The organism is Pantoea eucalypti (assembly GCF_009646115.1).
GTDB classification, from domain to species: domain Bacteria; phylum Pseudomonadota; class Gammaproteobacteria; order Enterobacterales; family Enterobacteriaceae; genus Pantoea; species Pantoea eucalypti.
This window is the reverse complement of the sequence record NZ_CP045721.1, coordinates 399,117-456,787: the sequence shown is the minus strand read 5'-3', so window position 1 is coordinate 456,787 and position 57,671 is coordinate 399,117. Positions and strand designations below refer to the sequence as shown.

51 protein-coding genes and 1 riboswitch (2 of these 52 cut by a window edge) are annotated in these 57,671 nt (G+C 54.5%); of the genes, 24 read left to right on the top strand and 27 right to left on the bottom strand.

The genetic code is table 11. The features are described 5' to 3' along the window. Positions 1-637 carry the 5' portion of a MetQ/NlpA family ABC transporter substrate-binding protein gene (locus EE896_RS20965; RefSeq protein WP_003855132.1) on the bottom strand. It extends 161 nt beyond the left edge of the window, so the window shows 637 of its 798 coding nt (coding positions 1-637); its start codon is at positions 635-637; the stop codon falls past the left edge of the window. Between the two features lie 271 nt (positions 638-908). Between EE896_RS20965 and EE896_RS20960 the strand changes: the two genes are divergently transcribed. Then, positions 909-1,292 carry a cupin domain-containing protein gene (locus EE896_RS20960; protein WP_003855134.1) on the top strand — a complete coding sequence of 128 codons (384 nt, stop codon included), beginning with the start codon at positions 909-911 and terminating at the stop codon, positions 1,290-1,292. Between the two features lie 134 nt (positions 1,293-1,426). On the opposite strand, the gene EE896_RS20955 is transcribed toward EE896_RS20960, so the two are convergent. Further along, on the bottom strand, positions 1,427-2,113 hold the full coding sequence (locus EE896_RS20955; protein ID WP_003855136.1) for a molybdate ABC transporter substrate-binding protein: 687 nt from the start codon (positions 2,111-2,113) through the stop codon (positions 1,427-1,429). Next, on the bottom strand, positions 2,113-3,162 hold the full coding sequence (locus tag EE896_RS20950) for an ABC transporter substrate-binding protein (RefSeq protein WP_140915704.1): 1,050 nt from the start codon (positions 3,160-3,162) through the stop codon (positions 2,113-2,115). The genes EE896_RS20955 and EE896_RS20950 overlap by 1 nt, the downstream gene beginning before the upstream one ends. A gap of 286 nt (positions 3,163-3,448) precedes the next feature. Beyond that, positions 3,449-3,547, top strand: a riboswitch (guanidine-I (ykkC/yxkD leader). A 60-nt stretch (positions 3,548-3,607) separates the two neighbouring features. Between EE896_RS20950 and EE896_RS20945 the strand changes: the two genes are divergently transcribed. The 6 genes from EE896_RS20945 to uca all read left to right on the top strand — a co-directional run bounded on the left by EE896_RS20945 (position 3,608) and on the right by uca (position 11,380). Then, the gene (locus EE896_RS20945; RefSeq protein ID WP_008924671.1) at positions 3,608-4,663 is read left to right on the top strand and encodes a putative urea ABC transporter substrate-binding protein; all 1,056 of its coding nucleotides are present in this window, start codon (positions 3,608-3,610) and stop codon (positions 4,661-4,663) included. Positions 4,664-4,687: 24 nt separating this feature from the next. Beyond that, positions 4,688-5,503: an ABC transporter permease gene (locus EE896_RS20940; protein ID WP_140915705.1), complete on the top strand. Its 816-nt coding sequence runs from the start codon at positions 4,688-4,690 to the stop codon at positions 5,501-5,503. Beyond that, on the top strand, positions 5,500-6,285 hold the full coding sequence (locus tag EE896_RS20935; protein ID WP_008924673.1) for an ABC transporter ATP-binding protein: 786 nt from the start codon (positions 5,500-5,502) through the stop codon (positions 6,283-6,285). Before EE896_RS20940 ends, EE896_RS20935 begins: the two co-directional genes overlap by 4 nt. Continuing rightward, the gene (locus EE896_RS20930) at positions 6,282-7,010 is read left to right on the top strand and encodes an urea amidolyase associated protein UAAP1 (protein ID WP_140915706.1); all 729 of its coding nucleotides are present in this window, start codon (positions 6,282-6,284) and stop codon (positions 7,008-7,010) included. The genes EE896_RS20935 and EE896_RS20930 overlap by 4 nt, the downstream gene beginning before the upstream one ends. Before the next feature lie 10 nt (positions 7,011-7,020). After that, positions 7,021-7,656, top strand: coding sequence for an urea amidolyase associated protein UAAP2 (locus EE896_RS20925; RefSeq protein WP_039661427.1), 636 nt, complete (start codon positions 7,021-7,023; stop codon positions 7,654-7,656). A gap of 118 nt (positions 7,657-7,774) precedes the next feature. Next, positions 7,775-11,380 (top strand): urea carboxylase, encoded by a 3,606-nt coding sequence (gene uca, locus EE896_RS20920; RefSeq protein ID WP_140915707.1) that lies wholly within the window; start codon positions 7,775-7,777, stop codon positions 11,378-11,380. Positions 11,381-11,478: 98 nt separating this feature from the next. Here uca and EE896_RS20915 read toward each other — a convergent pair whose 3' ends face one another. Then, positions 11,479-12,384 carry a LysR substrate-binding domain-containing protein gene (locus EE896_RS20915; protein ID WP_140915708.1) on the bottom strand — a complete coding sequence of 302 codons (906 nt, stop codon included), beginning with the start codon at positions 12,382-12,384 and terminating at the stop codon, positions 11,479-11,481. A gap of 99 nt (positions 12,385-12,483) precedes the next feature. On the opposite strand from EE896_RS20915, the gene EE896_RS20910 reads away from it, so the two are divergent. After that, positions 12,484-13,257: a HalD/BesD family halogenase gene (locus EE896_RS20910; RefSeq protein WP_008924677.1), complete on the top strand. Its 774-nt coding sequence runs from the start codon at positions 12,484-12,486 to the stop codon at positions 13,255-13,257. Here EE896_RS20910 and EE896_RS20905 read toward each other — a convergent pair. Both EE896_RS20905 and EE896_RS20900 read right to left on the bottom strand, forming a co-directional pair. Next, a complete protein-coding gene (locus tag EE896_RS20905) occupies positions 13,242-14,327 on the bottom strand; it encodes a DUF2817 domain-containing protein (protein WP_140915709.1) in 1,086 nt (361 codons plus the stop codon). The two genes, EE896_RS20910 and EE896_RS20905, sit on opposite strands and share 16 nt — an antisense overlap. 36 nt (positions 14,328-14,363) lie before the next feature. Next, complete coding sequence (locus EE896_RS20900; protein ID WP_008924679.1) at positions 14,364-15,134, bottom strand: ABC transporter substrate-binding protein; 771 nt, start codon at positions 15,132-15,134, stop codon at positions 14,364-14,366. A 595-nt stretch (positions 15,135-15,729) separates the two neighbouring features. On the opposite strand from EE896_RS20900, the gene EE896_RS20895 reads away from it, so the two are divergent. Continuing rightward, positions 15,730-16,803, top strand: a complete 1,074-nt coding sequence (locus tag EE896_RS20895) for a helix-turn-helix domain-containing protein (RefSeq protein WP_080601082.1) — start codon at positions 15,730-15,732, stop codon at positions 16,801-16,803. Here EE896_RS20895 and EE896_RS20890 read toward each other — a convergent pair. Then, positions 16,709-17,803, bottom strand: a complete 1,095-nt coding sequence (locus EE896_RS20890) for an alpha/beta hydrolase family protein (protein ID WP_140915710.1) — start codon at positions 17,801-17,803, stop codon at positions 16,709-16,711. The genes EE896_RS20895 and EE896_RS20890 overlap by 95 nt on opposite strands. Positions 17,804-18,054: 251 nt before the next feature. Beyond that, entirely contained in the window at positions 18,055-19,263 is a 1,209-nt protein-coding gene (locus tag EE896_RS20885) for an aldose 1-epimerase family protein (protein WP_003855157.1), read from the bottom strand. Between the two features lie 360 nt (positions 19,264-19,623). On the opposite strand from EE896_RS20885, the gene EE896_RS20880 reads away from it, so the two are divergent. From EE896_RS20880 to EE896_RS20860, 5 genes are all read left to right on the top strand, one after another. Then, positions 19,624-20,187 carry a peroxiredoxin gene (locus EE896_RS20880; protein WP_003855159.1) on the top strand — a complete coding sequence of 188 codons (564 nt, stop codon included), beginning with the start codon at positions 19,624-19,626 and terminating at the stop codon, positions 20,185-20,187. A 24-nt stretch (positions 20,188-20,211) separates the two neighbouring features. Further along, complete coding sequence (locus EE896_RS20875) at positions 20,212-21,453, top strand: protein-disulfide reductase DsbD family protein (protein WP_003855160.1); 1,242 nt, start codon at positions 20,212-20,214, stop codon at positions 21,451-21,453. A gap of 71 nt (positions 21,454-21,524) precedes the next feature. Then, positions 21,525-22,079 carry a sigma-70 family RNA polymerase sigma factor gene (locus EE896_RS20870; protein ID WP_003855162.1) on the top strand — a complete coding sequence of 185 codons (555 nt, stop codon included), beginning with the start codon at positions 21,525-21,527 and terminating at the stop codon, positions 22,077-22,079. Then, entirely contained in the window at positions 22,066-22,707 is a 642-nt protein-coding gene (locus EE896_RS20865) for a DUF1109 domain-containing protein (protein ID WP_003855164.1), read from the top strand. Before EE896_RS20870 ends, EE896_RS20865 begins: the two co-directional genes overlap by 14 nt. Positions 22,708-22,758: 51 nt before the next feature. After that, positions 22,759-22,920 (top strand): hypothetical protein, encoded by a 162-nt coding sequence (locus tag EE896_RS20860; RefSeq protein WP_003855167.1) that lies wholly within the window; start codon positions 22,759-22,761, stop codon positions 22,918-22,920. 177 nt (positions 22,921-23,097) lie between these two features. Here the strand turns inward: EE896_RS20860 and uilS are convergent, their stop codons facing one another. Further along, a complete protein-coding gene (uilS, locus tag EE896_RS20855; RefSeq protein WP_003855169.1) occupies positions 23,098-23,958 on the bottom strand; it encodes a UilS family quorum-quenching N-acyl-homoserine lactonase in 861 nt (286 codons plus the stop codon). A gap of 201 nt (positions 23,959-24,159) precedes the next feature. On the opposite strand from uilS, the gene EE896_RS20850 reads away from it, so the two are divergent. After that, a complete protein-coding gene (locus EE896_RS20850; RefSeq protein WP_140915719.1) occupies positions 24,160-24,570 on the top strand; it encodes a GFA family protein in 411 nt (136 codons plus the stop codon). A 16-nt stretch (positions 24,571-24,586) separates the two neighbouring features. On the opposite strand, the gene EE896_RS20845 is transcribed toward EE896_RS20850, so the two are convergent. Next, positions 24,587-25,072, bottom strand: a complete 486-nt coding sequence (locus EE896_RS20845) for a helical membrane plugin domain-containing protein (RefSeq protein ID WP_140915711.1) — start codon at positions 25,070-25,072, stop codon at positions 24,587-24,589. Continuing rightward, positions 25,072-28,044, bottom strand: coding sequence for a formate dehydrogenase subunit alpha (fdhF, locus tag EE896_RS20840; RefSeq protein ID WP_140915712.1), 2,973 nt, complete (start codon positions 28,042-28,044; stop codon positions 25,072-25,074). Before fdhF ends, EE896_RS20845 begins: the two co-directional genes overlap by 1 nt. An 833-nt stretch (positions 28,045-28,877) precedes the next feature. On the opposite strand from fdhF, the gene EE896_RS20835 reads away from it, so the two are divergent. Then, on the top strand, positions 28,878-29,498 hold the full coding sequence (locus EE896_RS20835; protein ID WP_140915713.1) for a response regulator transcription factor: 621 nt from the start codon (positions 28,878-28,880) through the stop codon (positions 29,496-29,498). 28 nt (positions 29,499-29,526) lie between these two features. Here EE896_RS20835 and EE896_RS20830 read toward each other — a convergent pair whose 3' ends face one another. The 5 genes from EE896_RS20830 to EE896_RS20810 are packed head-to-tail and all read right to left on the bottom strand — an operon-like array spanning position 29,527 to position 36,728. Further along, complete coding sequence (locus EE896_RS20830; protein WP_140915714.1) at positions 29,527-35,067, bottom strand: trifunctional serine/threonine-protein kinase/ATP-binding protein/sensor histidine kinase; 5,541 nt, start codon at positions 35,065-35,067, stop codon at positions 29,527-29,529. Next, positions 35,067-35,450, bottom strand: a complete 384-nt coding sequence (locus EE896_RS20825; RefSeq protein WP_003855179.1) for a response regulator transcription factor — start codon at positions 35,448-35,450, stop codon at positions 35,067-35,069. The genes EE896_RS20830 and EE896_RS20825 overlap by 1 nt, the downstream gene beginning before the upstream one ends. A gap of 43 nt (positions 35,451-35,493) precedes the next feature. Continuing rightward, positions 35,494-35,748: a XapX domain-containing protein gene (locus EE896_RS20820; protein ID WP_008924690.1), complete on the bottom strand. Its 255-nt coding sequence runs from the start codon at positions 35,746-35,748 to the stop codon at positions 35,494-35,496. Between the two features lie 2 nt (positions 35,749-35,750). Then, a complete protein-coding gene (locus EE896_RS20815) occupies positions 35,751-35,975 on the bottom strand; it encodes a DUF1427 family protein (RefSeq protein WP_008924691.1) in 225 nt (74 codons plus the stop codon). Between the two features lie 60 nt (positions 35,976-36,035). Beyond that, on the bottom strand, positions 36,036-36,728 hold the full coding sequence (locus tag EE896_RS20810; protein ID WP_033742913.1) for a hydrolase: 693 nt from the start codon (positions 36,726-36,728) through the stop codon (positions 36,036-36,038). 286 nt (positions 36,729-37,014) lie between these two features. Here EE896_RS20810 and EE896_RS20805 point away from each other — a divergent pair, with 286 nt between their 5' ends. The 4 genes from EE896_RS20805 to EE896_RS20790 are packed head-to-tail and all read left to right on the top strand — an operon-like array spanning position 37,015 to position 41,802. Further along, positions 37,015-38,892: an amidohydrolase gene (locus EE896_RS20805; RefSeq protein WP_140915715.1), complete on the top strand. Its 1,878-nt coding sequence runs from the start codon at positions 37,015-37,017 to the stop codon at positions 38,890-38,892. Between the two features lie 2 nt (positions 38,893-38,894). Beyond that, complete coding sequence (locus tag EE896_RS20800; RefSeq protein WP_003855187.1) at positions 38,895-39,317, top strand: DoxX family protein; 423 nt, start codon at positions 38,895-38,897, stop codon at positions 39,315-39,317. Beyond that, positions 39,304-40,932, top strand: a complete 1,629-nt coding sequence (locus EE896_RS20795) for an MFS transporter (protein ID WP_140915716.1) — start codon at positions 39,304-39,306, stop codon at positions 40,930-40,932. The genes EE896_RS20800 and EE896_RS20795 overlap by 14 nt, the downstream gene beginning before the upstream one ends. A 48-nt stretch (positions 40,933-40,980) precedes the next feature. After that, on the top strand, positions 40,981-41,802 hold the full coding sequence (locus tag EE896_RS20790; protein ID WP_003855192.1) for an alpha/beta fold hydrolase: 822 nt from the start codon (positions 40,981-40,983) through the stop codon (positions 41,800-41,802). Positions 41,803-41,841: 39 nt separating this feature from the next. Here EE896_RS20790 and EE896_RS20785 read toward each other — a convergent pair whose 3' ends face one another. The 5 genes from EE896_RS20785 to EE896_RS20765 form a co-directional block, all read right to left on the bottom strand. After that, on the bottom strand, positions 41,842-42,567 hold the full coding sequence (locus tag EE896_RS20785) for a pirin family protein (RefSeq protein ID WP_003855194.1): 726 nt from the start codon (positions 42,565-42,567) through the stop codon (positions 41,842-41,844). Between the two features lie 163 nt (positions 42,568-42,730). Next, positions 42,731-43,711: a LacI family DNA-binding transcriptional regulator gene (locus tag EE896_RS20780; protein ID WP_110411978.1), complete on the bottom strand. Its 981-nt coding sequence runs from the start codon at positions 43,709-43,711 to the stop codon at positions 42,731-42,733. 68 nt (positions 43,712-43,779) lie between these two features. Further along, on the bottom strand, positions 43,780-44,841 hold the full coding sequence (locus EE896_RS20775; RefSeq protein WP_003855197.1) for a sugar phosphate isomerase/epimerase family protein: 1,062 nt from the start codon (positions 44,839-44,841) through the stop codon (positions 43,780-43,782). Positions 44,842-44,867: 26 nt separating this feature from the next. Next, entirely contained in the window at positions 44,868-46,097 is a 1,230-nt protein-coding gene (locus tag EE896_RS20770; protein ID WP_140915717.1) for an MFS transporter, read from the bottom strand. 146 nt (positions 46,098-46,243) lie between these two features. Next, positions 46,244-47,155 carry a DMT family transporter gene (locus EE896_RS20765; RefSeq protein WP_008924697.1) on the bottom strand — a complete coding sequence of 304 codons (912 nt, stop codon included), beginning with the start codon at positions 47,153-47,155 and terminating at the stop codon, positions 46,244-46,246. A gap of 231 nt (positions 47,156-47,386) precedes the next feature. On the opposite strand from EE896_RS20765, the gene EE896_RS20760 reads away from it, so the two are divergent. After that, complete coding sequence (locus tag EE896_RS20760) at positions 47,387-48,403, top strand: lipoate--protein ligase (RefSeq protein WP_003855204.1); 1,017 nt, start codon at positions 47,387-47,389, stop codon at positions 48,401-48,403. Positions 48,404-48,585: 182 nt separating this feature from the next. Here the strand turns inward: EE896_RS20760 and cspE (EE896_RS20755) are convergent, their stop codons facing one another. From cspE (EE896_RS20755) to EE896_RS20740, 4 genes are all read right to left on the bottom strand, one after another. After that, positions 48,586-48,798: a transcription antiterminator/RNA stability regulator CspE gene (gene cspE, locus EE896_RS20755; protein WP_003855207.1), complete on the bottom strand. Its 213-nt coding sequence runs from the start codon at positions 48,796-48,798 to the stop codon at positions 48,586-48,588. 477 nt (positions 48,799-49,275) lie between these two features. Beyond that, complete coding sequence (cspE, locus tag EE896_RS20750; RefSeq protein WP_003855207.1) at positions 49,276-49,488, bottom strand: transcription antiterminator/RNA stability regulator CspE; 213 nt, start codon at positions 49,486-49,488, stop codon at positions 49,276-49,278. 422 nt (positions 49,489-49,910) lie between these two features. Next, entirely contained in the window at positions 49,911-51,107 is a 1,197-nt protein-coding gene (locus EE896_RS20745; RefSeq protein ID WP_003851447.1) for an MFS transporter, read from the bottom strand. Positions 51,108-51,366: 259 nt separating this feature from the next. Continuing rightward, on the bottom strand, positions 51,367-52,260 hold the full coding sequence (locus tag EE896_RS20740) for an ABC transporter six-transmembrane domain-containing protein (protein WP_110411791.1): 894 nt from the start codon (positions 52,258-52,260) through the stop codon (positions 51,367-51,369). Between the two features lie 104 nt (positions 52,261-52,364). Between EE896_RS20740 and EE896_RS20735 the strand changes: the two genes are divergently transcribed. The 3 genes from EE896_RS20735 (at position 52,365) to EE896_RS20725 (ending at position 56,279) form a co-directional block, all read left to right on the top strand. Further along, positions 52,365-52,940 carry a TetR/AcrR family transcriptional regulator gene (locus EE896_RS20735; RefSeq protein WP_140915918.1) on the top strand — a complete coding sequence of 192 codons (576 nt, stop codon included), beginning with the start codon at positions 52,365-52,367 and terminating at the stop codon, positions 52,938-52,940. A 472-nt stretch (positions 52,941-53,412) separates the two neighbouring features. Next, a complete protein-coding gene (locus EE896_RS20730) occupies positions 53,413-54,798 on the top strand; it encodes a diaminobutyrate--2-oxoglutarate transaminase (protein ID WP_003851454.1) in 1,386 nt (461 codons plus the stop codon). A gap of 14 nt (positions 54,799-54,812) precedes the next feature. Continuing rightward, positions 54,813-56,279: a pyridoxal phosphate-dependent decarboxylase family protein gene (locus EE896_RS20725; protein WP_008924702.1), complete on the top strand. Its 1,467-nt coding sequence runs from the start codon at positions 54,813-54,815 to the stop codon at positions 56,277-56,279. Between the two features lie 62 nt (positions 56,280-56,341). Here EE896_RS20725 and EE896_RS20720 read toward each other — a convergent pair whose 3' ends face one another. After that, complete coding sequence (locus EE896_RS20720) at positions 56,342-56,491, bottom strand: hypothetical protein (RefSeq protein ID WP_008924703.1); 150 nt, start codon at positions 56,489-56,491, stop codon at positions 56,342-56,344. A 164-nt stretch (positions 56,492-56,655) separates the two neighbouring features. After that, positions 56,656-57,671, bottom strand: partial view of an MFS transporter gene (locus EE896_RS20715; protein WP_140915919.1) — the 3' portion only. Its footprint extends 298 nt past the window's final position; the window shows 1,016 of its 1,314 coding nt (coding positions 299-1,314); the start codon falls outside the window, past its right edge; its stop codon occupies positions 56,656-56,658.

The window sequence follows — 57,671 nt, the reverse complement described above, 5'->3', positions numbered from 1 at the left end:
ATAAGCCATCGCGGTGTGCTGATAATCCAGCCTGAGCCGAGAAGTTAGTATTGATAATCGACAGGCTTACATTGGGATCATCTAACGTGCGGGTCAGCTGGGGCGTGTCCACCTCAACCAGCTTCAGATTTTTTGGGTTTTCGACGATATCCAGCGAAGTCGGTAAATATCCCACTCCGTCTTTCAGTTTAATCAGGCCCTGCGCCTGCAGAAGCAGCAGGCTGCGTCCCAGCGTAGTGGCTTCATTAGAAATGGTGATCGTGGCGCCATTCTGTAGTTCACTGATGTTTTTGATTTTGTGCGAATAAGCCGCAATCGGGAAAACGAATGTCTTGCCGACTACAGCAAATTTATAGCCGCGCTCTTTAGACTGAGACTCAAGATACGGCAGGCTCTGGAACGCATTGGCATCGACTTCTTTGTTATTCAGCGCTTCATTTGGCAGCACATAATCATTGAAGTTAAGCACTTCAACATCAAGTTTGTATTTATCTTTAGCAACCTGCTGTACCACCTGCCAGATCGCTTCGTCCGGGCCGGTATTGATCGCGACTTTAACTTTGTTATCGTCATCTTTTGAGCAGGCGGACAATAATAAAACAGAACTGGCAAGTAATGCCGTAAACAGACCTTTCATTATCAGAAATCCCTCAGGTAGTAGATGGAATCAAAGATAATACAGAAATCACAGGTTGCGTACTGACGCCGGAATATATCTTATAACCACAACGCGTAATTCGAACATAAATTGACCAGCTTCTTACCTTTCAATAATGGGTTGCCTGGATTACTGATTTTGCTGGATGAAATCTTCTGTGTGCCCGCGTATTACGCAGCCATGTGATTTTCTTCTACGCTTAGTCATGGGTCGTTACTGGCATTTTATTGATTATTAACAGGGATTAACCATGTCAAAGCAAGATAGCGGGATCAACGCAGTTGAAGTGATGCGCAGCAGTCAGGCGTGGAACGGTGAAGTTATCGAAGCCTATCCTGCTGGCGAACCAGAACTGACCGTCATGCGGCTGTCACTGCCTGCCCACACGTCATTGCCCTGGCACACCCATCCCATGCCAAATGCGGCGTTTATTCTTTCCGGCACACTGATCGTGGAAGATAAAGAGAGCGGTGAGCAACGAACTTTCCATGCAGGTGAAGCCCTCAATGAGACGGTTAATAGTGCGCATCGGGGCTATACCCTGAATGAGCCAGCTGAACTGGTGATTACCTATGCGGGTGTAAAAGGGCAGGAGTTAACCGAGCCATTGCCGGGTGAGCCAGCGGAATTTTAAATCCTGAAGCAGCACGGCAACGTAAAATACTGCCATGCTGCCACTCTGCAGACCGAATCCATTTCGCCTTCGCGATTGCTTACACGCCTGAAGTGAAAGTGACAAGGCTCCAGGTTGCGAACAATAGGGGTCTTTCAATCACAACCAAACCCCGCTTCCCGAAGTACTGCTTTTGCCGGTTCCGATCTTAAAAATGCAGCCAGTTGTCCTGCCTCAGACGTGATTACGGCACAGGCATAACGCGCAACAGGATTAAAAGCCTCGGGGATATCAATTACCCGCAGGCCGGCAATCTGGCTCAGGGCTTTTCGATAGCTGGCGTAGCCGATAAACAGATCCGCCTGATCACTCTGGATAATCCACTCCGCCGCCAGCTTGCCTGCGGGAATGACTGCTGAGTCACGTCCGCCCACCACCGTTTGTGCGCGCTGGCGCACGGCCTCTCCGGCCGGGCCCATCCGGGCAAAAAGAACCTGAGCATAATCGCCTGAAGGATCGGCTAATGGCGTAGAGGTTGCGATTCGCAGCGAGTCTCGTGTGAGCAGCTGATACCAGTCATCACCCGCCTGAATGCAATCACTGCGCACCGTGAGGCAGAGCTTATTGGTCGCAAACGACATCAGCGCCAGAGCTCGCCCGGCAGCCAGCAGCCTCTGTGGATGCTCCTCACTGGCTGAAGCAAAGAGGTCACAGCGCTCACCCGCCTCGATCCGTTCGCGGAGCAAGCCGGCAGGACCAAAGTGGGTTTCGACAGGATGAGGGAAGTGCGCCATCATTGCAGGCCAGACCGTTTTCAGGCTACCCGCCGCCAGTACGCGCATCACTCTGGTCCCTGATAAGTGGTGCGATAGAAGCGTTGATACCACCTGTTAGCCAGCTTATTCATGTTTATATCTGTAAACTTCTGCGGATAGAGTTTTTTTGCCATCCACAATTCGCCGAGCCCCATCGCTTCAGGCATTGGGTAGCCCCAGGCTTTGGCGTAATCCGGCATTAAATAAACGCGATGATGTTTGACTGCGTCAATCGTCTGCCATTGCGGTGAACTGTTGATTTCATTGACGACTGAGGGATAACGATCCTGCACAAAAATCACCTGTGGATTCCAGGCGATCACCTGCTCCATAGACACGGTTTTAAAACCTTTTACGGTCGCCGCAGCGACGTTGACCGCCCCAGCATGCAGCATCATCAGCCCGGTATACTTGCCGGAGCCGTAGGTGGTGAGATCCGGATTAGCCATATAAGCGCGAATACGTTTATCCGCCGGAATATCCCGGAGGCGACCGCTGACGATTTTGCGGCCCTGATCGGTAGCCTCAATCAGTGCTTTCGCTTCTTCAGGTTTATTGATGATCTCGCCGATAAGCGTAATACCTTCCCGCAGCCCTTTGTCATAGGCTATCTCCTCATCGCTGAGGGTCGGATTCATTTTGGCCTTTTCTCCCGGCTGGTCATGACGCAGCGAGATAGCAACCACCGGAATGCCCAGTGCAGTAATGCTGTCGATCATCTCATGCGGCGCATAGTTGGTGACAAAAACCACCTGCGGATGCAGCGCCACCAGTTTTTCGGGATCGACATGCGTCAGATCGCCCAGCGTGGTTTTCTGGTTTAGCTCGGGTGCCAGACGGGCATAGCTATCGCCAAGCTGCTGCTTCCAGTTCGCCATTACACCCACAATTTTATCCGTGGCGTTCATCTGCACCAGCAGATTCAGCGTCTGATGCTGAAGCACCACGACGCGATCAACATGGTCTGGAATCGTGACCTGACGGCCAGTCTGATCGGTTATCTGGCGTGACGCATGAGAAGAGAGTGGAAGGAGTATAAGTAAACTCAGTGTGCATGCCTGCCAGAAGCGCTTCATTAACTCTCCTCGAAAATCGTTATACAGATAATTATATAGCGATACGTAGCAGACGTCACCGTCTGGGTTACTCCTCATATTTTGAAGGAATAATCAAAAGGGCGTACGTCAAAATTTTATTGTGCCTTTCATCTCAGCACTGATTATGTGCAACGCCCGTTACTGGCTCACCATCGCGGTGCCTCATAGATTTTGTCTCGTCTATTTTGCTGATATTTCAGTATTTAATTTCTGGCACGCCATTTGCCTGACTCTTAGCAGTAAGCAGCGTCAGACACAATTGATTGAAATAGCTGGCTAGGGTTCCGGTTCACGCAGGTGAATGGCTGGTCCGAGAGCTGGCGACCTCTGCGAGGTTACACGGCGGGACAAAAGCCCGGGAGACAGCGGCACCATCTGGTGTCTTGCGCTGCTCCCGTTTTTTTGTGCCAACCAGAGGTCAACCATGAAGAAATCACCACTCCTGACGCTTGTTATGTCTCTGGCGCTGCTGGTCAGCGCGCCGTCTTCCGCCGCAGTCAAAAAAGAGTTCAACATCTGCTGGACCATTTACGCAGGCTGGATGCCGTGGGGCACCATCAGCAATGAGAAGATCATTGATAAATGGGCCAGCAAATATGGCATTAAAATTCATATCACCCAGCTCAACGATTATATCGAGTCAATTAACCAGTACACCGCAGGACAGTTTGATGGTTGCACCATGACGAACATGGATGCGCTGACCATTCCTGCGGCAGGTGGCGTTGACTCGACGGCGCTGATCACCGGCAGCTATTCCGATGGCAACGACGGTGTGGTGCTGAAAGGGGAAAATAAGAAACTCAGCGATCTGAAAGGAATGTCAGTCTATCTTCCTGCGCTGTCGGTGTCGCATTACCTGCTGGTTCGCGGGCTGGAAAAAGCCGGACTGCAGGAGAAAGATGTCAAAGTTGTGAACACCTCCGATGCAGATATCGTTTCAGCTTTCGGCACCAGCAACGTCAAAGCCGCCGTGGCCTGGAACCCGCAGCTCTCGGTGATCAAGAAAACGCCGCAAACCACTGAAGTGTTCAGCTCCTCGGCCGTGCCGGGCGAATTGATTGATATGATGGTAGTCAATACCGACACCCTGAAAGACAACCCCGCGCTAGGCAAGGCGCTGACCGGCGCCTGGTTTGAGATGATGGCGAAAATGCAGTCTGGAGATACGCAGGCGCTGAGTGCAATGGCCGCCGATTCCGGTACTGACCTCGCCGGATACAAGGCGCAGCTGAAAACCACCCATCTGTTCTGGACGCCTGCCGAAACCGAGACATTTGTCTCTTCTCCCGATCTGGCGAAAACCATGCAGCGCGTCGCCGCATTCTCCTTTGATAAGGGATTACTGGGCGAGGGCGCACAAAGTGCCGACTTCATCGGCATGAGCTTCCCCGGCAACATCACCGTCGGTGATACAGCAAACATCAAACTGCGCTTCGACGACAGCTATCTGAAGATGGCCGCCGCGGGCAAGCTGTAATCACCGATATCAGGAGTTTTTGCCATGCGCCACATCAACCGCTATCCCCGGCAGGGAATACGCCTGACGCTGATGCTGTTACCTTTTGTATTGCTAATCGCCGTCTGGTTTATCAGTTCGGCGGTGCGTCTGGAAGCGAATCCTCAGGACAAACTGCTGCCCGGCCTGTCGCAGATGATTGCGGCCATAGACCGGATGGCGTTTACCCCGGACAAGCGCAGCGGGGAGTATCTGCTGTGGGTGGATACATGGATTAGTTTAAGTCGTTTACTGACAGGCCTGGCGATCTCGTCGCTCATTGGTCTCTGCATCGGGATTGCGGCGGGCGTTTTCCCGATGACCCGCGCGGCGCTGTCACCGTTCATGACCGTCGTGTCGATGATCCCGCCGCTGGCGCTGCTGCCGATGTTGTTTATCGTCTTCGGGCTGGATGAGCTGTCAAAAGTAATGCTGATCGTTATCGGCATTACACCCATGCTGGCGCGCGATCTGGAACACCGGGCCAGGGAAATCCCCGCGGAGCTGTTTATTAAAGCACAAACCCTGGGGGCGAACAGCTGGACGGTGGTGCTGCGGGTCGTGCTGCCGCAACTCTTATCACGGCTGATCACCTCACTGCGTCTGCTGCTGGGATCCGCGTGGCTCTTTTTGATCTCCGCTGAGGCCATTTCCGCGACCGCCGGGCTGGGATACCGCATTTTCCTGGTCCGCCGCTATATGGCGATGGATGTCATTATTCCGTATGTCATCTGGATCACGCTGCTGGCGTGGTTGATGGATCTCGCGCTGCGTCAGCTGCACAAAGCCTGTTTCCCCTGGGCGGAAGGAGGCCGGGAATGAGTTTTATCGATATCAAAAATATCTGGCAGGAGTATGGCGACCACGTGGTGCTGGAACGCATCAATCTGCAGGTGAAAGAGGGTGAGTTCTGCTCGCTGGTGGGCGCTTCCGGCTGCGGTAAGTCGACATTTTTACGCCTGCTGCTTGGTCAGGAAAAACCAACGCGAGGGTCGATCACGCTGGATGGCGAGCAGCTTTCCGCGGAGCCCGATCGCAGCCGTGGCGTGGTGTTTCAACGCTATTCGGTTTTCCCCCATCTCAACGTGCTGGATAACGTCGCCATTGGCCTCGAACTTCCGGCTTCACCTTTTACCGGGCGGCTTTTTGGCGCAGGGAAACGTCAGGCCCGTGAACAGGCAAAACAGATGCTGGAGAAAGTCGGTCTGGGCCATTCACTGGATAAATATCCGGCTCAGCTTTCCGGCGGAATGCAGCAGCGACTGGCGATTGCTCAGGCATTTGTGATGCAGCCGCGCGTGCTGCTGCTGGATGAGCCGTTTGGCGCACTGGATCCCGGCATTCGCAAAGATATGCATGCACTGCTGCTGCAGCTCTGGAGCGAAACCCGAATGACGGTGTTTATGGTCACGCACGATCTGGCCGAAGGCTTCAATCTGGGTACCAGGCTGCTGGTGTTCGACAAAGTGCGAATCGATCCACAGGCCCCCAATGCATGGGGCGCGCGTATCACTTATGACATCCCGCTCAATGAAACGCGCCTCTCTCAGTTGGCCACCGGCAGCAAAAACAACATTTATCCCCTTAAGGAGATCGCTCAATGACAGAACTTTTTCATTCAGCCCCGAGCCTGCGCGAAGAGCTGCTGCCAGGCGGAGCGCATACCTCGCTGATTCTGCGTAAAGGGCAGATTCTGCGCCTGACCGACATCGAGGGCGGCGCGAACGTCAGCATGATGATGCTCAATCCGCACGAGAAAAGTGAACGGCTGAATCTGCCTGATACCCTGAAAGGTCAGCACACCGCGCACCTGACCACCGGTCACTGTTTCTATTCAGACATGGGACGTGTGATGGCTGCAATCGTCGCGGATAGCTGTGGCTGGCACGACCCGTTTGGCGGCGTACTCAACGCGGCTGAAACACAGGATAAGTATGGAACAGGCCGCTACCAGGAATTGCGCAACGGCTTCTATCGCAACGGTACAGATAATCTGCTGGTGGAAATGGGCAAATGGGATCTGGGCCTGGAAGACCTGCTGATGGTCGTCAACTTTTTCAGCAAGGTCACAGTGGATGAAGAGGGCCGCGTTCGGTTCAGCGCGCGCAACAGCCAGGCAGGCGACTTCGTCGAACTCTATGCGCCGATGGACGTGCTGATGGTGCTGACGGCGGTGCCACATCCGCAGGATCCCGCCACGGACTATCTTCCGCGCCCGGTCCAGCTGAGCTGGTATCAGGCTGACGATATGCAGACTGTGAGCAAAGCAATGGTCACTCGCGGTGAAAACCAGCGCGCATTTCAAAATACCCAATTTTTTGCCCTGTAAGGAGGCTGCGATGACACTAATCCACTCTGATCGTCGTCCTGAAGATGCTGTCTATCGCCACGAGATCCCGGCAGGCGAGCCGTGGTTGTTTGAAGTGAAAAAAGGGCAAACGCTGCGCCTGCTCGATCTCGAAGGCAATCAGGCGATTGATACTCTTTTCTATAACACTGATAACCCGCGGGAACGCTACGATCCTCAGCGCACTCTGCGTCGTCAGGGAAAAGTCTATCTGACTACCGGCAGCGTACTCTATTCAAATCTGGGTAATCCGCTGCTGACGATCGTTGCTGATACCTGTGGTCGCCACGATACCCTCGGCGGTGCCTGCTCGCAGGAGAGCAACACTGTGCGCTATGCCCAGGATAAGCGCTATATGCACAGCTGTCGGGATAATTTCCTTTGCGCCTGCCTGCACGATGGTCGTCTGCATAAGCGCGATATCGGCGCCAACATCAACTTTTTTATGAACGTTCCGGTGACACCCGAAGGCGGCCTGACGTTTGAGGATGGGTTATCTGCGCCCGGCAAATACGTTGAACTGGTGGCGGCGTGTAACGTGATGGTGCTGATCTCCAACTGTCCGCAGCTGAACAACCCCTGCAACGGCTGGAACCCGACACCCGCCGAAGTGCTGGTCTGGAACTAAGCCAGCCTGCTGAGGCTGAGCATATTGCCGGCCGCACGTTTTGAGCCAGTCAGCCCCGGGGACGGCCCCAGGGAATATCGAATGTTGCGGGACGACCCGCATCCCTGAGAGTTCGCTTATGTTTGATACCTTACTGATTGCCAATCGCGGTGCTATCGCCTGTCGTATTCTGCGCACGCTGCGTGCCATGCAGGTGAAAGGCGTTGCTGTTTACTCCGAAGCTGACCTGAGCAGTTTACATATCCGCGAAGCCGATGTGGCGCTGAGCCTGGGCGAGGGGCCTGCCGCACAAACTTATCTGTTGACGGATAAAATTATCGCCGCCGCGAAGCAAAGCGGGGCCAAAGCGATTCATCCTGGCTACGGTTTCCTGTCAGAAAACGCCGCCTTCGCCGAAGCGTGTGAAGCTGCGGGACTGATTTTTGTCGGTCCTGCGCCTCAGCAGCTGCGGACGTTTGGCCTGAAGCACACCGCCCGCGAACTGGCGAGAGCAGAAGGCGTGCCGTTGCTGGAAGGCAGTGAATTACTGGCAGATGTCAGCGAAGCGCATCATGCCGCAGAGAGTGTTGGCTATCCGGTGATGCTCAAAAGCACAGCGGGCGGCGGCGGCATTGGTATGCGCGTCTGTCGTGATGCGCAGGCGCTGTCAGATGCGTTTGAAACCGTACAGCGGCTGGGCCAGAACAACTTCAGCGATGCCGGGGTGTTTCTCGAAAAATATATCGAACGTGCCCGGCATCTTGAAGTGCAGATATTTGGTGACGGCAAGGGCGAGGTCATCGCGCTGGGCGTCCGCGACTGCTCGATTCAGCGACGTAATCAGAAAGTGATTGAAGAGACGCCAGCCCCGAATCTGCCCGCAGGCATGGCTGAGGCCTTGTGTTCGGCGGCCATCGCCCTGGGAAAAGCGGTGAATTACCGCAGCGCCGGCACAGTGGAGTTTGTTTATGACAGCGCGGCGCAGCAATTCTATTTCCTCGAAGTGAATACGCGCCTGCAGGTTGAACATGGCGTGACAGAGCAGGTCTGGGGCGTTGATCTGGTGAAGTGGATGATTGAACTGGCCGCGGGCGATCTCCCCTCACTGACTGCTTTAGCCGCCACGCTGAATCCACAGGGCCATGCCGTTCAGGCACGAATCTATGCGGAAGATCCGGGCCGCCAGTTCCAGCCATCGCCTGGCCTGTTAACCGAGGTCGCCTTTCCGGCGGCAGACGGTAAAAACCTGCGCATTGACCGCTGGGTGGAGGCGGGGTGCGAAGTTCCGCCATTCTTCGACCCGATGCTGGCAAAAGCCATCGCCTGGCGACCGACACGCGATGAAGCCATCGCGACCCTGGCACAGGCACTCGCGGAAACCCGTCTCTATGGTGTTGAAACCAACCGCCTCTATCTGTTACAGATTTTAGCTTTTTCTCCCTTCACAGCGGGGGAACCCTGGACCCGCTGCCTGGAGCAACTCAGCTATCAGGCGGCAACGGTTGAAGTGCTGAGTGCCGGAACCCAGACGAGTGTTCAGGATTATCCCGGACGTCTGGGATACTGGGCGGTCGGCGTGCCGCCGTCGGGACCGATGGATGATCGTGCTCTGCGTCTCGGCAACCGACTACTGGGCAATGCAGAAGGTGACGCCGCGCTGGAGATCACTCTCAACGGACCCACACTGAAATTTAATACAGAGATTCAGGCGGTGATTTGTGGCGCATCGCTGAGTGTTACGCTGGATGGTGTTGAACAGGCGATGGACTCTGCATTTACCATCCCGGCTGGCTCGACCCTGAAGCTGGGCGCGATGAAAGCCGAGGGCGTCAGAAGCTATCTCTGCCTGCGTGGTGGCATTCAGGTGCCTGACTATCTGGGCAGCAAAAGCACCTTTACTCTGGGCCAGTTTGGCGGACACGCGGGACGTGCGCTGCGTAGCGGTGACGTGCTGCATCTTGCTCCGCAAGCCGCAATCCCAGACGGCGCAGAACTGCCCGCTGCACTGCGCACAGATCTCGCCAAAGTACGCACACTGCATGTCATTTATGGCCCTCACGGTGCACCAGAGTTCTTTGCGCCGGATTATATCGCGACCTTCTTTGCCACAGAATGGGAAGTGCACTTTAACTCAAGCCGCACCGGCGTGCGTCTGATTGGGCCAAAGCCGATCTGGACCCGCGACAGCGGCGGTGAGGCAGGGCTGCATCCCTCGAATATTCATGACAACCCTTACGCCATCGGCGCAGTCGATTTTACCGGCGATATGCCGGTAATCCTGGGGCCGGATGGCCCGAGTCTCGGCGGGTTTGTCTGTCCGGTGACGGTCATTGAAGCGGATCTGTGGCAACTGGGACAGCTCAAAGCCGGTGACAAAGTGCAGTTTGTAGCGGTGGATATCCCGACCGCGCGGAGACTGGCCCAGAGCCGTCGCAGCGAGCTCGCAACGCTTAAGCCACAGGAGACAGCGTGGCAGCCTGCGCCGCTGACGTCGCCCATCGTAATGACCTGCGGCGAAGCGGATAAACGTCTGGTGGCGCGTCTCTCTGGCGATACGCATCTGCTGCTGGAGGCCGGCGAGCCGGAGCTGGATCTGGTGCTGCGTTTTCGCATTCATGCATTAATGCAGGCGCTGGAAGCGCAGGGCCGTAACGGCATAATTGATATCACGCCGGGAATTCGCTCGCTGCAAATCCACTTCCAGCCGGAAACGCTCACGCTTGACGTACTGCTGACGTGGGTGCGGGGTGAGTGGGAGACGGTCTGCATGAGTGATGACCTGCAGGTGCCCACACGCGTGGTGCATCTGCCGCTCTCCTGGGACGACCCAGCCTGTCAGAAAGCCATCGAAAAATATATGACTACCGTGCGCCCGGACGCGCCATGGTGCCCGAGTAACCTTGAGTTTATCCGCCGGATAAACGATCTGCCGGATGAGCAGGCCGTCTGGAACACGGTGTTTGACGCCAGCTATCTGGTAATGGGGCTGGGTGATGTCTATCTGGGTGCGCCAGTCGCCACGCCACTGGATCCTCGCCATCGCCTGGTGACGACGAAATATAATCCGGCCCGCACCTGGACGGCGGAAAACTCGGTTGGCATCGGCGGCGCGTACCTGTGTGTGTATGGCATGGAGGGGCCGGGTGGTTATCAGTTTGTGGGGCGCACACTGCAGATGTGGAATCGCTATCATGAAGTCGCCGATTTCGGTGGCAAACCCTGGCTATTGCGCTTCTTTGATCAGATCCATTTTTATCCGGTCTCTGCGGAGGAACTGTTGCAGATTCGCCGCGATTTTCCACTTGGTCGTTATCCGCTGCGTATTGAGCACAGCACGCTGCGGCTGGCGGAGTATCAGGACTTCCTCATGCGTGAAGCGGAGAGTATCGGCGAGTTTCGCGATCATCAGCAAAACGCATTCAATGCTGAACGGGATCGCTGGATAGCCAGCGGCCAGGCGCATTTCGACAGTCAGGAAACGGTGGCGGATGAAGGCGGCGATGCACCGCTGCAGCCGGGTGAGCAGGGGGTTGAAAGCCCGGTATCCGGCAATTTATGGCAGGTACAGGCGACGGCGGGCAGCAGGGTTCGGGAAGGGGATGTCCTGGTCGTGCTGGAGTCGATGAAGATGGAGATCCCGCTTCTGGCCCCGTGCGATGGTATTGTTCAGCAGGTCAGCGTACAGCCAGGCAGCGCAGTCCGTGCAGGGCAGCGCGTGGCAGTCATCACTGAGGACAATGCGTAACGATGCTTATAGCGTAGTGACATAAAGGTGTGACAATCCTATCCTGCGCCCGCCGGCGGTTACCTCTGGCGGGCGCAGGCATTTACGTTCACCGGCTATCAGCGACCTGCAGCCTGTTCGTTTAACCAGCCGATCAGTGCTTCACTGCCAGGCTGGCTCATCGTGCGTTGTGGCCAGGCGAGGAAATAGGGTTTGCTCAGTGGCAGGCAAAGATCATCCACTACCACCAAATCGCCACGCGCCAGTTCGGGCGCGATAAGGCGTCGTTGTCCCAGCAGCAATCCCATACCCGCAACAGCCGCATCAATCGCCAGTGAAGTCAGATTAAAACTAAAGGCGGGCTGCGGCAGCGGTTCGTCCATGCCTTTGGTCTGAAACCAACCCGGCCAGTCCGGCAGAAAACGGCCTTCATTTCCCCAGTCGAGATGGATCAGCGGTGCCTGACTCAGAACCGTTTCCGGCGCAAAGCGTTGCAGCAGCGCCGGACTTGCCACCGGCAGCACCTCATCATGAAACAGTTTCAGCTTATCCAGTTGCGGGTAACGATCTTCACCGAAACAGATCACGAAATCAGCGGGCATGGCGGTGAAATCGACCTGAGAATGCGTGCCATGTAATGAGAGATCAATATTCGGGCAATGATCGCGCCAGCTCGACAGTTGAGGCAAAAGCCATTTGGATGCCAGCGCCGGTAATGCGTAAACCGTGAGTTTTGGTGCACTGGCCGCATGGCGAATATTTTGCTGGCCAAGATGCAGGATATCAAAGGCCTCGGTGACATAGCGCAGATACTCTTTTCCGGTTTCGGTCAGCATGACACCGCTCTGCGTGCGTAAAAACAGGGCGCTGCCGAGTTGCTCCTCCAGCTGGCGAATCTGCTGACTGACCGCCGCCGGCGTTAAGGCCAGCTGGGCGGCGGCTTTTGCCAGGCTTCCCAGCTCGGCGGCCACCTTGAATGACTGTATGACGCTGATTTTTGGCAACCTTGGCATTTGGGCAGGCATTAACGCTTCCTTATCAGGGCAGTAAATTTTTATCGTTACGCAGTGTGGCAGGCGACAGGTAGAGTAACATTACACCTGCCCATCGTGAGAAATGTTGCTATGTCTGGTTCCCTTGTTCGTCTCGATCTTCATCCGCTGGCCGACCACGGCTGGCGTCAACGCTGTCGTGAGCAATTAAACCAGTCTGGCGCGCTGGTACTGCGTCAGTTTTTAAAACCACAGGCTTTAGAGGCGATCATCGAAGAGGGCAATGCGCAACGTCATCTGGCCTATCATACCCGCAGCAAACACAATGTGTATCTGATGAAGCCTGATGAGGCTTTCTCAGCCAATCACCCGCGTAATCGGGATGTGCTCAGCACCAAAGGCTGTATTACTGATGATCTGATCGCTGCCGATTCGCCGTTGCGTCAGCTTTATAATGATGACCTGTTCCAGCGTTTTCTGTGCGATGTGCTGGGTGAGGACGCGCTCTATCCCTACGCTGACCCGCTTTCCTCGATCAACCTGCACTATGCGCCTCACGGACAGGAGCTGGGCTGGCACTTCGACAACTCCTCCTTTGCTATCACCTTGCTGGTCCAGAAACCGCTGGCGGGCGGCATATTTCAATACGTGAAAGATTTGCGGGATGCCGATGCCGGTGAGATGAACTTTGCAGGGGTTGAAGCCGTTCTTGATGAACGCCAGCCGGTTAATGAGCTGGAGATTGATGCCGGGGATTTGGTGCTGTTTCGTGGCCGTAATTCACTGCACCGGGTGACCCCAACTGAAGGCGAGGTCACCCGGATGCTGGCGGTACTGGCCTACAATACCCAGCCCGACATTGCTTTATCCGAAACTGCGCGTATGACTTTCTACGGCAAATTATAACCTCGGGGCGTGTCTGTAAGGGCACGCCAGCCACGCTGGAAAATCTGCTGCGTACGAAACGCCACTAACGCACGCCAGTCCTCATCGGCGGGCCAGAATCCCTCTACCAGTTGTTGCTTCACTGCCTGACCTGCCGCACTGGCGGGTTCGCCATAGAGATGCAACCAGTGATCTTCACGCACCCGCTGATGCATATCCTGGCCCTCGTAAGTTCCACACTCCACGACCAGCGGCAATATTTGCGTCTCCGCCAGCGACGTCAGCAGATATTGCGACAGATATCCGGTCGCCGTTGCCGTCACGCCCGTTACGCTGTCACGTCCGGCACCGGTGAATAACAACGTCAGCCACTCCCCGTAAATGACTTTGCCCCAGTCGTGAGCAGCATAACGCTGCTCTGCAATTGAGAGCAGCATCGGATGGCCCCATGCGCCAGCGCCGGTATGAAGATCGAAGCTGATAATGGTTTTTGCAACCGAGAGATGCTGTTCGATGATCGCCTTCATCGTAAGATGAGACCAGCCGGGCTGATGCCCGCCGAAGAAAAAGCCATCTGCAAACGTATATTGTCCCGCTTCCACCACGCGTTTAACTGACTGCCAGCCCACGTTGTCCATCGCCTCAGCCAGTTGCCGGTCTGCGCTGACACGGTCGCCATGATAAATACCGTGCCACTGCGCATATTCCGGGTTATCAGGAACCGGTTGACTGAAGTTGATAAAGTTACGGTTGAGGTCGATGTTGTCTTCGTTCACGCGCCGTAAATGCGCCGCACCCCATGGATTGAGCAGATGAACAAGCAGCAATGCGGTGTCAGCAGGTATTTTATCAAGCGAATTGAGCCACGCTATCTGACAATCCGAACCATAATAGCCTTCAACGCCATGTGTGCCAGAGACGACCAGCATCAGACGCGATGCGCTGGCGGGTCCCAGTCGTGCCACATCCGTATATAGCGCTTCGCCCTGCGGACCCGGAAGAGGATGCCGATATGAGGTTATCGCAGCACCTTTGCGCTCCACTGCGGCCAGAAAGCGTTCACGCTGAACGCGGTAGTCGGGCAATGCCATAGTCTCTACCTTCCCGAATTCGTCACACAACAGTAATCAGGGATAAACCTTGAATTTAAAGTACTTTTTAGTGAGCTGATCATAAGTTCCGTTTTTATGAAGCTCAGTCAGTGCCGTGTTGATCATCTTCAGATTCGCTTCATCGCCTTTGCGTAACGCAATACCTACGCCATCACCAAAAATGACTTTATCCACCAGTGTTCCTTTAATGGCGTACGTCTTGCCTTCCGGTGAGGTAAGGAATCCCTGTTCAGCGGAGACCGCATTCGCCAGGCTGCCATCAAGACGTCCGGCGACCAAATCGGGATAGACTTCCATCTGATTAGGATACGAGACGATTTTGACGCCTTGTGACTCCCATTTAGTTTTGGCGTACGTTTCCTGGATGGTGCCCTGAGCCACACCGATGGTCTTACCGCGCAGAGAAGCAACGTCGGTCGTCAGCTTGCTGTCAGCCGGCGCCAGCAGGGCACTTGGCGTGTTATACAACATGTCGCTAAACGCCACCTGCTGACGGCGCTTATCGGTCATCGACATAGCCGACAGGATGGCATCAAATTTCTTCGCCTGAAGAGCAGGGATGCTGCTATCAAAACCCATTTGCACCCATTGGCACTTCACCTTTGCCTGAGCACAGATGGCATTACCAATATCGATATCAAAACCCTGTAATGACCCATCAGCCGCCTTAGATTCAAACGGCGGGAATGTAGGGTCCACACCAAAGCGCAGCGTTTGCTGTGCCCATGCACCCTGGGTGAATGCGGTAAGCGAAAACAGTAATGCGAGAGATAAGCTCTTTTTCATGTTTTATTTTCCGAAGGCTGGTGAATTTAAGCACGACACCTTAATCAAATAACATGCAGGTTCATTTCCCACCAGAGATAAGCAGCATTCATCCAGAGTAAAATCTTATAATATTAAGTGAGTTAGCGAATCTTTGTGCGGCGTTAAATTTTGCTTAATGCTGATGGTAATTTCAGATATAAATCGGGATGAGGGTCTGGGCCTGCTCAGGTCAGGCGACAGCAAAAATCAAAGCTCTGATTCAGAATTCTGGTTTTAGAAGAGGTTTGTTTTGTCAGGCAGCAGCGGATTTACCAAAGCAGATAGATTACGCAGAAAGTAGGATTTAAAAACGAATCTTTTTCAGAGGGCATTCAGAGCTCATGTTCGGGGGTTATCAGCAGGTTGCCCAGGATGGCCAGGTCAGCTTTGCCTCTATACCATTGATGCGCACAATCTATCTTATGTTAAATTACAGATGCCAGCGTGACTCCTGTTACCCTTCCATACCTGAATAGCTCAATGACGTTCAAAACTGACTAAGGCCGGTTTCTTCTTAGTCAGGACCTTACTTAACATCCAAGGCCAGACAAGACAACTTGTGGTCGATTATGTAATGATTCAGGAAATTTACAGCTCTGGTTCTGTACCTATGCTCTCAGTGCCTTTTCCTGTCATTACCCTGCTTGCTTTATTTTTGCTGATGGCAACAGTCTTTTCTGGCAAACCATGCAATAACGGCGCACTGCGTTTCCTTTCGGCCTGCATCATCCTGGTTTCACTGAATACCATTCGCTGGGAATACGATTCTCACTTTCTGAGGGATTTGCAGTCTGTTATGGCCATGCTATTACCTGCGATTGCATGGCACACTTTTGTCCCACTTAACGACAACAAACGCAAACATGACTTATTCGTCATGATTGTGCCAGTCCTCGTATCGCTGGCGATCAGATTGGTTTGGGCTCCTGTGACTGACTTCATTCTCAGCCTGCTTTTTTTCAGCTACGGCGTTGGACTGCTCAAAAAAGCTTTTGTGAATGAGCAAAAACTAAAATTCAATCGCCTGAAAGAGATCCCTCAGCAAGCTAGCCTGACGTTCTTCGCAGGAAGCTTTCTCTGCCTGTCGGCACTGACAGATCTTCTCATCGCAATTGATTTTGATATCAGTGGCGGAAAGCATGCCGCTTTAATAATTCTCATCACTCAACTTTTGCTCTTACCGATTGTTGGTGTGATTATTTACAACTTCATAAATTCGCATCAACAATTTGAGCCAGATATCAGGCAGGAAAAAGATACCACCGATGAAAAAGCGCCAGCAGCTGATATGACTGAGTTATATATTGTGCTGGAAAAAAAGATCCATGAATCTGAGCTCTATCTTGATCCCAATCTGACCCTGGCTCTTCTGGCAAGAAAAACCGGCGTACCCGCCCGCAATTTTTCTGCAGCGGTTAACTCTGTCAAACAATGCAACGTTTCTCAGTGGATCAATGGGTTCAGGGTTGAACGGGCAAAAGAACTCCTGCTTAGCACATCATTACCCGTTACCCATATCATGCTGGAGTCCGGATTTATGACTAAATCGAATTTTAATCGTGAGTTTCAGCGGCTTTCAGGACTTTCCCCGCGTTTATTTCGCCAGCAGGCGCTTGATAATTCAGTACAGAATTCAGAAAAACTGTAATTTCAGTCGTTATCGTCTGATGCAGCGCGGTTCTGTCCGCGTCCTTATCGTCATGGCAAACAATGCCATCGCCCGGAGATTCATCATCAATAATTTTCTCTGCACCGGGTTTACATATTTGCATAAAACTGAAGTGTGTTGCGCCTTTAATGAGGATGTATTTCCGCAATGATACACGCATTTGATTAGCAAGATATTCAGATTCCTCAGGCGCTGGAAGTTCGCCCACCATACCGTTGCCTGCCGCCAGAATAAGTACGGGTATGTTAATTTTGCTAAGGCTTACGGGCGTAAAACCTGGTGCTAAACCAGCATCAAGTGACACGACGGCTTTAATTCTTTTATCTTGCCAGTCAGATAAAAAAACGTTGCGGGCTGAAGCGTCATCTATTCCAAGCCTGATTGTCAGTTTACAGTCTCCGCGAAGTACGTGTCGCTGACAGTCATGCAGGAGGCGTAACGGATCAAAACGTGCACCAGCCAGCGACATGACTGTCCATCCGCCAAGTGAATGACCTGCTGCAGCTATGCGCGCCGGGTCTGCTGTGCCAGTTAATTCTGAAGATTGACTGACGAAATCAATTACCCGTGAAATTTCACCAGGGCGCCGCCATAGTTTTCTGGCATCTTCAGGATTGTGGTTAAAAGTCGTCGTGCCGGGATGATCAGGTGCAGCCACAATATATCCCTGCGCGGCCATTGCTGAAGCAAGCCAGGAGAGATTCCTCCAGCTGCCATTAAACCCATGTGAAATGAGTAAAAGTGGATGTTTTCCAGATGCGGGTAAAGCATCTCGGATAATGTCCGTGCCGACAAAGGCGGCGTTCCCTCCAACCGTTTCACTGACTCCTTTTTGCACCGCCGCCGGATACCAAACGGCTACGTTCAGGGGCACTCCCTGATCCCCTTTTAATGTCACCTGGCGGAAGCCTGGCGTTGCATGAGCCTGCAAAGAGATGATTAAAACCGATAATGCGATAAACGCTGCTCTGAACAACATGATGAATGCCCTGCTGTGATGAATGAGCCCTATTAATAACGGGCAGCAAGGCACCGATGCGTCCTTTTACACGATCCAGGTCTTTAAAAGTGCAAAAATGGCGGTTAATTATGCAGCCATCCAAACTTGATAGCGGCGACAATACACCATGGCGGGTCAGAATCTTCCAGCAGTAGTAATTATGAAGTTACAGAAATCATTGACCCTCTCCTGAAAAAAGCCCCGACACAATATGCCGGGGCGTTCTGCTATTACTCTTTCGCTATCGGCGTCTCACTCACATCAATCTTTGTATCACCCTGAATAGTTTTAATGCGTTTCTCAACGTCATTCACCTGCTGGCTGTTATGCAGCAAGGTATAGGTCAGATCAAACGAGGTGCTGGCACCGGGCTGCAATTGCTTAACGCGTTTCTGTTCGCGCTCAATCGTGACCGGATAAGCATAACTGGTGCCCGGCTCAATACCGGTCACGTAGCCCTGTTTTAAGGTGTCGGTATTTTTCCACAGCGTAAGCATTGGAAGCTGGCGGGTATCAAACTGAATGGATGCGCCGCTGTTTCCGGCTTTATTTATCACTGCAGCTACGGTCTGATGATTACTGTCAGAAAGGGGTTTGATGTTGAATACCATCTCATCGAAGTCTTTGGTCGGCCCTTTGTAAGTCTGCCAGTCTTTTAATCCGGCTTTTGCGTAATCATTAAACGGGCTGATGCCGGACATCGGTGCCAGGAAACGTGCACCCTCTTCAAGAATAGGCTTACCGAAGTTGCTGTGATAGATGATCTGGTAATCGTGCGGATAGTCAGCGTGATTAGTTAACACATCATGCAGGCTGAAGCTGTTACTGCCTGGCACGTAACGCAGTTCGGTCATCGTCTGCAAATCGGTTTTCTTGAAGGTGCTCTCTTTAATCAGGCCACGAATACGGATTTCATGGGGCGCTGCATCTGCCACTTCAACTTCCAGTTGTGAAACCGGCGTGTTACCTGCTTTACCGTGCAGGGTGTAGATGCGGCCCTGGTCAGTCACCGGATGACCGGTCCATTCGTAGCCGCAGCGCACCATCATTTCATTGAAACCGTCCAGCCAGCCCAGGCCGTTGCGGCTTTCCAGATTGATGTAAGCAGGATTGACCACCTCTTTGACCGGTGAATCCCAGCCCATACGCGTACCAAAGCCTTCGACGCGCAGCAGGTTCATGCCACGGGTGGGACTGAGCGTGATAGTCAGGCCATCCTGACTGCGAATCGTCAGCGTTTTACTGCCTTCCTGTTTGCCGCCGTGCAGAACTTTTTGCTCGATGCTGAACGGCTTGCCCTGAAACTTCAGCTCACTACTGGAAATCTGCCAGTTTCCCTGATCTGTGCCCTGTTCAGCACTCGTCAGCACCCATGTTTTTGCGGCTGCAGAACCAGAAACCAGAACCGCTACTACCGTTAACGCCAGTTTAATTTTCATTATTTACCTCATTTGCTGAATCGTTTTTTCATACGTTAAGCGGAATTTACTGGTTGAGGCTCACCAGAAACGTGACGACGCTCACCTGCCGGTAAATCGGCAACGTCCAGAGGAATAAATGCGGGTTAAATCACATAATTAAGCAGCCAAAAAGGAATAATCGCGACCAATTTAATGTTAAATCCGGACTTAGCTGTATTCGATTCAGCTTTGTGAGCATTTCCCTGACCCTTTCAGCCAGACCACCTAAATCGAATAAATCGTAAAAATATTTCAAAACCCCGCAACTTTTTCCATTTTTGAACGAACCTTTTATCAGAGACGTCAGGCAACCCCGTCTGTTCGTCAATGGAGAGAGAAATGCCAATGAAAAACACCCTGAAAACCCTGGCCGTCGCTACGCTGCTGGCACTGAGTGTTCCGGCAACATCTGCCTTTGCGGCGTTACAGGTCGGTGAAAAAGCGCCAGACTTCAAACTCGACGCCGCACTGGCGGGTAAATCGACCACCTTCTCTTTGCAGCAGGCTCTGAAGAAAGGCCCGGTTGTACTCTACTTCTTCCCGGCGGCGTTCAGCGCTGGCTGCACGCTTGAAGCGCATGATTTTGCCGAAGCGTCCGATGAATTTAAAAAACAGGGTGCGACCGTGATTGGTGTCACTGCCGGCAATACCGATCAGATTGCTAAATTCTCTCAGCTGGAATGCCGTGACAAATTCACCGTGGCAGCCGATCCTGGCGCTAAAGTGGCGGCTGAATACAAAAGCACCATGGAGATGAAAGGTCAGAAACTGTCCGACCGCACCTCTTATGTGATCGCGCCGGATGGCAAGATTCTGCTGAGCTTCACCGACAAAAATCCTGATACGCATATTCAGAAAGCGATGGATGCTGTTAAAAAATATCGTCAGGCCAATCCGGCATAACTTCATCTTCTGAGCAGGTATATCATGCTGACTGCGATTGCAGCTGCCTTTCTGGGTGGCATTATTCTGAACCTCATGCCCTGCGTGTTTCCGGTAATCTCGCTGAAAGCACTGAGCCTGATCCGCCATCACGAATCGCCCTCTCACGCCCGCGCAGAGGGCCTGGCATTTCTGCTGGGCGTGGTCCTGACGATGGTCGCCCTGGCAGCACTATTACTGCTGGCCAGAGCGGGTGGTGCGTCCGTTGGGTGGGGATTTCAGCTGCAATCGCCGCTGGTCATCGCCGCGTTAATTCTGGTGATGCTCGGTTCAGCACTGAATCTGCTCGGTCTGTTTGAGGTCGGCTTGTCGGTTCAACGCGTTGGCGAAGTGGGCGGCAATCGTGCAGGGTTAATGGGTTCAGCCCTGACCGGTGCACTGGCCATCATCGTTGCGACGCCCTGCAGTGCGCCATTCATGGCCAGCGCGGTGGGTTATGCCCTCACCCAGCCTCCGCTGATTAGTCTCATTATCTTTATTTCGCTGGCGCTGGGCTTTGCTGCGCCTTTTACCCTGATATCGTTCTTCCCGGTGCTGGCGCGCATATTGCCTAAACCGGGGGCCTGGATGATCACGCTGAAACAGGGCCTGGCGTTTCCTATGCTGGGCGCGGTGGGCTGGCTGATTTGGGTTCTGGAACGTCAGGCAGGCTCGGCAGCGCTGGCGGCGATTCTGGTCTGTTGTTTGCTGTTTAGTTTTGCCGCCTGGCTGTATGGCATGGCACAGAAACGCCGTATGATGGGACAGCGCCATGTTGTAATGCATGTTGCAACTGTGTTCTTCCTGGCACTCGTCGTCGTGCCTTTGCTGAACCTGAACCGTTTTGCCAGCGCGCCTGCTGAAACGGAAACCGCTTCACAGGCTGCAGAGACGGTCTCCTGGTCGCCGCAGAATGTCGACGCGATTAAAGGTCAGGGCAAGCCTATCCTGGTGAATTTTACGGCATCATGGTGTATTACCTGCCAGGTAAACGATCGCACTTCACTTTCGACGCAGGCGGTCAAGGCCGCAATGGCGCGGACGAATACCATTTACATGGTTGCAGACTCCACCAAATATAATCCTGATGTTGAACAGGCGCTGAGTGATTTCGGACGCGGCGGATTGCCGCTCTACGTGGTCTACCCGGCTGACGGCGGAAAACCGGTAGTACTACCGCAGGTCCTGACGCCGGGCATTGTCATTTCAGCGCTCGATCAGGCAACGGAAAAAGGAAAGAAAACCTGAGACGATTGACTAAGCGATTTCCTGGGACGTTTCCAGGCCACTGTCACTGTGTGCTGAACTGCTGATGACGAATGTCAGAGACTGATCCACGCGCACAGCAGTGGCCTGCCCTGATGGCACGGGCGCAGGCGGGCGACAGAGCAGCCTATAACCAGTTACTGAAAGCGATGGTTCCGGCCATCCGTGCATTAGTGTGCAAAAAAATCCGTGACGAAGTGCTAGTCGAAGATGTGATTCAGGAGACGCTGCTGGCGATCCATCGGGTTCGCCACACCTACGATCCGCAGCGCCCGATACTGCCCTGGGTTGCAGCAATTGCTTCTGCACGGACCATTGATACGTTGCGTCAGCATGGTCGACGTCAGGAAGTACAGGATGAGGAAGCGCTGCAAAGACGCCCGGCTGAAAGCAGTGAACTCCAGTCTGATAACGATATCCTCTCCGGTTATCTGGATATCCTTCCGCTACGCCAGCGGGAGATTGTCGAATCCGTACATCTGCGTGAGCAGAGTCTGGCGCAGGCAGCTGCTGAAACCCATCAGTCTCTCTCAGCGGTTAAATCCCTGTTGCATCGCGCAATGGTCAATCTTAGAAAATATGGACGGGGTGTGCATGAGAAATCATGACCAGTTAATTGATCAGCTCAGCGCCTCTGCGCAGCCGGTGCAGCGCGTCTGGCCTGTGGCCTGGCGCGTCGCGGGCTGGATCGCGCTTGCCCTCCCTTGTGGCGCGTTGACCAGTTGGGCGTTTCACAGCCGGTTTACTGACTGGTCGCAGCCCGGCGCGTTTTTCGCGCTGGTTGCCGTACTGCTGTCTCTCATCATCGCGGGAAGCACACTTGCGGCAGCCTTTACGTTGAGCATTGCAGGCAGGAAACCGATCAGTCCGCGCTGGCCGCTACTGCTGGCTGTTTTGTGGCTGGGGCTAAATCTGATCAATATGTCACCTGAAGCCCCGCCAGCAGGTGCTGGTCGGTTTGGTGAGGGGATACACTGCTATCTGTTTATGCTGTCGGCCAGCGTGCCGATGATGTTGATGTCGGTGATCGCCCTGAAACGCACCCGTTCACTTTATCCCGCGCGCAGTCTCGCGCTGAGCGGCTGCGGCTGCGCGTTTACCTCATCAATGCTGCTGTCGCTGTGTCATGACACTCATCTGCATATTATTGATTTCTCTATGCATCTGGCCGCAGGCATTACTATTGTGGCGCTGACGGTGCTGGCCGGACGCCGCTGGATTCAGCTGGGAAAGTAATGACTTTGTTTATTACTCTGCAACCAACTCAATCAGGTTTCCGTCAGGATTATGCCGGGCGGGCAGAGACAGAAGATCACGGACGGCACGGTCGGACAAACCGCGATCGACCAGATCCCGGGAATTCTATCTGATCAGGCATTTATTAGCGGCTGTGCCATGAATCCGGAGGCCGGGCTGACCGGTTTTAACGGCGCGATTTATCGTGGCTAAATGGCATGAAATCGCAACGCGGGTCGTGGAATAAAAGCGTGATAAACAACGGCATGAGGTGTTTGAGGCTGAAGAGAGGGGTGTGAACCTGCGCAATGTTCAGCACGGAATCAACTCGCTCCTGCCGGCGCGCGACAGAGGTCAGCGAACACCACGCAGAAGCGAGCCTGCTTCAGGTTACAAATGCGCCGCGAACCACGACGTCTGCACCTTTATCACAGACGCGAAGTGCTGACCGCTGTAAATATCGTAATGACGGGCCTCTTCGGCCACAAAGAGCTGCTTATTGGTTGCGGCGACCGCATCAAACAGCGCACGCCCTTGTTCCGGCGGATTCACGCTATCCTGACCGGCGACCACGACCAGTGTCGGACAGGTGACCTTCGCGGCATTGATCGCGGGTTTGTAGTGCAGCGTTTCCCGGACGGTTAAAAACGGGATTTTGATGTCCATTTTCGGATGCTTATGCCGGTTCTCCTCAAAGAACGCTTTTGACTCTTCATCGTTCAGCACGCGAGTAATGGCCACAAACATCTCTTTGCCGCTGTTCTGCCGCTTTTGATCCATCTTCTCCAGCGTAGCAATAAAGCCCGCCTTCTCCGTCGCGTCCAGTTGCCCGGTGACAATCTCTTCCCCATCCGCAAAGGCGAGCTGGCTGACAACACATTTCACATCCGGGTTATTCGCTGCCGCGCCAAAGATGTGACATCCGCCAAAAGACGTGCCCCATAAACCTATTCTGCTCGGGTCCAGCGCCGGTTGCTGTTTTGCCCATGTGATGACCGAGAGAATATCAGCGATCTGCATCGCAGGCACCAGACGACCCCGCTCGCCTTCGCTGTCACCAAATCCACGGTAGTCAAATGTCAGTGTCGCGAAACCTGCCTGGGTAAACGCCTCTGCGAACGCAGGCAGTAAAATCTCACGGATTCCGCAAAAGCCGTGACACAGAATAATCACCGGGGATTTAGTGGTCGCTGTGGGCTGACGCAGCGTCAGCACAATGCCTTCCGGCAGTGTGTGGGTAGATAATTCCATCGTGAGTCATGCTCCTTGCTGAGGTTAAAGGTCAGAAAATTCAGCTAGCACCCTTTCACATCCCCACCGTTTTTACTTAGATCCAGATCAGACTGCTGACACCTTTTGTCTGAAATGCGGACAAATCCGCCTCCGATGCTGCTAAAACCCGGGCTTTGGCGTAGGCTGAAAGCTGGGTGTTTCATTACACAGGAGATCATGATGCAGAATGAAATGACAGCGCAATGCCACTGTGGTGCCGTTGCCTATAAGGTGACGCTAAAGGATGGCTTTAACACGGTGCGCCGATGCAACTGCTCGTTTTGCCGGATGCGCGGCGCGGTAGTGGTGTTTGCAACCAACGTTGAGCTGACGCAGGGTGAAGCGCACCTCACAGAATATCGCTTCAACAGCAAAGAGGTGGGCCACTACTTCTGCTCCGTCTGCGGCATTTATACTTTTCATCAGAGCCGCTCACAGCCCGATCAGTTTGGGGTTAATGTCGCCTGTCTTGAGGGCGTTTCACCGTTTGATTTCACGGATGTGTCGGTCTCTGATGGTATCAACCACCCTAAAGATGGCGGCGCGGGCGGTGTAGCCGGTCATCTGGTCTATACCCCCACGCAATCCTGAATCACCGCTGCCTTTACTACTCCCGGCTGGGCTTGCCGCTAAAGCGTGTGATTGGCTTCTCCTCTTCACGGTCAATCTGCTGAGAGAAAACCTCGAGTGCCGCGAAGAGTGGCCGCAGTCCACGCCACAGATCCTCATCATTAAGTAAGCGGATGATGCCACGGATGCCCGGCGCGGCTTTTTCCTGCCGCGCCTCATCCCGAGCCGGCTTAACGGCCATTGCAGCATCACGCACCGCCAGCAGTAAGTGATTAAAACGCTCTGGCGGCACGCTGCCCAGCGTCATCATCAACAGTGACAGGTTTTGCAGCGCATTTTGGGTGCCGGGCTGATTGAGACCTGAGACCAGAATTTTCCCCACGTCGTTATTTGATTTAACGAGATCGTTCGCCACCCGCAGAAAACCCTGCTGGTGGAGATTTTCAAGCAACTCGTCCATTGCCTCCCGGGCAGTGGGCTCGGTGCGTGTGGGCGGGACCTGATACTTCATCCGTTCTGCCATTAAAATTTCTCCGGTTTTTCAACGTGTTCAGGCGGTTCACGATAACCTGCCTGCTGCCATTTTTGCTCAATCGGCAGGTGATCCAGGGGTGTTCGGCTACCATGACGGAAATTGTGTAGCGGCACCGGATTAGGCTGCGGGCGTCGATCGACGCGCGTCATGTTGACAGCGATCTCTTTGTAAGCGGGCGTGTTGACGTCAGGATCGTGATGTTCACCAGTCAGTGCATTAACGCCATCAGTACCATGATGAATTGGCATGAACAGCACGTTACCCGCCACACGGTCTGTAATAACCACTGGCACATCCAGCGATCCCCGACGCGAGGTAATCCGTACCCACTCACCTTCAATGAGCGCGCGCGAGGCTGCAAGTTCCGGTGAGATCTCAACAAAGGCATTAGGCGACAATGACATCATGCGGCCACCCTGCCCGGTCTGATTCATTGACTGGAAATGCTCCAGCATTCTGCCATTGTTCAGCAGCAGATTGTATTCGGCATCCTCCTGCTCAGCGGGCGGCTGCCAGCTCAGCGGATAGAGGCGCGCTTTACCATCCGGGAAATTGAACCGTTCTGTATAGAGACGGGGTGTGCTTTCACCTTCAGCGTTAACCGGCCAGAGTTGCGACTGCCAGCCTGCCAGTTGCTCATAACTCACACCCGCGAAAATCTCTGCAATGCCCGCCACTTCGGCCATAATCGCGCCGGGATTCGGGTAATGCCATGGATGTCCAAGACGCGCCGCGAGATCGGTAAAGATTTGCCAGTCAGGACGACAATCACCCAGTGGCTTCATGGCAGGAGTAAAATGCTGAATGCGCCGCTCGGTATTCACAAAGGTGCCCTCTTTCTCCACGCTGGGCGCACCGGGCAGCACGACATCGGCAAATTCGGCGGTACGCGACATAAAGATGTCCTGAACCACCATAAATTCCAGCTTGCTGAAGGCGGCATGCACCGATGTGGCGTCGGCATCCGCAAACGCTGTCTCTTCCCCGGTGATGTACATTGCACGGATTTTACCTTCACCGGCCTGCTGCACCATTTTGAAGTTATCGGCGCCAGCCTTATCGGAAAGCGCATCAGGAGAGACGCCCCACGCGCGCGCCCATTTTTCCCGGATCGACGCGTCGGTGACTTTTTCATAGCCCGGATAGCGATTGCTGAGGCAGCCGAAATCACTGGCGCCCTGCACATTGTTGTGACCGCGCATCGGATAGCCGCCCGTGCCAGGCCGACCATAGTTGCCGGTGACCAGCAGCAAATTCGATAGCGCGGTACTGGTGTCTGCTCCGTGGCTGTGCTGGGTAATCCCCATCGCCCACAATATGCAGGCGCTACCCGCGTGTCCGATCATCTCCGCCGACTCTTTGAGTTCGGCTTCACTCAGACCGCAAATCTCGCTGGCATAGTCGAGCGTAAAGGTATCAAGCGAGGTGCGATACTCTTCTACCTGATTAACCCGCTGTGCCAGAAACGCATCATCGGCATAACCGTGGTCGAACATATATTTCGCCATCGCCGAGGCCCAGACCAGGTCCGTGCCAGGTCGGATGCGCAGATAGCAGTCCGCCCGTTCCGCCATTTCATGACGACGCGGATCGACAACCAGCAGTTTCTGACCGCGATGTTTGTGGCTCTGTTTGATGTGGGACGCAATCACCGGATGGTTCTCGGCCAGATTACTGCCGACCAGCACAATCAGTTCGCTCTCCTGCAGATCCTTTATCGTTCCCGCATCACCGCCGTAGCCCACGGTGCGAAACAGCCCTTCTGTCGCCGGGTTCTGACAATAGCGCGAGGAGTTGTCGACATTGTTAGTGCCGAAGATTAAGCGGGCGATTTTCTGAGTAAGATAGGCTTCTTCGTTGCTGGCTTTGCTGGAGCCAATAAAGCCAATCGCATCGCCACCATAATTCTGCGCGATGCCCTGCAATCCTTCAGCTACCCGCTGCAACGCCTCATCCCAGCTGGCGGGCCGGAACCGGCCATTTTCGCGGATCAAGGGCGTCGTCAGACGCGCCGGGCTATTAACAAAATCCCAGCCGAACTTACCCTTAACACAAGTAGAGATGCCATTAGCGGGCGCGTCCGCCACCGGCTGAATTTTCAGGATGTGACGATCGCGGGTCCAGATCTCAAAGCTGCAGCCCACGCCGCAATAGGTGCAGACCGTTTTAGTGCGTTTAATCTCCGACTGCCTCAGCGCCACATCGATGTTGGAGACGCCAGTAATCGGCCCCATGCCAATACTGTTTTCCATCGTTTTGACAAAATCAATCAGCGGGCGCTTCAACCCCTCATCCATTGCAGTGAACGGACCCGCATCAGGCTGCATGGTCTTTTCCAGTAATGCATTACACGGACACACTGTGACGCAGTGTCCACAGCTGACGCAGCTGGAACCGGCGATTTCTGTGCCGCCATCCCAGAGCACGCGGGGATGTGCCTGGGTGTAGTCAATAGAGAGTGTCTCATTGACCTCCACATTCTGGCACGCCTCGACGCAGCGACCGCATAAAATGCACTGGTCAGGATCGTAGGTATAAAACGGGTTAGAGTGATCTTTGGCGTAGGGTTTGGGCTGATGAGGATAGTACTGAATCGGAATGTGCATATCAGCCACGGTATTATGCAGCGTGCAGTCACCGGTGTTGTGTTCACAGACGGTGCAGTAAAGCTCGTGACGGTTGAGCAGTCTATCCATTCCCTCCTGTTGCGCGGCCCTCAGCGCAGTACCTTCACTCTGTACCGAGAGCCCCTCTTCAGTGCGAAGCGTGCAGCCGCGAACCCGCTCGCCATTGGCATCCACCCAACAGACATCACAGCTTTGCAGCGGCGGCAACGACGGGTGGTAACAGACATGAGGTAGTTTTTTCCCGTGAGCATCCAGAAAGTCGATTAGCGGTTGATTAGCTAACCCTTTTAACCGTTCACCATTAAAGAGAATGGTGCAGTAATTTTCACTCATATAAGCCTCATGGCGTCATTGCGAATAGCGTCCTGCTGGAAAAATATCCCTGAATTTAGAGGGTTGCTTCACAAGCTTAGTGAGGATTAGCAGCCGCGCCATGAATACCGCTACGCTTATCAGGGTTACTTACTGACTGTTAAGGGTTTTTTAAATGTAATGACTTCTTACCACGTGAACCACGTCATGTTTTCCCTTACGGCAGGACGGCAGGAATCACCGTTATCGGCATTTTTGTATTGCTAAGCGATAAGCACCCGATGGCTGATGATAAGGTTAACTATGAAATAATTTGTATGTTGTAACTATATGGTGAGCAGCTTGATATTCCTTTCTGACCCCGTACAAACATCATCATTAACCTGGTTCTCTCTCATTAAACCTGTCGGTTAATCCACTATCGAATCCCTCTGGAATTTGTACCAGTTAATATCTGAATCCACTCAGTGCCGTTCCACTAAACCTGGGTATTAAGGCATGCTGAAACGGTTTAACCCGTTTGATCACCTTAGGGATTAATTACGCACCTGACCTGCACAGTTCTTCTGGCCATTATCCGATCATGAATACATTGCAATGATATGGCGTTTTAATAAAAACGTTTGGGTTCTCTACCCGGAAAGCCCTGAGCCACGCCACGGTAATTAGTGTATATTTTAGCCATTTCAATCAGTGAGTTATCCGAAATTTAACAAGCTGTTAATTATAAGATGATAATGATTTTCGTTATGGTAATATCCTGTTAACCCTGCCCGATGCTCTTTTATCCGGGTCTTTTTGCGCGTTATCCTTAATTACGTGACCATTAAAACGCTGGCTGAAATGAGGTCTTTATGAATTCCATCGTATATATCGTTGATGACGACGCCGCGGTGACTTCTGCACTCACTAATCTCCTCATCGCCGACGATTACACGGTTATCTCTTTCTCTTCAGCTGATGATTTCCTGTCTCACGCGTTAACGCCCCATCCCTGTTGCCTGATTCTGGATATTAATCTGCCTGGCGCAGATGGGTTTGATGTCGCCCAGGCGTTGATCGATCGTGGCTATGCTATTCCCACGATTTTCCTGACCGGCTTCGGGACCATTCCGGTCACCGTGCGGGCGATGAAAACTGGCGCTTATGAGTTCCTGACTAAGCCCGTCGAACCTGAGCGTATTTTGCAGGCGGTCGCGGAAGCCTTAAAGATTGCAGAGCAGAATCTGGCCTCTTCTCAGGAACGGCGGGAAATTGTGCAGCGGCATCAGACCCTGACGCCGCGTGAATCCGAGGTGATGCTGCTGGCGATTAGCGGTCTGTTGAATAAACAGATTGCTGCAGAGATGGGCGTCAGTGAAATTACGGCTAAAGTCCACAAGCGACGGGTAATGGAAAAAATGAATGCGCGTTCGCTCACCGATCTGGTGCGGGCGGCAGAGCGGCTCAATATTGAACATAGCCGACGCCGCTGAAACCCGGCAGTCGACCTGTTCCTCTCGCTCAACCCAATGGCAGAGTAAACCAGAAACGGCTGCCACCTTCCGGCCGGTTTTCTGCGCCTAACTCACCAGAATGCTTTTTGATGATCCCTTTGCTGATCGTTAATCCCATGCCCATACCGCTTTTTTTGGTGGTATAGAATGACTCAAAAAGCCGTTCCCGCACGTCATCACTTAATCCGCAGCCGCTATCCAGCACCTCAAACCGCAGCGTATCTGGGGTGGGATTCTCTGACGTCAGGCGCAATAGTGCCGCGCGCGGCAGATCGTCGGACATAGCATCGATCGCATTGATCACCAGATTCAGCAGCACCTGCTGGATCTGAACGCGGTCGCAGAAAATCTCTGCTTTAGCAGCCCTGAATTTAAGTTCCAGCGAGACTCCCCGCCGTTCCAGCTCTACACGGGAAAGCGCCAGAATGTCACGGGCGATCTGATGGAGGTTTTCCAAAGCAAAGCTCGATTCATGATTACGGGTCAGCGCCTGCAGGCCGCGAATAATCTCCCCGGCACGTTTGCCCTCTTTAATAATCTCATCTAAACCGCTGCTGGCGTTTTCCAGCATCAGCGGCTCACGCTTCAACCAGCGCAGGCTGGCACCCGCATTGGCCACGATAGACATCAGCGGCTGGCTGATTTCGTGAGCGATGGAGGCTGTCAATTGCCCGACGGTCGTGGCGCGCGTAACACGCGCCAGGTCCGCCTGCGCCATGCGCGCACTGTCTTCCGCCATACGCTGCGAGGTGATATCTGAAATGGTGCCAAAGTACTCTTTCACCTCAGGGAAATTGTTTACCGGCTCCCCAATACCTTTGATATAGCGACATTCACCGTCTGACCTGATTACCCGAAACTCTGCCTGCATGCTGCGTCCCTGACTGACGCTGTGCGTCACCAGTTCGCTGATTGATTCATAATCATCAGGATGAACGCGGGTCAGGAAGTCTGCCATCGACAGTCCATGTTGTTCGGCTGGCAGCCCCAGTATCCGGGCATATTCTTCAGAGACTATCATCATGTCCTCGGCCACTTCCCAGCGCCAGGTGCCGGTATGACTGATTTTCTCGCCCAGCATCAGCGAAGTCTTGCTGGCACGCAGCTGTTTCTCAACCCGACGCCGATGGTTGTTCTCCTCCAGCAGTTCCGCATAGAGTCGCGCCGTCTCCAGGGAAACAGCCGCCTGCGCGCTCAGAGTTTTTACAATGTGGGAATGCTCAGCGGTGAACGCATCGGGCATCAGGCGATTTTCCAGATAGAGCACCCCGACCATGTTGGCCTGCCTGAACATCGGCACACAAAGCACCGCCGCGCCTGAAGCCACCAGATAGGGGTCCTGACTGAACGGACTGAATACCTCCGGTTTACTGGTGCGAATCTCCTGACCCGTGCGGATCACTGCTGACAGCACCGATAGCGGCAGGTCATTTGCGTCAGGCCGCTCTTTGACAATCTGAACCCGCACGCCATCAGCCGTGCTTTCTGCCCAGGCCTGTGTCTCTGGCAGGTTGCCATCCAGAATCCGGATGAGGCGACAGCGCTGGGCACCCGCCCGCTCCAGCAGCATCCGCATCAGGGTGTAAATCAACCGATCAAGATTGATCTCTTCCGTCAGAGCGCGCACGGCGGTCAGCACGCTTTCCAGATCGTAGAAAGCGGCATCCTGCGTAAACGGAATCGTCGCCAGCGCACTGTTTTGCACCGGTGCGGCCAGGTGCGGATAGTGCTGCTCCAGCTGGCGCACCATCGCCTGCGCTCCCCAGTTGTCCCAGCCTGTCATTGCTACTTTGATGTAGGCATCTGCCGCGGTATCGAGTTGCAAGGCTTTGCAGTAGCGGCCCGCCAGCTGATTGGCCAGCGCATGAATGTGCAGATATCCAGACTGCCGGGAAAGACGGATTGCATTTTCATACTGCTTCAGCGCCTCACCCGTGTCGCCCTCAAGCCGGGCGCACTCTGCCCTCAGCAAGGCATATTTGTCTGCAAATAAACCGGGGTTAAGCTCCGTCCAGCCAGCAAACTTGTCGAGATGAATGCGCAGCGCGCTGCTATCAGTGGTTTCAGACAGCTGACTCAGGGAGAGTGCAGTATAAAAATGCATATCCATCATATAGATATAAGCAGGCACCGCGCTGATCAATGGCTGGATTTCTTCCAGACAGCGCAGCGCATCACGATATTCACCGGCATAGTAATGGGCCATTCCCCGATACAGGCCCGCCCAGAACTGCACCATCGCCTTATGGCCGGAGATCGGACCTGGCTCACTGCCGGCCACCAGCGGCAAAGCCTGGTCGCGCTCGCCTGCTCTGAACCCACTGCTGTTACGCAGTTGCATCACCAGCTGCTTTTGCATCAGCAGCACGTTCTCAACGTCGGGATAACCCGTTTTACGCGTAAAGGCGAGTCCGCGCTCAAGTGAGGTCATCACGGACTCCAGGTGATCGCCGCGTGTCAGCGTGTTCATGATTTGATGACGCAACGAAAGACAGGCAAAAGAGCGATCGCCATACTTCACCGCGACGCGAAAACTTTCACGGGCACATTCAATGGCGACGTCCAGCGGCTGTGTCCAGATCCCCACCTGATCCAGCGGCAGCAGAGTACGAGCTTTATAACGGGTAAAGTCATACCGCTCCACCAGCTCGCGGGCCACCCGACCGCAGGCATAACTAAAATGCCAGGTCTGATACCGTTCTCCTGTCAGCACGCTGAACCAGGCCAGACCAAACGCAGAGGCACCGGTTATGCCGTGGTCCAGCGTCATCTGCAGCATCTGACAGACCAGGATTAAATGGAGCTTTGGGCAGTCATAGGCGGAGACAAATATGGTGCTGGCCATCAGGTTTAGCACCGACTCAACATCAGGATCGCTGTTAAGCGGCAGCCGGTTCAACGTATCCTGCGGTGAATCGCCGATTCGCGCCCGAATCGCCAGGCAGGCGGCGTCGATCTCCACGTCATCCGGATCCCTTTTGAGATGCACACCAAACACTGCCAGCCAGGCAAGCGCAGTTTCCAGCGCCAGATGGTTGTCAGACTGACGCATATGGATTTCAGCAGAAAGACAGGCTGCCTTTGATTTTTCACTGAGCGTGCCTGGCTCACGTAGCAGCCGGGTACAGAGCGTTTGCGCTGACGTGAGATTACCGTTAAGAAACTCGCACTCCGCTTCATCAAAGCCCAGCATAAAGTCATTACCGGTCACCATTCGCAGGCTGAGTCGCTGGGCGGTGCGCAGATAGCGCAGCGCTGAGAGGTAATCTCCGGCGCGTTTCGACGCCTGCGCGGCTCGCAGACAAAGAGGATAATAACGTTCACGATCTGTCACAGTCAGTGGCAGCTCAGCAATCATCCCAATGTGATAAACCGCGCGGAACAGCGTCTCACTGTTATCCCCGCTTGCGACCGCTGCGGATAGCCAGACCGCTGCCTGCTGATGAAGATGCTGTTGCTGCCGCAGGTCAGGCAATAATAACGCCGCGTTGTGCACGCGATCGTGCGTAAACGCGTAGTGCCCACCGGTCAGGGTGACAAAACGACCGCTGACAGCCGGTTCAAGTTGCTGCTGAATCAGCGTCACAGGCATCGCACTCAGCTGACCTAACAGCGAGAGCTCGCCACTGGCCCCCAAACAGGCCAGCGAACCCATGAGCTGCCGCGTGGTCTCTGGCATCCGTGCCAGCTGGCTTAACACCAGCGTGGCCACATTGTCGGTGTAACGACGCGCCATGAGCGCCTGACTGTCGTAATGCCATTTCGGCGGATTTTGACGAAAGTTAATCACCCCATCCTCTACCGCCTGCCGGAAGAACTCCTGCATCGAAAGGGGATTGCCACCGGTTTTCTCGAAAAGGATCTGCGCCAGCTCGCGATTACCGCCAGGACGGGTATGCAGCATTTGCGCCAGCCAGCGGCCGATGCGTTTCACACTCAACGGCTGCGGCGTCAGCGCCACTACCCGCGGTGCGGCGGCCCTGATGCGCAGCAGAAATCCGGCAATCATCGGACAGGGCATTGATTCACCCTCCCGAAAGGCGAGCACCAGCATAAAGGGCAAATGCTCATTTCGGGTTATCAGGTTTTCCAGCAGTTGCAGCGTGGCAGGGTCTGCCCAATGTACGTCATCAATCAGCATAACCAGCGGACGGCCCGGCGTGGCGAAAGCCTGAACAAGCGAAGAGGCCATCTGCGTGAACTGCTCGCGGGCGTCCAGTGCATGGCGCGCTACTGGCTGTAAATTCCCAATATTGAGCAGCTGTTTTAATTCAGGCACCAGCTCAATGGCTAAATCGACATAGCCGCCCAGCAGACGCAGCAACCGGCCCCGCCATTTTCTGACCTCTGGCGCTGACAACCCCAGCAGATAAAGCGTGACCGTGCGAAACGCGGAGGCCACAGCGGCAAAGGGTGCGGTCGGCGAATGTTGATCGGCCTTGCTGGCGGCCAGTAAAATCTGTCGGTGCTGCAGGGTTTTCAGGGCGCTCGCGATAATCGCGGACTTACCCGAACCAGGCACACCGCTGAGCATCACCAGGCTCTGTGTTCCAGTGCGGATGACCGTATCCAGCGTCGTCAGCAATACGCGAGCCTGCGGATGCTGACTGAACAGAGTCTCAGGCCGGAAACTGGTGTTAAAACGCTCCTGCAGTCCGGGCGTAAACGGCTCAATGGTGTTTTCACCTGTCAATGTGGCCTGACAGCGGCGAAGGTCGGCCATCAGCCCCTGCACGCTCTGATAACCGTCAGCGGGTGACTTTGCCAGCAGGCGCAGCAGAATCACCGAGAGCATCGGCGGCACATCGTCTCTGACCTGTTCAGCTGGCCGGGGCGCGCTGGCGATGTGATGATGAATCCACTCTGCTTCACCTGCGTCAGGTGAGCCAAAGGGTAGCTTGCCGGTCAGATACTCATATAACACCACGCCCAGACTGTAGAGATCGCTGAGGCTACTGACCGGATGTGGCGTGCGACCGGTGTGCTCAGGGGACATATAGGCCAGCGTGCCGCCTGAGGCACGCAGGCTGTTTTTCTCAGCCGACTGCGCCGCCAGGGAGGCGAGTCCAAACCCGCCCAGCCGGAACCGGCCATCGTCAGTAATAAAAAAATGGCCTGGCTTGATATCCCCGTGCACGATGCCCTGATGATGTGCCTGACCCAGCGTGTAGCAAAGCTGCAATGCCACCTGCAGGAAATCGGCGATTTTTTCGGGAGGCGTAGCAAGATTGTTAGCCAGGGTGCGAAATGGGAAGGTGGGATAAATCAGCGCATAACGATCAAGATAACGGGTCGTGCCGGTGGCGGTGATGGCCCAGCGTGGTGACAGATACGCAGCCAGAGCACGCTCATTTTTGAGCCGCTGGGTGGCCTGAAAAGTGACGTCGTCACTTTTACCCGTGGCGATGATCAGTGACTCACCCGACTGGCGGCGCGCCAGCATCCAGAGAAGACATCCCTCCTGTGCCAGCGGCATCAGGATGTCAAAATTTTCAATCGCGATCCCTGCGTCATCACTCTCCAGGGAAGTAACTGAAAGAAGGCTCATCAGCGCACATCTCCCTGAGATAACTCGCATCGGATCAGTGTCAGCAGCGTATCAACATCAATGGGCTTTCGCAAAAAAGTCATGGCCCCGAGCCCAATGGCATACCACAGCGTGGTTTCTTCCACATCTGCCGAGATAAAAATTACCGGCGGCAGATCAGCCCGCGCCTTGAGAAGGGTAAAAAGCTCAAACCCGGACATGCCCTTAAGGCCAACATCAATAATAAGCATACCCGCCTCAACCAGCGCATCGTCATCGGCCAGTAATGCCTCACCGGATTCAAATGATCGGGTTACGTAGCCGTCCGAATGCAACAGATTGCTCAGTCCACTGCGGACCGCGCGTTCATCATCGACGATGACAATACGCTGGGGAAACGTCATGCAGGTATCCTCTGGAACGCCTCACCGCGTGGCATGCGAGGACTTAAGGCGTGTTATCACCCTCGGGTGGCGGTGTCCCACTGATTTTTGGCATGCATTCATGGCGGAACCACTTCAGCGTCACCGGCTGTCGCCTGAACAGACGTTTAGCCAGCGGTATTAACTGTTCACCTACCAGCATGCCAAACAGCCCTGCCAAAGCAATGACGGGCGGCGCCGGAGAGTTGACGTTGATCAGGGCATAGATTACCCCGGCGAGCAGGCCCACCGCGAGAGAAATAACGCAGGATTTCAACATGTTCAGCTTATCCGCAATAAGGATGAAACAGGATGAACATCAGGCTGAAGCAAGGCAATTGCAGGCTTTTGTGCGGGAGATACCGCATGCACCAGCGCCCCACCCAACAGCATCCCCAGCAGACCCAGCAGCGCAATCGCGGGCGGTGCCGGTGACCGCACCTTTAGCAGGCCATATAGCAGGCCAATAAGCACCCCGGCAGCCAGGGAAACAAGTAGAGGATTCATGACCAGCTCCTGTTATGCCACTCAGCTGATCGGCGATTTTCCGCCGATCAGCTGGATGCCTTAGCGTATCGGTGCGTGAACCGGCGCCAGGGTACGGTGTTCACTTTTCTGACGTGATGGTGCTTTATGCACCATGGTGTAGGCGTAATCGACACCAATGCCGTAAGCACCTGAATGTTCTTTGGCGATGTTCATCACCGCATCATAAGTGTCACGATTGGCCCAGTCACGTTGCCATTCCAGCATCACCTGCTGCCAGGTTACCGGCACCACACCCGCCTGAATCATGCGCTGCATCGCGTAGTCGTGTGCCTCTTTAGTCGTGCCGCCAGACGCGTCTGCCACCATGTAGATTTCGTAGCCGCCTTCCAGCATCGCGCAGAGCGCAAAACTGTTGTTGCACACTTCGGTCCAGAGGCCAGAAACCACGACTTTTTTCTTCCCGTTTGCGGCCAGCGCATCACGCACTTTCTGATCATCCCAGGAGTTCATTGAGCTGCGTTCCAGAATATCCAGCCCTGGAAACACATCCAGTAACTCCGGATAGGTGTGACCCGAGAAGCTTTCGGTTTCTACCGTGGTGATGATGGTGGGGATACTGAAGACTTTCGCCGCCTTCGCCAGCGCAACGGTGTTGTTTTTCAGCACCTGGCGATCGATGGATTGCACCCCAAAGGCCATCTGCGGCTGCTGGTCAATGAAGATGATCTGGCTGTTATGTGGCGTGAGGACTTCAAGCTTAGCGTTGGACATGCGTTCACCCATAGAGGTTATGTAACGAAATTTCCGCCAACCGGCGTGTGCAAAATGACGGTCAGTGCAGGTTTATCGCCCTGCTGCTGGCTGTCTGGTCGCAGTGTAGAGCGACCTGCAACAGCAAACTATTATCTCTGCGTATAACTATACGAAGGTATAGGTATCCCTCTGTATAACTAGACGCCCCGTTAGCCTGCTCACCATAATCCGGCTTATTCGTGCCCTGTTATCTGCGGCACTTCCTGTCCCGCACTAAGCCGGACACCCCCGATGAGGAGCATCTATGGTTACGCTCGGTAAAGCAGAACTGATACTGACCCATGGCAAATTTCATACCGTTGACCGCAGTAATCCAGTGGCAGAAGCGGTTGCGATTCGCGATGGCAAGTTCGTGGCGGTCGGCACGCTGGCAGAGGCGATGGAATTTCACTGCGACGGCACCAAAGTGGTCGATCTTAAGGGCCGCACGGCCGTGCCCGGCCTGAACGATTCACACCTGCATCTGATTCGCGGGGGGCTGAATTACAACCTTGAACTGCGCTGGGAAGGCGTGCCATCGGTTGCGGATGCGCTGCGGATGCTGAAAGAGCAGGCGCTGCGTACCCCTTCGCCGCAGTGGGTTCGCGTAGTGGGAGGCTGGACTGAATTCCAGTTTGCCGAGCGCCGGATGCCGACGCTGGATGAGATCAACGAAGCAGCACCGGACACGCCGGTTTTCGTGCTGCACCTCTATGACCGCGCCCTGCTCAATCGCGCCGCTCTGAAAGTGGTGGGCTACACCAAAGAGACGCCAAACCCGCCGGGTGGCGAAATCCAGCGCGACAGCAACGGCAATCCCACCGGTCTGCTGATCGCCCGCCCTAATGCAATGATCCTCTACGCCACGCTGGCGAAAGGACCGAAACTGCCGCTGGAACAGCAGGTCAACTCCACCCGCCAGTTTATGCGTGAGCTGAACCGTCTGGGTCTGACCAGCGCCATTGATGCGGGCGGCGGCTTCCAGAACTATCCCGAAGATTACGAAGTGATTGCTGAGCTGCATCAGAAAAAGCAGATGACGCTGCGTATCGCCTACAACCTTTTCACGCAGCGTCCGGGCCATGAGCTGGAAGATTTTGAAAAGTGGACGGACATGCTGACGCCAGGTCAGGGCAGCGACTATTTCCGTCACAACGGCGCAGGGGAAATGCTGGTCTTCTCGGCAGCTGACTTCGAAGATTTCCTGGAGCCTCGTCCGGATTTAGCCCCTGGCATGGAAGACGAGCTGGAGCGCGTGGTGCGTCATCTGGTTGAGCATCGCTGGCCTTTCCGTCTGCATGCGACCTATGACGAGTCGATCAGCCGGATGCTGGATGTGTTCGAAAAAGTGAATCGTGATATTCCGTTCAATGGCCTGCACTGGTTCTTTGACCATGCGGAAACCATTACTCAGCGTAATATCGATCGCATTAAAGAGTTGGGCGGTGGCATTGCCGTGCAGCATCGCATGGCGTTCCAGGGTGAATACTTTGCTGAGCGCTACGGCATAGAAGCCACCCGCCATACCCCGCCGGTTCAGAAAATGCTGGAGACCGGCGTGCCGGTCGGGCTGGGCACCGATGCGACTCGCGTTGCCAGCTACAACCCCTGGACCGCGCTCTACTGGCTGGTTTCTGGCCGCACCGTGGGCGGCATGCAGATGTATGATGTCAGTGCCCGCCTTGATCGTGAAACGGCGCTGATGCTCTGGACGCAGGGCAGCGCCTGGTTCTCCAGCGAGCAAGGCAAAAAAGGCCAGCTTAAGATTGGACAACTGGCGGACCTGGCGGTGCTGAGTAAAGACTTTTTCAGCGTCCCGGAAGAGGAGATCAAAGGCATTGAGTCAGTGCTGACCGTGGTGGATGGCAATATCGTCTATGCCGCCGGATCGTTCAGCGCAGATGCGCCGCCTGCGATTCCGATCCTGCCGGAGTGGTCACCGGTGGTAAATGTGCCGGGTCACTATCGCAGTGCTCCGCCGGTTGCGCAGAGCCGTGCAGGCATGATGCCCGCCGTCCACCACTGCAGCGGCCCGTGCGGTGTTCATCGCCACTCGCATGAGATCGCCCGTGGATCCAGCGTACCCGTTGCCGAAGATAACGCCTTCTGGGGCGCGCTCGGCTGCAGCTGCTTCGCGTTTTAATCATGAACTATGCTATCGCTCTTTCGCCCCGCATCAACGCGGGGCTGTTCTTCCTGCGCCTGACCGGCAGCCTGCTGTTGTTACAGGCACATGGGCTGCCGAAAATTCTGCATTTCAGCGAAGAACTGACGCGCATCGAAGATCCCTTCGGGCTGGGACCGATGATGAGCCTGCTGCCCGCTATCGTGGCGGAAGTCATCTGCCCGATTTTCATTATTATCGGCTGGGGAAGCCGGATTGCCTGCCTGCCGATTATCGCGGTACTGCTGGTTGCAATGCTGGTAGTCCACCCTGGCTGGTCACTGGCGGAAGGCCAGTTCGGCTGGCTGCTGCTGATTATCTTTACCACGCTGGCGCTGACCGGGCCAGGTGGCTGGCGCATCGGCGCAGCGAAACCTAAGGGGAGGCGTTATGGCACAGGTTAATGATATTCATCAGGTTGAGCAGGAACAGCCTGATGTGCGGCCCACTAATGAGGTTTCGCCGTTACAGCCACTGCGTCAGCCGGTGTTCCGTATGTTATGGATCGCCACTGTGGTTTCAAATATCGGATCATGGATGAATGATGTCGGCGTGAACTGGACCATGCTGACGCTGAGTGCCGATCCTCTGGCCGTGGCGCTGGTGCAGGCAGCCAGCAGCCTGCCGATGTTTCTCTTTGCACTGCCCTCCGGGGTGATGGCGGACATCGTTGACCGCCGTAAATATTTGCTGTTTTCCCAACTGTGGACGTTTACCGCCGCCGCCGGGCTGACCGTACTGGCCTGGACCGGTCATGTGACACCCGGCGTGCTGCTGGGCGCTGCCTTTTTGCTGAGCGCGGGTGCCGCCATGAGTTCGCCGCCGTTCCAGGCGATCGTGCCGGATCTGGTGACCAAACCGGAGCTCGGGCCTGCCATTGCTCTTAACTCCCTGGGCATTAATATCAGTCGCGCTATCGGACCGGCACTGGGTGGCCTGATCCTGTCGTTCGCCGGCCCCTGGATGGTCTTCCTGCTTAATGCACTATCGGTGCTGGGTGTCACCTGGGTGCTCTGGCGCTGGAAAGCGGAGCCAAGCGTCCAGCGTCTTCCGCCCGAACACTTCTACCCGGCGGTACGGGCCGGTCTTCGCTACGTTCATGCGGCACCGGTCTTGCGTAACGTACTGGTGCGAACCTTCTCGTTTTTCCTGTTTGGCAGCGCGGGCTGGGCATTGCTGCCGCTGGTGGCACGTCGTGAACTGGGCCTCGGCCCTGGCGGCTACGGCATCATGCTGGCCTGCATCGGTGTCGGCGCGATTACCGGCGCTGTGCTGCTGCCGCGTTTGCGTCGTCACTTAAGCTCCGATCGCCTGATGGTGCTCGCCAGTCTTCTCTTCGCCATGACCATGCTGGCGCTGGCCTTTGTGCGGCACTTCTGGCTACTCAATGCCTTTGAGTTCTTCACCGGCTTTGCCTGGATCGCGGTGCTGTCGACGCTGAATCTTGGCGCACAGCGGAGCGCCGCGAAATGGGTGAAAGCGCGTGCGCTGGCGGTCTATCTGACAGTGTTCTTTGGATCGATGACCGCAGGCAGCGCCCTCTGGGGACAGCTCGCCTCGCACTTCGGCATTCCGCTGTCGCTCTGCGTCGCCGCGCTGGGGATGGTGCTCGCCAGCAGCACCGTCTGGCGCTGGCGTCTCGATCAGGATCCCGATCTCAATCTCGATATGGTTGGCGATGGCGTTAATGCGCCTGCACTGGATATCCGTCATGAACGAGGGCCAGTGATGGTAAATTACGAATACCGGATTACTATTGATGATGCACATGCCTTTACCGTCTGCATGCAGGATATGCGGCGGGTCAGACGTCGTGGTGGCGCCATCAACTGGTCACTTTATGAAGATATCCTGCAGCCCGGTATTTTCGTCGAGACGTTTGTGGTCGGCTCCTGGGTCGAGCATCTGCGTCAGAAAGAGCGCTACACCATCAACGACAAAAAGATAGAGCGGCGGGTTTTCGCTTTTCATCAGGGTGAAAATCTCCCCGAGGTTCGCTATCTGGTGGCGCCAGTGTGACTGGCTACACCTTCTCATCATTCATCACGTCATACAGAGGGCAATACCATGAGCACCTTTAAAACGACCGACGGTACACAGATCTACTTTAAAGACTGGGGAACCGGTAAGCCTGTTTTGTTCAGCCACGGCTGGCCGCTGGATGCCGACATGTGGGACAGCCAGATGAACTTTCTGGCCGACCATGGCTATCGGGTGATTGCATTTGACCGCCGTGGCTTTGGCCGCTCAGATCAGCCCTGGAACGGCAATAACTACGATACCTTTGCGTCGGACATCAACGACCTGATCACCCATCTTGACCTGCAGAACGTGACGCTGGTGGGCTTCTCTATGGGTGGCGGTGACGTCACGCGTTATATCGGCAGCTATGGCAGCGATCGCGTCGGGGCACTGGTGCTGCTCGGTGCCGTTACACCTATCTTTGGCAAAACGGCAGACTATCCGCAGGGTGTCGATATGTCGGTGTTCGAAGGCATTCGTGATGGCCTGCTCAAGGATCGCGCGCAGTTTATCAAAGAGTTCGCGACGCCGTTCTACGGCACTAATGCCGGACAGACCGTCTCCGATGGTGTCATGACGCAGACGCTGAACATCGCGCTGCTGGCCTCACTCAAAAGTACCGTGGATTGCGTGACCGCCTTCGCGGAGACCGATTTCCGTGCCGACGTGGCGAAAGTGAATGTGCCGACACTGGTCATTCATGGCAGCAACGACCAGGTCGTGCCGTTTGAAACCACCGGCAAGGTTGCGGCGGAGATGATTGAGGGTGCTGAACTCAGGATTTACGACAACGCGCCACATGGTTTCGCCGTGACGCATCAGGATCAGCTGAATCAGGATCTGCTGGCGTTCCTTAACGCGCAGTGATGCAAAAAACTGCGCGGCTTTCACCGCGCAGTTTTCGTTTTATCGGGTTGGATGATTCACTTCATTCGGACGCAGGTCGAATAACAGCACCTCTGCGCCTTCACCATGACTGAACGACAGCGTTTTCTCGTCGCGAACCCGCGCACCATCTCCGGCATTAAACTGCAGCCCATTGACTCTGACACTGCCACGCGCCACATGAATATAGGCGTAGCGATCGTCCGGGAGTGTAATAGTCTGCTGCTCATCGCCCTGGAACAGTCCTGCATAGATGCGAATATCCTGGCGTACCCGTAATGCCCCATTTTCACCGTCCGGCGAAATAATCAGCCGCAGATTACCGCGCTTATCTGCTTCGCTGACGGAGATCTGCTGATAACCTGGCGGAGTGTTTTTCTCTGCGGGTACCACCCAGATTTGCAGGAAATGCACACCCTCGGTGCCGGAGTGGTTGAACTCGCTGTGGGTCACACCGCTACCGGCACTCATCAGTTGCACATCGCCAGGGACAATCACCGAACCGGTTCCCATTGAGTCTTTGTGCTCAAGCGCCCCTTCCAGCACATAAGAGATAATCTCCATGTTGCTGTGCGGATGGGCGCCAAAACCCCGTCCTTTGGCAACCCGGTCATCATTAATCACCAGCAGATCGGAGAAGCCCGCCTGTTTCGGATCCCAGTAGTTTGCAAAAGAGAAGGTGTGACGTGAATTCAGCCAGCCGTGATCGCCCACACCGCGTTGCTCTGACAATCTTTGCTCAATCATATTCTGCCCCTTCGTTGATTCGGGAAGTGCGAATGCCCTTCGATGGAAACAGCATATAAGTAAACCTGAGTGCCACACAATGACCTGATCTGGCAATCACTGTCTCATTTAGGTGGACAATATGAGCGACAATATCCCGATGAAGGGTATGCGGGTGAGGCGTTCAGCTGCTGGCTCGCACCACCAGCTCACCCTGCATAATCACAGATTGCGGCGGCGCGTCGGGCCAGGCAATTTTCTGCAACACCAGCTCACAGGCGCGACGACCAATCTCCTTTGAGGGCTGAGCCAGTGTGGTCAGCGGCGGTGAGACCATGCTGGCCAGTTCGCTGCCGTCAAACCCCACCACGGCGAAATCCTGAGGGATCCGCAGTCCCGCCTGCTGAATCGCCGCCATCGCACCGGCGGCCAGCGTATCGCAAACCGCAAACACCGCATCAGGCCGGCTTTCAGCAGCCAGCAGTTGATTCATTGCTGCTTTACCGGCACTGAAACTCAGTGCACTGGCATACGCGATGGCCTGCCAGCTCAGTTGCTGTTCATCAAGCTCTGTGGTGTAGCCCTGCTGACGCAGGCGGGCATAACGGTAGCTCAGGTCGTGATTGATCAGCGCGATGCGCTTTCGTCCCTGCCTGGCAAGATAGTGCACCACGGACTGCGCAGCGGCTTCATCATCAATGCCGACGCAGGAGATCTGGCCGTTATCATCATGTTCGGCGCACTGAACCCAGGGTGCCGAACCTATCAGCTGACTCAGTTCCGGCAGTTTGCTGAAGGCATCCATGGTGATGATGCCATCCACCATCTTGCCGGAGAGCAGTTGCAGACTGGACCGTGAACGGGCGATGTCCGCGCCCGAGTTACATAACAGGATGCGATAGCCGTTTTTCTCCGCCTGCTCCTCAATGCCTTTGACAACCTCAGCGCAAAACGGGTTGGAGATATCTGAAACCAGCACAAGGATCATTGAACTGCGCGCTGTACGCAACTGACGTGCCAGCAGATTGGGCTGATAGTTGCTCTCTTCAATTGCCGCGAGGACTTTCTGGCGATTAGCCGGTTTCACGCTGTCGCTGTTATTCAGCACTCTTGAAACGGTAGCGACCGAGACGCCCGCCATCCGGGCGATTCTCTGTATAGACATAGCGCTCCTTCTGTTTGAATCCGTGCAGATCGCCCACATAACACAGCCGCTGAATCTGCAAAATGGCCTCAGGTGTCACGATCCAGGCCCAACTGATGGCGTACTGATGGGCCGTTCTCTGCCAGAGCAAAATCATCAAAAGCGCGATCAGACACCGGAATGATATGCCGGCGGATAAACTCCGCGCCTTCACGCGCACCCGTCTCGCTATCCTTCAGGCAACACTCCCACTCCAGTACTGCCCATCCGTCATAGCCATACTGCGCCAGCTTGCTGAAGATACGGCTGAAGTCGATCTGACCATCGCCAGGCGATCGAAACCGTCCTGCGCGGGCCAGCCAGGGCTGATAGCCGCCGTAAACGCCGCTGCGCCCGTTAAGCTGATACTCAGCATCCTTGACGTGAAAGGCTTTGATGCGCGAATGATAAAGGTCGATGAATTGCAGATAATCGATGTGTTGCAGCAGGAGATGGCTGGGATCGAACAGGATATTGCAGCGCGGGTGGTGATTAACCTCCGCCAGAAAACGCTCAAACGTGACACCGTCATGCAGGTCTTCGCCGGGATGAATTTCATAACAGAGGTCAATGCCGTGATGGTCAAACAGATCCAGCACCGGCAGCCAGCGGCGCGCCAGCTCAGCAAACGCCTCATCAAACAGCGCGTCATGCTGCGGTGGCCACGGGTAAAACCAGGGCCAGGCGAGCGAACCAGAAAATGTGGCATGCGCACGCAGGCCGAGCTTCTCTGAGGCAGCCGCAGCCCTCTTCAGTGTGGCAATAGCCCACTCAGTGCGCCGGGCCGGATCGCCACGTAATGCCGCCGGGGCAAAATTATCAAATGCCAGGTCGTAAGCCGGATTAACCGCTACCAGTTGACCTTCAAGATGGGTAGAAAGCTCGCTGATCTCCAGTCCGAAACCGGCCAGCACCCCTCGCACCTCGTCACAGTACGTCTGACTCTCCGCCGCCTTTTTAAGATCGAAAATAGCAGGCTGATGACAGGGGATCTGCAGTGCCTGATATCCCAGCCCGGCGGCCCACTTCCCCAGCCCTTCCAGCGAGTTAAACGGCGGCTGCGGGGTGATGAACTGTGCCAGGAAGATGCCCGGCCCCTTAATTGTTCTCATCATTAACTCCTGTGTCCTGCTATCGCCTAATCACGGTATTTGAACGAGAAGAAGAAGATAATCGCAATCAGCGCTGCAGCAATCGCGGGGATCCACCAGAATAACGCCCAGCTCTGGGCTGTGGCATTGCCCGCCACCAGATGGTTGTACAGAGAACCGGAGATTTGGGATCCCAGCAGCATGCCAATGCCGTAGGTGAACATCACCACCATGCTCTGCGCCTGACCTTTCACCTTTTCACCGGCAATCCGATCGGTGTAGATAAATCCCACCACGAAGAAAAAGTCGTAACAGACACCATGCAACAGGATGCCGAGGTAGATCAGCGTGCGCGTCTCATCGCTCATGCCCAGCGCGAACAGGGCGTAGCGAACAAACCACGCCATCATCCCAATCAGCAGCATGGTTTTGACGCCGAGGCGACGAAACAGCAGTGGGATGATCAGCATGAACAGAATTTCAGACATCTGTCCCAGTGACATCAGCGTGCTGACGTCCCGGATACCGGCATCCGCCAGCCACGAGGCGGTGAAGGCGTAATAGGTGCCCAGCGGAATGGAAATCAGCGTGGCGCACAGAGCAAAGACCATGAAATGACGCTGTCGCAGCAGTGCGAAGGCGTCCGCACAGAAGAGATCGCGGACTTTCAACGGCAAACCTTTGGCTGGTGCCGGCGTATGCGGCAGCGTCAGGCTGTAAATCGCCAGCACTATCGAGCAGAGCGCCGCCAGCTGAAACACCGCCACGCTGTCAGCAATGCCGGTCACGCCGATAAAGATCCCCGCCACGATCCAGCCGATGGTGCCGAAGACTCTGACGATGGGGAAACTCCGCTCACTGCTGGCGAGGCTGTGAAAGGCGATGTTATTTGAGAGTGCCAGCGTCGGCATAAAGCAGAGCGTATAGCCAAATAACAGTGCGATTAGCAGCGCGCCGTTCTCCGCAATCAGCGCCTGTGGCACAAACCAGAGGATGGCTGCGCTCGCCAGGTTCATCACGGCCATGACTTTTTGCGAAGGGAAAAAGCGATCCACCAGCATGCCGAGCACAAACGGCGAGAGAATTGAGGCGATAGGTCCGGCTGAAAACGCATCACCAATCAGCAACGGCATATTGTGTCGGGTCATCACCAGCCCCAGCGTGACCGACCAGCTGCCCCAGATAAAAAACTGCATAAACATCATGAGAGAGAGTCGCGGCACCAGCAGCTTATGCTGCACCCGCTGGCCTGCGCGCGCCTGCACCGTTGCAATCATGGGAACCTCGTGAATAAGTAATCGATTACTTTTTGATGGTGTGAAAGTAATCGATTACCGTAACAGGTTCTCCTGCCCCGATCACAAATTATTCACCCTGCGTTATCATCCGGGTATCAACGATGCCAGACGACGGTGTCGGGAGGTCAACCGGTGGCATCAACCACCCGTGCTTTCCGGAAGCGATATCGCTCATACAACACCGAATAGAGACCGCCGATCACCACCAGAATTGCACCGATAACGGTGGTGGAAGTCGGCAGATTACCCAAAAGCAGATAGCCCACCGCCACCGACCAGATCAACGTCGTGTAATCAAACGGCGCCAGCAGTGAGGCTTCGGCGTACCGCAGGCTCAGAGTCATCAGGATCTGCGTGATACCGCCCAGCAGTCCACATCCCACCAGTAATGCCAGCTGGTTACCCTGAGGGACTTTCCAGCCGCCCGGAAGCGTAACCAGCGACGTTAGCGCCGTGGTGACAGCAAACCAGAATGCGATAGCACCGGGCTTCTCTTTCCCGTTAAGAAACCGAATCTGAACCAGCGCACAGGCAGTACATAAGGCTGCCATTAACGCCAGCAGAATGCCCACTGAGGATGAGAGCGAGAATGTGGCCTGACTCGTCAGGGTGAGATGCCCGGAGAACATGACCAGGATGCCGCTAAAACCGGTAAAAACCGCCACCCAGCGATGGTGCCGGACTTTTTCACGCAGAAACAATGCCGCCAGTAGCACGGTAAAAAGTGGCGCAGCATAGTTAATTGCGGTGGCATCGGTCAGGGAAATGTAGAGCAGCGACAGATAACTGAAATAGAGGCCGCCGGTTCCGGCCAGTCCTCGCACAAAATGTCCGCGAATATTCCGGGTGCGAATGCCATCCAGGATGCTGCCCTGAAAACTCAGCCAGATTAACAGTGGGACCAATGCCAGCACCGAACGGAAAAATATCACTTCACCGACCGGGATTGCGCCATCCAGTCCTTTAACACAAGCCAGCATCAGCGTTGAACTTAACGCAGCTGTGATCTTCATCGCTATGCCAGCGGAAGCGTTCATAGGGTTTTTGATCTCATCATGGGGAAAATTAGCAGGAGAATCAGCACTCTCACACACCATACTGGCACAATGCGATGCTGTGATCTGCCGTGATTGCGTTACAGACGGCATTTTATATTTTTTTGCCGCCGCGTCACGGCATGAACTGGCATGTGGATCAGCGTCCCTGCTGTTACACTCAGCCTTCTGCCCTGCTCTATGGGCCGCTTCTCTAAGGAACAGGAGTCTCCGATGTCCACGCTGCGTTTACTGCTATCTGAATCTAACGACCCCTGGTTTAATCTGGCGGTAGAAGAGTGCATTTTCCGGCAGATGCCCGCCACCCAGCGAGTACTATTTTTGTGGCGTAATGCGGAAACGGTGGTAATCGGGCGGGCGCAAAATCCGTGGAAAGAGTGCAACACGCGACGTATGGAAGAAGATGGTATCCGGCTGGCGCGTCGCAGCAGCGGCGGTGGCGCGGTATTTCACGACCTCGGCAACTGCTGTTTTACCTTCATGGCTGGCAAGCCGGAGTATGATAAAAGCGTCTCGACCGCCATTATCCTGCGTGCACTTAACGCGCTGGATGTCCCGGCGGAAGCGTCCGGACGTAACGATTTAGTGGTCAACACCGCTGAGGGACTGCGTAAAATCTCCGGTTCCGCCTACCGCGAAACACCGGACCGCGGTTTTCATCACGGCACTATCCTGATGGATGCCGATCTAAGCAGGCTGGCGGACTACCTTAATCCTGATGTGAAAAAATTGCAGGCCAAAGGGATTACGTCGGTCCGCGCAAGGGTAACCAATCTGGCAGAATTAGCACCGGGTATCAGCTATCAGGCGATCTGCTCAGCAGTGACTGACGCCTTTTTCGATCATTACGGAGAACGTTGTGAACCAGAGATGATTTCGCCTGAAGCCTTGCCCGACCTGCCGGGTTTCACAGAACAGTTCGCGCGGCAGAGTAGCTGGGCGTGGAATTTCGGTCAGGCACCTGACTTCTCGCATCTGCTTGACCAGCGTTTTGCCTGGGGCGGTGTGGAAATCCACTTCGATGTTGAACGTGGCGTGATCACTCGTTGTCAGATTTTCAGCGACAGTCTCAATCCTGCGCCGCTTGAAGCACTGGCGCAACGGATGCAAAACGTCACTTACCGCCCAGACGCCCTTGAACCGGTACTGAGTCAGCTGGTTGCGGATTTCCCGTTGCAACAGGCAGAGCTGACAGAATTGCAGCACTGGCTGGTCGCCAGCCTACGCTGAACAGTTGTTTTCATTTGCCCGTTTAGAAATCTGTCGCGGGCCATCTTCTCCTTAACAGCATTCCGTAAAAGACAAACGCAAAAAACCCGCACAAGGCGGGTTTTTATTAATTATCAATTTCAGGCTTATCTGCTCAGGCTGTTGCCGTCATCGCTATTGTAAGCGTTATTGATAACTAAGGCTTACATAGGGACTACGTTTGCCGCTGAAGGACCTTTAGCGCCGTTTTCAATCGTGAATTCGACCTGCTGGCCTTCGTCCAGAGTTTTATAATCGTTGCTCTGGATTGCAGAGAAATGTACGAATACATCTTTGCTGCCATCCTGAGGAGAGATAAAACCGAAACCTTTACCAGCGTCAAACCATTTTACTAAACCAGTCATTTTATTAGACATCGATATTTCCTTAATTTATGAGCCACTACGTGGCGAAGATGGCCTGTCTTTCAGAAGGTAACTTACCAGGCTTTTAGGAGGAGACTCACAAAGAAGGGGTATCTTGAGATATCGCTTGCACTGAGGACTGCTTTACTAAAACTGCTTTGATAAGGTCTGTGTTCCAAACCGATGACGCTATTAAGCCACGCTTTACCTATTTTAGCAAACATTGTTTTAATTTATTTTTAACATCCAGACGTCCGGAGCCCTTATAGTGTTCGGTCTCATTTGATCCTGTCCGTTATTATTGCTTTCATTAACTGCTTATTTAACGCACAACAAATGAAGCAGCATAAAAAATAAACATTTATTGATTAAGCCGTAATAAAACGCAAAAAACCCGCACAAGGCGGGTTTTATTAATTATCAATTTCAGGCTTATCTGCTCAGGCTGTTGCCGTCGTAGCGATTATAAGCATCATTGATAATCAGGGCTTACATAGGGACTACGTTTGCCGCTGAAGGACCTTTAGCGCCGTTTTCAATTGTGAATTCGACCTGCTGGCCTTCGTCCAGAGTTTTATAATCGTTGCTCTGGATTGCAGAGAAATGTACGAATACATCTTTGCTGCCGTCCTGAGGAGAGATAAAACCGAAACCTTTACCAGCGTCAAACCATTTTACTAAACCAGTCATTTTATTAGACATCGATATTTCCTTAATTTATGAGCCACTACGTGGCGAAGATGGCCTGTCTTTCAGAAGGTAACTTACCAGGCTTTTAGGAGGAGACTCACAAAGAAGGGGTATCTTGAGATATCGCTTACACTGAGGACTGCTTTACTAAAACTGCTTTGATAAGGTCTGTGTTCCAAACCGATGACGCTATTAAGCCAGACCTTATCGACTATAGCAAACATTATTTTAATTTACTTTTAACATCCAGACGTCCGGACCGCCTTTATTGATTTTCTTAGCCTTTTGAAATTTTCAGTCAGGCAGAATGATAATCTTCATTGAACGATCAGAGTAAAAGGCCTTGCTGACAATCAATGTTGAAAAATGATACGAGTAATAGTGTGAATAACGCGCAGCGATAAAATGTATCGCTGCGCCCTCTTCTCTTTATATCAGGCCAGTTGTGTCTGCTGACGGGCAGCATGTCTCGCTGTCATGACAAACACCATAAGACCGGCAACACCCAGCGCAACGCCCACCCAGGCGGTAGAGATCCAGCCGTAGCCAAGCGACACCGTCAGACCACCGAGATACGCGCCCATGGCATTAGCAATGTTTAGCGCCGAGTGGTTCATTGCGGCAGCCAGGGTTTGCGAGTCATTGGCGACATCCATCAGGCGAATCTGCAGCGACGGCAGCAACACCGAACAGGTGCCGATCAGGAAGGTCGCCAGCAGTCCGGTCGCCACATGCTGAACCAGCACCGGGAAGGCCAGCATTACCAGCACGTTCCATAACAGCGTCCAGCCAATAATATTCAGTACCGAACCATCCGCCAGACGGCCGCCGACCAGATTACCGATGATCATCCCCAGACCGAATGCCACCATCGCCCAGGGTATTAACGAGGGTGAGATGCCGGCAATATTAATTAGTGTCGGTGCGATATAACTAAAGATCGCGAACATTCCGCCAAAGCCTACCGCGCCCACCAGCAGGGTCAGCAGCACCTGTGGGTTTTTCAGCGCGCCCAGTTCCCTAAGCGGATGCGCATCTGCATCGCCTGCGACATAAGGAACATAACGACCAATCAGCAGGCAGGTCAGCAGACCAATCGCGCCCACAAAGGTGAACACCACATGCCAGCTGAAAAGTTGTCCTATCCAGGAGCCCAGCGGCACGCCGATCAGGGTCGCTACCGTCAGCCCCAGCATCAGGGACGCCAGCGCGCGGCCACGTCGCTCAATGGGTACCAGCGATGCCGCCACCAGCGAAGCCACACCGAAGTAGGCGCCGTGCGGCAAGCCTGTGAGGAAACGCGCAACAAGCAGACCGTGATAGCTATCAGCCATCGCGCTGGCGACATTACCGATGCTGAACAGCGCCATCAGGATCAGCAGCAGTGATTTACGCGCCATCCGCGCCGCCAGTACCGCAATAAACGGTGCACCTACCACCACGCCCAGCGCGTAACTGGCAATGGCGTTACCTGCCTGCGGCTCAGTGATTGCCAGAGAGCGTGAAACATCCGGCAGCAGGCCCATCATGATGAACTCACCCGTCCCGATGCCAAAGCCGCCCAGCGCAAGGGCCAGTAATGCCCAGCGGACAAAACCGGCATCGTCGGTTTTATGATTTTTTCTTAACAAAATTGATTCCCAATGGCCTGAACTGAAAAAAACGGAAGTGAGCCGGAGGGAGAAAGCAGAACATGTTCCCGTCCGGATAGAGCGGTCAGACTATAAAAAGGAAGAACGTGCTTAGCAACCCATTTTGTGATCTGGATCACTAAAAGCATTCAGTGGCGTGCAATGCCTGCTTTGCAGATTGGAACCAGACCGCCGGGAACACGTTCATGATTCGAAGGTCATTCAGGCCTGGAGAGCCCATAATTGCTTTACGGGCCAGTCATTGCGTGCCTGTATTCACCCGCCGGCCAATGTCTTTCAGCTGGGAGTATTTCTCCAGCAGCTGTGGACCATCATCCAGGCTCATGGCAAACATCCACATATAGGTCATCACCGAATAGATGTGACCCGCATCAGTGCCGCCACGGCTGGACATCACTGCAATGGTGGCAGCAAACAGCAGCGCCGCCACGCTGCCAATCGCCAGATAACCGTACGCTTCCCTATCGGAGAGGCGGATGCGCAGGATGGCCAGCACGCCATAGTGACGGCCAAGTGACGCGGCGTTCGCATTGCTGACAAAGCTCACCTCTTTCTCCAGCCGGTTATTCAGACGACCAAACAACGCGTCGTTTTTACGGGTAAACCCCGGCAGAAAACAGGCAAAGAACAGCAGGATCGCCAGACAGCCTGCGCCGGTCCAGAACTCGATAGCCAGCAGCATCACGGCGGCACCGGTCATCGACGCCAGCGAGGTTATCAGCACTGGAAGATGTTTCTCAAAAAAGTCGACAAATTCACGTGACAACGCCACCCGCGCGGCAATCGTTGAAGCGCTCTGGTTTTCGCTGCGCTGCGCCACAATCACCGGCACGGCCAGTTCAGCGTAAATGCGGGCAAAGGTGCGGGTATCCACACTGCGTCTTGCTGCGCCAATGGCCCACATAGTAAAGACCATCGCGGCATAGAGCACTGCATGCCAGGTCCTGCCGGAGATGATCGCATTGATCGCGAAGCCTGCCAGCAGCGGATAGAGGAGATACATGACATTCTCCGCCACCACCAGTAGCAGCGTGAGGAAAAGCTTGCGGCTATGGCGACGGCCAAGCATTTTTAATGTCAGAATAGCGCTGCGGGGAGCCGCAACAGGAAGGATAGTTTTTGAGGAATGCATAGTTTCTGTTTCTGATATAGTTATTATTGAGCGGTCGCTCAAGTACAAAAAGCAGTCTATTTGAGCAACCGCTCAAAGTCAATGTAGCCATTATCGGGAGAATAATGAAAGAGTCAGCTGAAGCATTGAGAACCAGGATACTGGATGCGGCGATAGTCCTGTTTATTGAAAAAGGGATTGAAAAAGTGACTACCCGGGAGCTCACCGAATCAATGGGTATCTCACGCAGTCATATCTACCACTATTTCAGTAACTGGCAGACACTCTGCCTGGCGGCGCTGGAGCGCTTCATGCAGGTGGATTTTGAAACGTTTGCTGACTCCCTGAAGATGCTCACACCCCGCCAGCGGCTGGCGACGCTTATCGAAAGCCATCTGCCGAGCGCACCGGATGCAACCTGGCAACTCTATGCGTCGTTCTGGCAGACGGCTGCACATAACGAAGCCTATGCGGCGCTGGCCGATGAGATGACGGATGCCTGGCAGGGTTTGATGGAAGCGATTATTCGTGACGGCGTCACGGATGAGACACTGCAGTGCATTAACGTGCCCCGTACCGCCAGACAGATCAGCGCCATGCTCAACGGCTATGCCGACCTGCTGACCATCAATCCTTCTGAAAAAAAAGCACGCGAAGCACTGGCAGACTTAAATCAATTTATTGATGCTGTCCTGTCATAAACCCGATTAACCGGTTTATTAGCGAGACGGCACCGACCAGATATTAATTAAATGTTAATAAAAGGTTTATTATTTTAATTAGTCGGCGGTTTATTGCTGCTATAAATGCAGCTTCCGCAGTCAAACAGACTTATACCTTTTCTGTCTGATAAGGCCTCTTTTTGATAGCGTTTTTACCCGGAAACAGCTGTTTACACAGATTATTATCATTGACTTAGCGCAACCGGAGTCAGGTAAGCTGGTGTTTTTACGCCAGTTATTGGAAAGCAGCTAACGAAGCGGCAAGAATAGATGCGCTCAGAATCCCACCAAATGATTGATTCCTATAGTAAAGAATCCGATATCTGATGATGAAATTAAACATTGAGTCGGACCTTAAAAACACCTATATTGGCCGCGCTTTTACATAGCCACCCATTTTAATTCATTTATTCAACTGTGACGCTACGCCCGTCCCGGTTGTAGGAGAGATATGATGACGGATAAAGTCCGTATTGATAGTTTGAATGCACAGAACGCAAACGCTACCAACGAAACGTATTTAGCCCGTCAGGCTGAATTTGAATCAAACGTTCGCAGTTATCCTCGTAAATTGCCATTCGCAATTGCGAAAGCTCAGGGTGTCTGGATTACAGATGTCGAGAATAATCAGTATCTCGACTGTCTTGCAGGTGCAGGAACGCTGGCGCTGGGACATAACCATCCCGATGTTTTGCAGAGCATTCAACATGTCATTACCAGCGGCTTGCCGTTACATACTCTTGATTTAACTACGCCTTTAAAAGATGAGTTCTCTGAGTACCTGCTCTCCTTATTACCGGGCCAGGGCAAAGAGTACTGCCTGCAGTTTACTGGCCCGTCCGGCGCAGATGCCGTTGAAGCGGCGCTGAAACTGGCGAAAAAGCACACCGGTCGTTCCGGCATTATCAGCTTCTCCGGTGCCTATCACGGTATGACCCACGGCGCGCTGTCGGTCACCGGCAACCTGTCTCCGAAAGAAGCCGTTGATGGCATGATGCCGGAAGTGCAGTTCATGCCTTATCCGCACCTTTACCGCTGCCCGCTGGGCATTGGTGGTGAAGCGGGCGTAAAAGCACTGACTTACTACTTCGAAAACCTGATTAATGACGTTGAAAGCGGCGTTCGCAAACCCGCTGCCGTCATTCTGGAAGCGGTTCAGGGTGAAGGCGGTGTTAACCCGGCGCCAGCGGAATGGCTGCAGCGTATCCGCAAAGTCACCAAAGAGCATGGCATTCTGCTGATCATTGACGAAGTCCAGGCGGGTATTGCCCGTACCGGTAAATTCTTCGCCTTTGAACACGCGGGTATTGAGCCAGACATCATTGTGATGTCCAAAGCGGTCGGTGGTGGTCTGCCACTGGCGGTACTCGGCATTAAGAAAGAGTTCGATGCCTGGTCACCAGGTCACCACACCGGCACCTTCCGTGGTAACCAGCTGGCAATGGCCACCGGCCTGACGACCCTGAAACTGCTGAAAGATAATAACATCGCTGACAAAGTCGCGGCACAGGGCGAATGGCTGAAAGGCAAACTGGGCGAGCTGCAGCAGCGCTATCCGGTCATCGGCAATGTGCGCGGTCTGGGTCTGATGATCGGTATTGAGCTGGTGAAACCCGATGAGCCTGCTGACCACATGGGCAGCTTCCCGGCAGACGGCGAGCTTTCTGCGCTGGTTCAGAAGAAATGCTTCGAGAACGGCCTGATTCTGGAGCGCGGCGGACGTCACGGCAGCGTATTACGTCTGCTGCCTTCCCTGCTGATCACGGATGCAGAACTTGACGTGTTCATGGATAAATTTGAAAACGCCCTGCTGTCAGCTGGCGTGAAACCAGTTTGAGTGGAGTGAATGCAATGTCCCGGTTAAACCCGATTCTGGCGGCCTCAGCACAGAGTACCGAGGCCTACCAGCAGGCGATTGCCCAGAGTAGCGCGGCTGTCGTTAAGTGGCTGGAACAACCTGAGATGTATCAGGGAAAAACCGTCGCAGAGCTGCGCGAGCGCATCACGCTGGACTTCAATCCTCAGGGCCTGGGCAACCAGGCCGCGATTGAACGCGCCATTGAGTACTTCCTCAAAGATAGCCTGTCGGTGCATCACCCGCAGTGTGTGGCGCACCTGCACTGTCCGAGCCTGGTTATCAGCCAGGCGGCGGAAGTGCTGATCAACGCCACCAACCAGAGCATGGATTCATGGGATCAGGCACCGTCTGCCACCCTGATTGAAATGAAGCTGATTGAGTGGCTGCGCACCCAGGTGGGTTATCAGCCTGGCGACGCCGGTGTCTTCACCAGCGGCGGTACACAGAGCAACCTGATGGGGCTGATGCTGGCACGTGACGCCTGGTTTGCCCGCCAGGGACATTCGGTACAACAGGATGGCTTAACCGGCGACCTGAAGAAGATTAAAGTCTTCTGCTCAGAAAACGCACACTTCTCCGTACAGAAGAACATGGCGCTGCTGGGTCTGGGTTATCAGTCCGTCACGCAGGTAAAATGTGACCGCTTTGCCCGCATGGACATGGATGACCTGCGCCACAAGCTGGCCGTATCCAAAGCCAACGGCGAAAACATTCTGGCGATCGTTGCCACAGCCGGTACCACCGATGCGGGTGCGATCGATCCGCTGCGTGAGATCGCGGCGCTGGCGGCGGAAGAGAACATCTGGGTGCACGTCGATGCAGCCTGGGGTGGCGCACTGCTGCTCTCAGAAAAATATCGCGATTATCTGGATGGCATTGAGCTGGTCGACTCCATCACCCTGGACTTCCATAAGCAGTTCTTCCAGACCATCAGTTGTGGCGCTTTCCTGCTGAAGGAAGCACGTCATTATGAGCTGATGCGCTACCAGGCGGCCTACCTGAACTCTGAGTTCGATGAAGCGCAGGGCGTGCCGAATCTGGTGTCCAAATCGCTGCAGACCACCCGCCGTTTTGATGCACTGAAACTGTGGATGGGCCTGGAAGCGCTGGGTCAGAAGCAGTATGCCGAAATCATCGATCACGGTGTGACGCTGGCGCAGCAGGTTGCTCAGTACGTTGATGAACAACCAGCGCTGGAGCTGGTGATGAAACCGCAGCTGGCCAGCGTGCTGTTCCGCTATCGTCCGGCGCATCTGGCGCACTTCAGCAGTGCGGATATCGCCCTGTTGAACCAGCGTATCGGTGATGCTCTGCTGGAGTCAGGCCGCGCTAACGTTGGCGTGACCGAGCATGATGGCGTGACCTGCCTGAAAATGACGCTGCTGAACCCGACAGTGACGCTGGATGATATCAAAGTGTTGCTGACGCTGGTGGAAACCACGGCACAAAAGCTGGTGTAATTTCCCCGCAATCCGCAGCCCGTCGCATAAAACAAAACCAGCCGCCAGGCTGGTTTTTTCGTTCAGGCAGCTCTGTTTTCCAGTCCCAGCTTTTCAGCCAGCCGATGCACGGCAGAAGCCAAAAGGTACTCCTCTGCGATCTCCGAAAATTCCGACCAATGCTGGCTCAGAAACCAGGCCACGACTTCGCTTTCCTCTTGTGACAATTCCATATCGTCTCCCGTTAGAATCAGGAAAGTATGGTTGGCGATATATATCGGGACATCAAGCGCGTATTGCCGGATGAGCGACAGAATCGGGTCCCATTTGACCCAATATACAGCCAGGCACTGATGCAGATCTGGACGATTGCCAGATGCCCTGCCCCTGGTCTGTCTCAGCGTGCGTGTGGCTCATCCAGCATCCGCAGATGGTCATCTTTATTGAGCGTCATCAGTGCCACAATACTTACCAGTGCTGTCGCCATCACATACCAGGCGGGAATATCGGGGTTACCCGTCTCCTTAATCAGTCCGGTGATGATTAATCCTGCGCAGCCGGAAAACACCGCATTGGAGAGTGAATAGGCCAGCCCAAGCCCGGTATAGCGCACCCGCGTCGGAAACATTTCGGACAGCATCGCGGGTCCTGGCCCGGCGAGCAATCCGACTACCCCGCCCGCGATAAACACCACCAGCGCTTTTAGCAGCAATCCGGCGCTCTCTGACTGCAACACGTTTAACAGCGGCAGAGAAAGTACCAGCAGCAGTACCGCCGCCGAGACCATGACTGCCCGTCGCCCAATCCTGTCGCTCAGCATTCCGGCCGGAATAATCGTTGCGGCAAAGCCGAGGTTGGATATCACCGCAATCAGCAGCGCCTGGTTAAAGCCAGTATGCAGCGATGCCTGCAGATAAGTCGGCATGATCACCAGCCAGGTATAGCCCGCCGCCGACCACACCATCAGTCGGCAGATACCCAGCAGAATTGTTTTCAGTGTGTCACCCAGGCTGGCGTCGATTTTTGCTACAGGTTGCGCCTGCTGCTGAATAAATGCCGGCGTCTCCTCCATCTGAACCCGCAGCCAGAGCGCCAGAACGCCCAGTGGCAGCGCGACAAAGAACGGAATGCGCCAGCCCCAGCTCAGCATCTGCTCCGGCGTCAGCAGCACCGAAAGCAGCGCGACAATGCCCGCGCCTGCCAGCAAACCCAGCGCCACGGTAAAGGATTGCCATGCGCCATACAGACCCCGCTTACCGCGCGGCGCAAACTCGGTCATCAGTGAAACTGCCCCGCCATACTCGCCACCCGCGAATAGCCCCTGCAGGATGCGCAGACCGGTCACGATCAGCGGCGCCAGAATACCCAACCGGGCGTAGGTGGGAACCAGACCAATAGCCGCCGTCGCCAGCG

Excerpts from the sequence above, each read along its gene's own strand:
- EE896_RS20845 (WP_140915711.1), bottom strand. The coding sequence starts at position 25,072 with ATGGCAGAACGGATGAAGTATCAGGTCCCGCCCACACGCACCGAGCCC.
- EE896_RS20900 (WP_008924679.1), bottom strand. The coding sequence starts at position 15,134 with ATGAAAAAGAGCTTATCTCTCGCATTACTGTTTTCGCTTACCGCATTC.
- EE896_RS20770 (WP_140915717.1), bottom strand. The coding sequence starts at position 46,097 with ATGATTGCAACGGTGCAGGCGCGCGCAGGCCAGCGGGTGCAGCATAAG.
- EE896_RS20785 (WP_003855194.1), bottom strand. The coding sequence starts at position 42,567 with ATGATTGAGCAAAGATTGTCAGAGCAACGCGGTGTGGGCGATCACGGC.
- EE896_RS20870 (WP_003855162.1), top strand. The coding sequence starts at position 21,525 with ATGTCAGAGACTGATCCACGCGCACAGCAGTGGCCTGCCCTGATGGCA.
- EE896_RS20925 (WP_039661427.1), top strand. The coding sequence starts at position 7,021 with ATGACACTAATCCACTCTGATCGTCGTCCTGAAGATGCTGTCTATCGC.
- EE896_RS20910 (WP_008924677.1), top strand. The coding sequence starts at position 12,484 with ATGTCTGGTTCCCTTGTTCGTCTCGATCTTCATCCGCTGGCCGACCAC.
- cspE (WP_003855207.1), bottom strand. The coding sequence starts at position 49,488 with ATGTCTAATAAAATGACTGGTTTAGTAAAATGGTTTGACGCTGGTAAA.
- EE896_RS20940 (WP_140915705.1), top strand. The coding sequence starts at position 4,688 with ATGCGCCACATCAACCGCTATCCCCGGCAGGGAATACGCCTGACGCTG.
- EE896_RS20730 (WP_003851454.1), top strand. The coding sequence starts at position 53,413 with ATGATGACGGATAAAGTCCGTATTGATAGTTTGAATGCACAGAACGCA.
- EE896_RS20800 (WP_003855187.1), top strand. The coding sequence starts at position 38,895 with ATGAACTATGCTATCGCTCTTTCGCCCCGCATCAACGCGGGGCTGTTC.
- fdhF (WP_140915712.1), bottom strand. The coding sequence starts at position 28,044 with ATGAGTGAAAATTACTGCACCATTCTCTTTAATGGTGAACGGTTAAAA.
- EE896_RS20775 (WP_003855197.1), bottom strand. The coding sequence starts at position 44,841 with ATGAGAACAATTAAGGGGCCGGGCATCTTCCTGGCACAGTTCATCACC.
- EE896_RS20835 (WP_140915713.1), top strand. The coding sequence starts at position 28,878 with ATGAATTCCATCGTATATATCGTTGATGACGACGCCGCGGTGACTTCT.
- EE896_RS20935 (WP_008924673.1), top strand. The coding sequence starts at position 5,500 with ATGAGTTTTATCGATATCAAAAATATCTGGCAGGAGTATGGCGACCAC.
- EE896_RS20805 (WP_140915715.1), top strand. The coding sequence starts at position 37,015 with ATGGTTACGCTCGGTAAAGCAGAACTGATACTGACCCATGGCAAATTT.
- EE896_RS20905 (WP_140915709.1), bottom strand. The coding sequence starts at position 14,327 with ATGGCATTGCCCGACTACCGCGTTCAGCGTGAACGCTTTCTGGCCGCA.
- EE896_RS20780 (WP_110411978.1), bottom strand. The coding sequence starts at position 43,711 with ATGTCTATACAGAGAATCGCCCGGATGGCGGGCGTCTCGGTCGCTACC.
- EE896_RS20860 (WP_003855167.1), top strand. The coding sequence starts at position 22,759 with ATGCCGGGCGGGCAGAGACAGAAGATCACGGACGGCACGGTCGGACAA.
- EE896_RS20895 (WP_080601082.1), top strand. The coding sequence starts at position 15,730 with ATGATTCAGGAAATTTACAGCTCTGGTTCTGTACCTATGCTCTCAGTG.
- EE896_RS20955 (WP_003855136.1), bottom strand. The coding sequence starts at position 2,113 with ATGCGCGTACTGGCGGCGGGTAGCCTGAAAACGGTCTGGCCTGCAATG.
- EE896_RS20850 (WP_140915719.1), top strand. The coding sequence starts at position 24,160 with ATGCAGAATGAAATGACAGCGCAATGCCACTGTGGTGCCGTTGCCTAT.
- EE896_RS20930 (WP_140915706.1), top strand. The coding sequence starts at position 6,282 with ATGACAGAACTTTTTCATTCAGCCCCGAGCCTGCGCGAAGAGCTGCTG.
- EE896_RS20830 (WP_140915714.1), bottom strand. The coding sequence starts at position 35,067 with ATGAGCCTTCTTTCAGTTACTTCCCTGGAGAGTGATGACGCAGGGATC.
- EE896_RS20915 (WP_140915708.1), bottom strand. The coding sequence starts at position 12,384 with ATGCCTGCCCAAATGCCAAGGTTGCCAAAAATCAGCGTCATACAGTCA.
- EE896_RS20810 (WP_033742913.1), bottom strand. The coding sequence starts at position 36,728 with ATGTCCAACGCTAAGCTTGAAGTCCTCACGCCACATAACAGCCAGATC.
- EE896_RS20765 (WP_008924697.1), bottom strand. The coding sequence starts at position 47,155 with ATGAACGCTTCCGCTGGCATAGCGATGAAGATCACAGCTGCGTTAAGT.
- EE896_RS20795 (WP_140915716.1), top strand. The coding sequence starts at position 39,304 with ATGGCACAGGTTAATGATATTCATCAGGTTGAGCAGGAACAGCCTGAT.
- EE896_RS20735 (WP_140915918.1), top strand. The coding sequence starts at position 52,365 with ATGAAAGAGTCAGCTGAAGCATTGAGAACCAGGATACTGGATGCGGCG.
- EE896_RS20815 (WP_008924691.1), bottom strand. The coding sequence starts at position 35,975 with ATGAATCCTCTACTTGTTTCCCTGGCTGCCGGGGTGCTTATTGGCCTG.
- EE896_RS20945 (WP_008924671.1), top strand. The coding sequence starts at position 3,608 with ATGAAGAAATCACCACTCCTGACGCTTGTTATGTCTCTGGCGCTGCTG.
- EE896_RS20950 (WP_140915704.1), bottom strand. The coding sequence starts at position 3,162 with ATGAAGCGCTTCTGGCAGGCATGCACACTGAGTTTACTTATACTCCTT.
- EE896_RS20865 (WP_003855164.1), top strand. The coding sequence starts at position 22,066 with ATGAGAAATCATGACCAGTTAATTGATCAGCTCAGCGCCTCTGCGCAG.
- EE896_RS20760 (WP_003855204.1), top strand. The coding sequence starts at position 47,387 with ATGTCCACGCTGCGTTTACTGCTATCTGAATCTAACGACCCCTGGTTT.
- EE896_RS20875 (WP_003855160.1), top strand. The coding sequence starts at position 20,212 with ATGCTGACTGCGATTGCAGCTGCCTTTCTGGGTGGCATTATTCTGAAC.
- EE896_RS20820 (WP_008924690.1), bottom strand. The coding sequence starts at position 35,748 with ATGTTGAAATCCTGCGTTATTTCTCTCGCGGTGGGCCTGCTCGCCGGG.
- cspE (WP_003855207.1), bottom strand. The coding sequence starts at position 48,798 with ATGTCTAATAAAATGACTGGTTTAGTAAAATGGTTTGACGCTGGTAAA.
- EE896_RS20720 (WP_008924703.1), bottom strand. The coding sequence starts at position 56,491 with ATGGAATTGTCACAAGAGGAAAGCGAAGTCGTGGCCTGGTTTCTGAGC.
- EE896_RS20890 (WP_140915710.1), bottom strand. The coding sequence starts at position 17,803 with ATGTTGTTCAGAGCAGCGTTTATCGCATTATCGGTTTTAATCATCTCT.
- EE896_RS20885 (WP_003855157.1), bottom strand. The coding sequence starts at position 19,263 with ATGAAAATTAAACTGGCGTTAACGGTAGTAGCGGTTCTGGTTTCTGGT.
- EE896_RS20880 (WP_003855159.1), top strand. The coding sequence starts at position 19,624 with ATGCCAATGAAAAACACCCTGAAAACCCTGGCCGTCGCTACGCTGCTG.
- uca (WP_140915707.1), top strand. The coding sequence starts at position 7,775 with ATGTTTGATACCTTACTGATTGCCAATCGCGGTGCTATCGCCTGTCGT.
- EE896_RS20960 (WP_003855134.1), top strand. The coding sequence starts at position 909 with ATGTCAAAGCAAGATAGCGGGATCAACGCAGTTGAAGTGATGCGCAGC.
- EE896_RS20740 (WP_110411791.1), bottom strand. The coding sequence starts at position 52,260 with ATGCATTCCTCAAAAACTATCCTTCCTGTTGCGGCTCCCCGCAGCGCT.
- uilS (WP_003855169.1), bottom strand. The coding sequence starts at position 23,958 with ATGGAATTATCTACCCACACACTGCCGGAAGGCATTGTGCTGACGCTG.
- EE896_RS20725 (WP_008924702.1), top strand. The coding sequence starts at position 54,813 with ATGTCCCGGTTAAACCCGATTCTGGCGGCCTCAGCACAGAGTACCGAG.
- EE896_RS20825 (WP_003855179.1), bottom strand. The coding sequence starts at position 35,450 with ATGACGTTTCCCCAGCGTATTGTCATCGTCGATGATGAACGCGCGGTC.
- EE896_RS20790 (WP_003855192.1), top strand. The coding sequence starts at position 40,981 with ATGAGCACCTTTAAAACGACCGACGGTACACAGATCTACTTTAAAGAC.